The organism is Chitinophaga sp. W2I13 (assembly GCF_050434005.1).
GTDB lineage: Bacteria > Bacteroidota > Bacteroidia > Chitinophagales > Chitinophagaceae > Chitinophaga.
On the sequence record NZ_JBNPWD010000001.1, the window covers coordinates 5,864,704 to 5,922,374 of the forward strand.

Annotated in this window: 44 protein-coding genes (1 of these 44 running past the window's edge); 18 read left to right on the forward strand and 26 right to left on the reverse strand. The window is 47.9% G+C overall.

Annotated elements, in window-relative coordinates:
* Positions 1 to 9: 9 nt before the first annotated feature.
* The 6 genes from QFZ48_RS24190 (at position 10) to QFZ48_RS24215 (ending at position 11,646) form a co-directional block, all read left to right on the forward strand.
* Positions 10 to 624: an RNA polymerase sigma factor gene (locus QFZ48_RS24190; protein ID WP_429048799.1), complete on the forward strand. Its 615-nt coding sequence runs from the start codon at positions 10 to 12 to the stop codon at positions 622 to 624.
* Positions 625 to 689: 65 nt separating this feature from the next.
* Positions 690 to 1,814, forward strand: a complete 1,125-nt coding sequence (locus QFZ48_RS24195; RefSeq protein WP_429048798.1) for a FecR family protein — start codon at positions 690 to 692, stop codon at positions 1,812 to 1,814.
* A 263-nt stretch (positions 1,815 to 2,077) separates the two neighbouring features.
* Positions 2,078 to 5,632 (forward strand): SusC/RagA family TonB-linked outer membrane protein, encoded by a 3,555-nt coding sequence (locus tag QFZ48_RS24200; RefSeq protein WP_429064037.1) that lies wholly within the window; start codon positions 2,078 to 2,080, stop codon positions 5,630 to 5,632.
* Between the two features lie 11 nt (positions 5,633 to 5,643).
* Entirely contained in the window at positions 5,644 to 7,005 is a 1,362-nt protein-coding gene (locus QFZ48_RS24205) for a RagB/SusD family nutrient uptake outer membrane protein (RefSeq protein ID WP_429064038.1), read from the forward strand.
* A 91-nt stretch (positions 7,006 to 7,096) separates the two neighbouring features.
* A complete protein-coding gene (locus QFZ48_RS24210; RefSeq protein ID WP_429064040.1) occupies positions 7,097 to 9,061 on the forward strand; it encodes a TlpA family protein disulfide reductase in 1,965 nt (654 codons plus the stop codon).
* Positions 9,058 to 11,646: an alpha/beta hydrolase family protein gene (locus tag QFZ48_RS24215; RefSeq protein ID WP_429064042.1), complete on the forward strand. Its 2,589-nt coding sequence runs from the start codon at positions 9,058 to 9,060 to the stop codon at positions 11,644 to 11,646. Before QFZ48_RS24210 ends, QFZ48_RS24215 begins: the two co-directional genes overlap by 4 nt.
* 43 nt (positions 11,647 to 11,689) lie before the next feature.
* On the opposite strand, the gene QFZ48_RS24220 is transcribed toward QFZ48_RS24215, so the two are convergent.
* Complete coding sequence (locus QFZ48_RS24220; protein ID WP_429048790.1) at positions 11,690 to 12,376, reverse strand: DUF3592 domain-containing protein; 687 nt, start codon at positions 12,374 to 12,376, stop codon at positions 11,690 to 11,692.
* Positions 12,377 to 12,547: 171 nt separating this feature from the next.
* On the opposite strand from QFZ48_RS24220, the gene QFZ48_RS24225 reads away from it, so the two are divergent.
* Entirely contained in the window at positions 12,548 to 13,357 is an 810-nt protein-coding gene (locus QFZ48_RS24225) for an FkbM family methyltransferase (RefSeq protein WP_429064044.1), read from the forward strand.
* On the opposite strand, the gene QFZ48_RS24230 is transcribed toward QFZ48_RS24225, so the two are convergent.
* The 13 genes from QFZ48_RS24230 to QFZ48_RS24290 form a co-directional block, all read right to left on the reverse strand.
* Complete coding sequence (locus QFZ48_RS24230) at positions 13,354 to 14,763, reverse strand: undecaprenyl-phosphate glucose phosphotransferase (protein ID WP_429048787.1); 1,410 nt, start codon at positions 14,761 to 14,763, stop codon at positions 13,354 to 13,356. The two genes, QFZ48_RS24225 and QFZ48_RS24230, sit on opposite strands and share 4 nt — an antisense overlap.
* Positions 14,764 to 14,817: 54 nt before the next feature.
* Complete coding sequence (locus QFZ48_RS24235; protein ID WP_429064046.1) at positions 14,818 to 16,014, reverse strand: glycosyltransferase family 4 protein; 1,197 nt, start codon at positions 16,012 to 16,014, stop codon at positions 14,818 to 14,820.
* On the reverse strand, positions 16,011 to 16,751 hold the full coding sequence (locus QFZ48_RS24240; protein ID WP_429064048.1) for an FkbM family methyltransferase: 741 nt from the start codon (positions 16,749 to 16,751) through the stop codon (positions 16,011 to 16,013). Before QFZ48_RS24240 ends, QFZ48_RS24235 begins: the two co-directional genes overlap by 4 nt.
* Positions 16,748 to 17,851, reverse strand: coding sequence for a glycosyltransferase family 4 protein (locus QFZ48_RS24245; RefSeq protein ID WP_429048781.1), 1,104 nt, complete (start codon positions 17,849 to 17,851; stop codon positions 16,748 to 16,750). Before QFZ48_RS24245 ends, QFZ48_RS24240 begins: the two co-directional genes overlap by 4 nt.
* A 10-nt stretch (positions 17,852 to 17,861) precedes the next feature.
* The gene (locus tag QFZ48_RS24250) at positions 17,862 to 18,731 is read right to left on the reverse strand and encodes an FkbM family methyltransferase (RefSeq protein ID WP_429064050.1); all 870 of its coding nucleotides are present in this window, start codon (positions 18,729 to 18,731) and stop codon (positions 17,862 to 17,864) included.
* The gene (locus QFZ48_RS24255) at positions 18,715 to 20,142 is read right to left on the reverse strand and encodes a hypothetical protein (RefSeq protein ID WP_429064052.1); all 1,428 of its coding nucleotides are present in this window, start codon (positions 20,140 to 20,142) and stop codon (positions 18,715 to 18,717) included. Before QFZ48_RS24255 ends, QFZ48_RS24250 begins: the two co-directional genes overlap by 17 nt.
* Positions 20,143 to 20,157: 15 nt before the next feature.
* A complete protein-coding gene (locus QFZ48_RS24260; RefSeq protein WP_429064053.1) occupies positions 20,158 to 21,063 on the reverse strand; it encodes a hypothetical protein in 906 nt (301 codons plus the stop codon).
* Complete coding sequence (locus tag QFZ48_RS24265; RefSeq protein WP_429048774.1) at positions 21,063 to 21,710, reverse strand: class I SAM-dependent methyltransferase; 648 nt, start codon at positions 21,708 to 21,710, stop codon at positions 21,063 to 21,065. The genes QFZ48_RS24260 and QFZ48_RS24265 overlap by 1 nt, the downstream gene beginning before the upstream one ends.
* A 1-nt stretch (position 21,711) precedes the next feature.
* Positions 21,712 to 22,404: an FkbM family methyltransferase gene (locus tag QFZ48_RS24270; RefSeq protein ID WP_429048772.1), complete on the reverse strand. Its 693-nt coding sequence runs from the start codon at positions 22,402 to 22,404 to the stop codon at positions 21,712 to 21,714.
* Positions 22,401 to 23,747 carry a flippase gene (locus QFZ48_RS24275; RefSeq protein WP_429064055.1) on the reverse strand — a complete coding sequence of 449 codons (1,347 nt, stop codon included), beginning with the start codon at positions 23,745 to 23,747 and terminating at the stop codon, positions 22,401 to 22,403. The genes QFZ48_RS24270 and QFZ48_RS24275 overlap by 4 nt, the downstream gene beginning before the upstream one ends.
* The gene (locus QFZ48_RS24280; protein ID WP_429064057.1) at positions 23,740 to 26,103 is read right to left on the reverse strand and encodes a GumC family protein; all 2,364 of its coding nucleotides are present in this window, start codon (positions 26,101 to 26,103) and stop codon (positions 23,740 to 23,742) included. The genes QFZ48_RS24275 and QFZ48_RS24280 overlap by 8 nt, the downstream gene beginning before the upstream one ends.
* Before the next feature lie 8 nt (positions 26,104 to 26,111).
* A complete protein-coding gene (locus QFZ48_RS24285) occupies positions 26,112 to 26,873 on the reverse strand; it encodes a polysaccharide biosynthesis/export family protein (RefSeq protein WP_429064058.1) in 762 nt (253 codons plus the stop codon).
* Positions 26,874 to 27,002: 129 nt separating this feature from the next.
* Positions 27,003 to 28,223, reverse strand: a complete 1,221-nt coding sequence (locus tag QFZ48_RS24290) for an acyltransferase family protein (protein WP_429064060.1) — start codon at positions 28,221 to 28,223, stop codon at positions 27,003 to 27,005.
* A gap of 290 nt (positions 28,224 to 28,513) precedes the next feature.
* On the opposite strand from QFZ48_RS24290, the gene QFZ48_RS24295 reads away from it, so the two are divergent.
* On the forward strand, positions 28,514 to 29,206 hold the full coding sequence (locus QFZ48_RS24295) for a hypothetical protein (RefSeq protein ID WP_429048762.1): 693 nt from the start codon (positions 28,514 to 28,516) through the stop codon (positions 29,204 to 29,206).
* Positions 29,207 to 29,223: 17 nt separating this feature from the next.
* Here the strand turns inward: QFZ48_RS24295 and QFZ48_RS24300 are convergent, their stop codons facing one another.
* Positions 29,224 to 30,189, reverse strand: coding sequence for a hypothetical protein (locus tag QFZ48_RS24300; RefSeq protein WP_429064061.1), 966 nt, complete (start codon positions 30,187 to 30,189; stop codon positions 29,224 to 29,226).
* Positions 30,190 to 30,347: 158 nt separating this feature from the next.
* Here QFZ48_RS24300 and QFZ48_RS24305 point away from each other — a divergent pair, with 158 nt between their 5' ends.
* From QFZ48_RS24305 to QFZ48_RS24330, 6 genes are all read left to right on the forward strand, one after another.
* Positions 30,348 to 32,018 carry a hypothetical protein gene (locus tag QFZ48_RS24305; protein ID WP_429048759.1) on the forward strand — a complete coding sequence of 557 codons (1,671 nt, stop codon included), beginning with the start codon at positions 30,348 to 30,350 and terminating at the stop codon, positions 32,016 to 32,018.
* Between the two features lie 153 nt (positions 32,019 to 32,171).
* A complete protein-coding gene (locus QFZ48_RS24310) occupies positions 32,172 to 32,618 on the forward strand; it encodes a hypothetical protein (protein WP_429048758.1) in 447 nt (148 codons plus the stop codon).
* A 3-nt stretch (positions 32,619 to 32,621) separates the two neighbouring features.
* Positions 32,622 to 33,524 (forward strand): DMT family transporter, encoded by a 903-nt coding sequence (locus QFZ48_RS24315; RefSeq protein ID WP_429048756.1) that lies wholly within the window; start codon positions 32,622 to 32,624, stop codon positions 33,522 to 33,524.
* A 38-nt stretch (positions 33,525 to 33,562) separates the two neighbouring features.
* On the forward strand, positions 33,563 to 34,789 hold the full coding sequence (locus tag QFZ48_RS24320) for an MFS transporter (protein ID WP_429048754.1): 1,227 nt from the start codon (positions 33,563 to 33,565) through the stop codon (positions 34,787 to 34,789).
* 6 nt (positions 34,790 to 34,795) lie between these two features.
* Entirely contained in the window at positions 34,796 to 36,487 is a 1,692-nt protein-coding gene (locus QFZ48_RS24325; protein WP_429064062.1) for a GH39 family glycosyl hydrolase, read from the forward strand.
* A 255-nt stretch (positions 36,488 to 36,742) separates the two neighbouring features.
* On the forward strand, positions 36,743 to 38,020 hold the full coding sequence (locus QFZ48_RS24330) for a TCR/Tet family MFS transporter (protein WP_429064064.1): 1,278 nt from the start codon (positions 36,743 to 36,745) through the stop codon (positions 38,018 to 38,020).
* 4 nt (positions 38,021 to 38,024) lie between these two features.
* Here the strand turns inward: QFZ48_RS24330 and QFZ48_RS24335 are convergent, their stop codons facing one another.
* The 3 genes from QFZ48_RS24335 to QFZ48_RS24345 form a co-directional block, all read right to left on the reverse strand.
* Complete coding sequence (locus tag QFZ48_RS24335; protein ID WP_429064066.1) at positions 38,025 to 39,059, reverse strand: hypothetical protein; 1,035 nt, start codon at positions 39,057 to 39,059, stop codon at positions 38,025 to 38,027.
* 131 nt (positions 39,060 to 39,190) lie between these two features.
* Positions 39,191 to 40,381, reverse strand: coding sequence for a formaldehyde dehydrogenase, glutathione-independent (fdhA, locus tag QFZ48_RS24340; RefSeq protein ID WP_429048746.1), 1,191 nt, complete (start codon positions 40,379 to 40,381; stop codon positions 39,191 to 39,193).
* A gap of 18 nt (positions 40,382 to 40,399) precedes the next feature.
* Positions 40,400 to 40,801 carry a GlcG/HbpS family heme-binding protein gene (locus tag QFZ48_RS24345; RefSeq protein ID WP_370910470.1) on the reverse strand — a complete coding sequence of 134 codons (402 nt, stop codon included), beginning with the start codon at positions 40,799 to 40,801 and terminating at the stop codon, positions 40,400 to 40,402.
* Positions 40,802 to 40,975: 174 nt separating this feature from the next.
* Between QFZ48_RS24345 and QFZ48_RS24350 the strand changes: the two genes are divergently transcribed.
* Complete coding sequence (locus QFZ48_RS24350) at positions 40,976 to 41,878, forward strand: AraC family transcriptional regulator (RefSeq protein ID WP_429048744.1); 903 nt, start codon at positions 40,976 to 40,978, stop codon at positions 41,876 to 41,878.
* Positions 41,879 to 41,880: 2 nt separating this feature from the next.
* Here QFZ48_RS24350 and QFZ48_RS24355 read toward each other — a convergent pair whose 3' ends face one another.
* Positions 41,881 to 43,020 carry a M23 family metallopeptidase gene (locus QFZ48_RS24355; protein ID WP_429064068.1) on the reverse strand — a complete coding sequence of 380 codons (1,140 nt, stop codon included), beginning with the start codon at positions 43,018 to 43,020 and terminating at the stop codon, positions 41,881 to 41,883.
* A 180-nt stretch (positions 43,021 to 43,200) separates the two neighbouring features.
* Here QFZ48_RS24355 and QFZ48_RS24360 point away from each other — a divergent pair, with 180 nt between their 5' ends.
* Both QFZ48_RS24360 and QFZ48_RS24365 read left to right on the forward strand, forming a co-directional pair.
* Positions 43,201 to 44,829 (forward strand): glycosyl hydrolase family 18 protein, encoded by a 1,629-nt coding sequence (locus QFZ48_RS24360; RefSeq protein ID WP_429064070.1) that lies wholly within the window; start codon positions 43,201 to 43,203, stop codon positions 44,827 to 44,829.
* Between the two features lie 46 nt (positions 44,830 to 44,875).
* Entirely contained in the window at positions 44,876 to 45,754 is an 879-nt protein-coding gene (locus QFZ48_RS24365; protein ID WP_429064072.1) for a polysaccharide lyase, read from the forward strand.
* Positions 45,755 to 45,841: 87 nt separating this feature from the next.
* Here QFZ48_RS24365 and QFZ48_RS24370 read toward each other — a convergent pair whose 3' ends face one another.
* Positions 45,842 to 46,525 carry a response regulator transcription factor gene (locus QFZ48_RS24370; RefSeq protein WP_429048737.1) on the reverse strand — a complete coding sequence of 228 codons (684 nt, stop codon included), beginning with the start codon at positions 46,523 to 46,525 and terminating at the stop codon, positions 45,842 to 45,844.
* A 1-nt stretch (position 46,526) separates the two neighbouring features.
* Positions 46,527 to 48,029 (reverse strand): sensor histidine kinase, encoded by a 1,503-nt coding sequence (locus tag QFZ48_RS24375; protein WP_429048735.1) that lies wholly within the window; start codon positions 48,027 to 48,029, stop codon positions 46,527 to 46,529.
* A 159-nt stretch (positions 48,030 to 48,188) separates the two neighbouring features.
* Between QFZ48_RS24375 and QFZ48_RS24380 the strand changes: the two genes are divergently transcribed.
* A complete protein-coding gene (locus tag QFZ48_RS24380; protein ID WP_429064074.1) occupies positions 48,189 to 49,004 on the forward strand; it encodes a GLPGLI family protein in 816 nt (271 codons plus the stop codon).
* 63 nt (positions 49,005 to 49,067) lie between these two features.
* Here QFZ48_RS24380 and QFZ48_RS24385 read toward each other — a convergent pair whose 3' ends face one another.
* The 5 genes from QFZ48_RS24385 to QFZ48_RS24405 all read right to left on the reverse strand — a co-directional run.
* Positions 49,068 to 51,884, reverse strand: coding sequence for an outer membrane beta-barrel protein (locus QFZ48_RS24385; RefSeq protein WP_429048732.1), 2,817 nt, complete (start codon positions 51,882 to 51,884; stop codon positions 49,068 to 49,070).
* A 142-nt stretch (positions 51,885 to 52,026) separates the two neighbouring features.
* Positions 52,027 to 52,812: a hypothetical protein gene (locus QFZ48_RS24390; RefSeq protein WP_429048730.1), complete on the reverse strand. Its 786-nt coding sequence runs from the start codon at positions 52,810 to 52,812 to the stop codon at positions 52,027 to 52,029.
* Positions 52,813 to 52,823: 11 nt separating this feature from the next.
* Complete coding sequence (locus QFZ48_RS24395; protein WP_429064076.1) at positions 52,824 to 56,180, reverse strand: TonB-dependent receptor domain-containing protein; 3,357 nt, start codon at positions 56,178 to 56,180, stop codon at positions 52,824 to 52,826.
* Between the two features lie 100 nt (positions 56,181 to 56,280).
* On the reverse strand, positions 56,281 to 57,294 hold the full coding sequence (locus QFZ48_RS24400) for a FecR family protein (protein ID WP_429064077.1): 1,014 nt from the start codon (positions 57,292 to 57,294) through the stop codon (positions 56,281 to 56,283).
* A gap of 61 nt (positions 57,295 to 57,355) precedes the next feature.
* Positions 57,356 to 57,671: the 3' portion of an RNA polymerase sigma-70 factor gene (locus QFZ48_RS24405; RefSeq protein WP_429064078.1), read on the reverse strand. It continues 251 nt past the right edge of the window; 316 of the gene's 567 nt are visible here — the last part of the coding sequence; its start codon lies off the right edge, out of view; the stop codon is at positions 57,356 to 57,358.

The window sequence follows — 57,671 nt, forward strand, 5'->3', positions numbered from 1 at the left end:
GCAAACGGATTGGCTAGTTCACATTTTTCGCAATATCACCGGGTACCGCTCTCCAACGAACATTTACTGGTACAGGCAGCCGCCGATGGCGACCAGGATGCCTATGCGCAATTGTACACCTGGTATTACCCCAATCTGCAGGTAGCCGTTAACTTTATTACACAGGACCGCCATGAAACCGACGAGGTTTTACAGGAAACATTTTTCCGGATCTGGAAGATCCGGGAAAAACTGTTGCTGGTGAAGTCCTTCGAAAATTATGCTTTCCGGATTGCCCGCAACCTGGTATTTGATCTGTTAAGACGGAAAAAAGTACATCTCCGGGCAATGGAAACACTGGAACAGCGCGCCTCGGCAGCCGATATGCCGGATGCGCTGGAGTATAAGGAATTACATGATACGGCCCTGCGGGCCATTAATGGCCTCGACAAACAAAAGCGCGACATTTTCCTGCTGCGCACCGAAGAAGGACTGAGCTTTGAGGAAATTGCCGCCCGGTACGGCATCGCCGTGGTAACGGTGAAAAAACATTACTATGCCGCCTTCCATACCTTAAAGTCCGTGCTGGAACAGCACGGCGGACCTGTTGCTATCCTTTTCCTGCTTTGGCTTAACGGGAAATAAAAAAAAGTTCCTTTTTGGCGTATACGAATACAACACGTGTTCGTCTGTAGTATATAGTGCCATCTATGAACAACGGGAATAAAATAGCGCTTTTAAATAAATACCGGAGCGGTACGCTGACGGAACAGGAAGAAATGGAATTTTTTTCCTGGTACGAAACCGTGTCTGCGGAAGAATTTCATCAGCAATTACAAGCGGCATCAGGACCAGTGTTGTACGAAGAAGCCTCCCCGGCTTTCCTGGAACAGCTCCGGCGCCGGTTGCAGGAGCAGGACCGGGCAAAGGTCCGCAGGATGCGGATATGGTGGCCCGCCGCCGCGGCCGCAGTACTGGCCGCCATACTGGTATTTACATTACGACCCGGAACACCCAAAAAAGAACTGGCCGGAAAAGCAGATGTAGCGCCGGGTCACAGCGGAGCCATGCTCACCCTGGCAGATGGTAAGCAAATTACGCTCGACAGCATGGGCAACGGCATCCTCGCCAACCAAAACGGCACCACCGTGATCATGCAAAACGGAGGGCTCAGTTACGATGCCGGCAAAGCTTCGGGCATAGCGTATAATACCGTAAGCACACCCCGGGCAAGGCAGTTCCGGCTTACATTGCCGGACGGCTCCCAGGTATGGCTCAACGCCGCCAGCGCTATCCGTTACCCCACGGCCTTCACCGGAAATGAACGAAAGGTGGAGGTAAAAGGAGAGGCGTATTTTGAAGTAGCGAAAGATGCTGCCAAACCCTTCCGGGTACAAATCAATAACCAGGCAACGCTGGAAGTGCTGGGCACGCACTTTAATATCAATGCGTATGACGATGAAACCAACATCAGGGCTACACTCCTGGAGGGCAGCGTGAAAATAAGTCTCCGGACCGAGGCGGCTATATTGCAGCCGGGGCAGCAAGCGGAAGTAAACAGCAACATAAAAATAAACAACCAGGTGAATACCGCCCAGGTAGTTGCCTGGAAAGAAGGCACCTTTAATTTCGACCAGCTGGGAATCGCTGAAGTCATGCGGCAATTATCCCGGTGGTACAATATAGAAGTAGTATACGAGGGCGCCATTCCCACCAGGAAGTTCTACGGTGAAATAGGCCGGAACCTTAGCCTGTCGCAGGTCCTGGAAGGATTAAAAGCATCCGGGGTGAATTTCCGGATAGAAGCCGGCAACCGGCTGGTAGTATTACCCTAAGTATTTTTCCCTATACTAAAAAACCGCTCTGAGGTAGGATTCAGAGCGGCCTATAGCCAGGGTGAACGATAGACAATTAATTCGTGTCAACTGTTTTCAATCAACCTAACCAATTGCAAGTTATGCAAAAAAATGCGTCTTGTAACCGGAGTGGCCATGCTATGCACAGATGCAGGCAGGAAGGGCCCCGGTTCTCAACCAAATCTCGGGGAATCAATGAGACAACCAAAGGGTATAGTCTCTGCAAAAAAATTCTGTTAGTGATGAAACTAACCACGCTATTATTAACGGCCGCACTGATGGGAGTAAGCGCCAAAGGAGTCTCCCAATCGGTTACCTTATCCGGCAAAAATATCACGCTGGAAAAGGCTTTTCAAACCATCCGGTCGCAAACGGGCTATCACATATTTTGTGACTTAGACCTGCTGAAAGGCACGCAGAAAGTGAACCTGTCTGCCGTGGATATGCCGTTAGGGCAGTTCCTCGACATTATTTTCAAAGGCCAGGAATTGCAGTATATGCTGCAGGAGCAAACCATTTTCGTCAGCAAAAAAACAATGCCTCTTCCGCTGCCCTATGCCAATACCACCACTCCTTTGGTAACGATTCCCGTGCAGGGCATCGTGAAAGATGCCCGGGGTAACATCCTCTTTGGCGCTACCATCAAGGTAAAAGGAACCGGGCGGTCAGTGATCAACGATGAAAACGGGCGCTTCGATCTGAGCGTGAATGTAGGCGATGTACTGGTGATCAGCTACGTAGGCTTCAAATCCCAGGAAATGAAGATCAGCAACAACACCGACCTGGTAATCGTACTCGAACGCGCCACCATCGATATCAGCGCCATCAATGTATCTGTATCCACCGGTTACCAGACGATTTCAAAAGAAAGAGCTACCGGTTCTTACAGTATTATTACTGCGAAAGACCTGGCTGAAGTGCCTTCCAATAACATTATGGAAAGACTGGAAGGTAAAGTGCCGGGCGTAAAATTTGATATCAGGGGCAACACCATACAGATCCGTACTACCAACACTTATGGCAACACTACCGCGCCGCTCATCGTAGTGGATGGCTTTCCCATGATCCCCACCGGGGATAATCAAAAATTGACGACCCTTGGCAACTCGGTCATGGCCAATGGTTCGGTGCTGTCTTCTTTTAACCCGAACGATATAGAACAGATCACTTTTCTGAAAGATGCGGTGGCAACTTCCATCTGGGGGGCTAGAGGCGCCAATGGCGTTATTGTGATAGAAACAAAGAAAGGAAAGAGGGGAGCCCCCTCTGTAAACCTCTCTGCAACATTCGGGGTATCCAAAGCGCCTTCCATCTCGGATCTCAACTGGATGTCCACCGCGGAATATGTAGATCTTGAAATGGAAATGCTGAATAAAGGATTTTTTACAGATGCACTTTCACTCGGCTATTATAACCCACTACAGGCAGCTAATCCCAGCGAAGTACAGGAATGGTTTTATAAAGTGAAAAGGGGAACAGCCACGCAGGCACAGGCAGATGCCGCCATCGCGGAAATTGCCTCCCGCAATAACTACGGGCAAATAGAAAAGTACCTGCTGCGCACCGCTGTGAACCAGCAATACAATCTGTCTGTATCCGGCGGCGGTGATAACAACAGCTACTATCTCTCCGGTAACTTTAATAAAGACCAACCCATTTTCAGAAGCAACAGCGCACAAAATGTGTTCCTCACCGGTAACTTCACCAACGATCTGTTTGACCGCCGCGTTAAGCTGTCTACCGGCTTCAGCTACCAGGGCGGCACCACTTACTTTAATAATGCCGCTGCCGACGCATTGGGACAAAACGCTACTGCATTGCGTCCCTATGATATGCTGGTAGACGCAAATGGCAACCACCTACAGCGAAATGTAGGCTTCCGCCCAGAAGTAAACGACAGCCTGGTCGCCAAAGGCTTTTTGCCCACTACTTACAATGCGATCGATGAGCTGGGATATTCCAACACCAAAAATAGTATGCAACAGGTACGGCTCAACGCAGGACTCAATTTCAAACTGACAAACTGGGCTAACCTGGACGTGACTGGTATGTACCAGCGTAATGCGAATAGTCTTCAAAGCGTGGATGATGTGCAAAGTTACGCCGGACGCACATTGATGAACACTTACACGGTAACCAATCCTTCCAGCGGCAAACCAACCTACAATCTGCCTTATGGTGGCCGTTATTATTTGTCGGACGCCAATGCCTACGATTACAACCTGCGGGGTGTCCTGAACATCCACCGGAATTTTAATCCGGATCATCAGCTGACGGCGCTTGCAGGAGGGGAAATCAGGGAAACCTATAACAGGTCATATGCGTCTACCCGCTATGGATATAATGCGGATGGCAACACCTTTGCTACTGTAGATCCCAATGCACAGCTCATGACCATGTATGGCTGGACGCAGAATATCGGCCCGGTAACCACCCCGGTAACAGAACAAAAGAACCGCTACCTCAGTTATTTCGGTAATGGCAATTATACCTATAAAGCAAAATACAATTTATCCGCCAGCGCGCGCTTCGACGACTATACGCTGTTGGGTCTTGAACGCAGCAAACGCGCAAAACCTTTCTGGTCCGCCGGCGCGAAATGGAGTATGGGCCAGGAATCATTTATGCAGAATATTCATTGGCTGAATGGGTTAGACCTCCGCGTTACCTACGGTACCGGCGGTTCGGTGCCATTAGCAGGAAGCAATGTACCCCTTATCAATCTGGCTGCCACAGATCCCAGCACACAACTGCCCATCGGTGTTATTGAATCGCCGGGCAACCAGCAACTGGGATGGGAGCTGACCAAAACACTCAATTTTGGCGTGGACCTCAGGGCCTTTAATAACCGCTTAATGCTAACCGCAGATGCCTACACCAAAAGAAGCGAAGGCATCATCACTACGCTGCCATATAACTCCACCTATGGCTGGTCTACCCTGCAGTTCAATACCGGTACACTGAAAAGCCACGGCATGGAGTTAGGCATTACAGGTGAATTGCTGAAAACAAGGGACTGGGGTATTACCTCCGTTTTCAATTTTGCATATGGTACCAACGAAGTAACAGACAACCGCTATAACATTACACAGGCTTCCAACCTTATCGCCGGCGGCTCCCCGGTAAACGGCTATCCCATTGGCGCTACGTTTTTATATCGCTCCGCAGGACTGGACAATAAAGGTCAAACCCAGATCTATGACCGCAACAATAAAATCATCAGCAATACCACCAACCTTATGTCGGCATTTGATATAAACGACCTAAAATATGCGGGCGTGAGAGTGGCGCCTTACCACGGCGGGTTCTTTAATACCTTCCGCTATAAAAGATTTGAAATGAGGGTGCAGATGACCTATTACATGGGGCATATTTTTATGAAACCTGCGATCACCAACTATCCTACATCTGCGGGGTATTATTTTGGTTTGCCCGGAAGGCAAAAGGATCTTGCTAACCGCTGGAAGGAACCGGGTGATGAAGCCTTTACCGACGTGCCGGGTCTTGAAAACGTGAATAACAACAGTATTGTCCGTTACCGGAATTCGGATAAGCTGGTAAGAAAGGCCGACAACATCCGCCTGCAACAAATTTCGCTCAGCTATAGCTTCCCGAAAGAATTATTGCCGCAACGGGTGATTAAAAGTCTTTCTGTTAGCGGCAACGCGCGTAACCTCGGTATTTTATGGAGAGCTAATAAAGATGGGATTGATCCGGAGTACCTGAATGCAAATGCAAACTATTACAGCATGCCGCCGGTAACCAGCTATATGTTTAACATCAATGCATCATTCTAACAGCGAAGAAAATGAAAAGACTAATATATTTCGTAGCGGTAATGGCGCTGGCCACAGGATGCCGTAAATACGTGGAAATAGATCAGATAGGAAAACGTACGCCTACCTACACCAAAGACTACCGCGCTTTGCTGGATAACAACTCCCAGTTGGAAGCAGGTTTCAGCCTCACTATTTATTCCGGTGATGATACCCGTTTCCTGGATTCCTCGAAACAGGCTACCATGACCGATATTAACGGGAATGCCTATACGTGGCAGCCGCAGTACTGGAGTGATACACAGTCGGATGGAGACTGGGACAAACTGTACAAGGCAATTTATACCTGCAACGAAGTGCTGGCCGGTGTAATGGCCAGCGAAAATGGTACTGATGCAGACAAGAAACAGCTGTTCGCAGAAGCGCTCACACACCGGGCATATGCTTACTGGTGCCTGGTGAATATTTACAGCGCGCAGTACGATGCCGCCACCGCCGCCACCGATCCTGGTGTTCCTTTATTATTAACGCCCGACCTGTTTGCATCGCTGCAAAGAGTATCTGTAGCTACGGTTTACAACCAGATTACCGGCGACCTGAAACAGGCAGTGGACGCACTGCCGGCTTTGCCTGATTATAATACACGCCCTTCTAAAGCAGCTGCCTACGCCATGCTGGCACGTACTTACCTGATGACCCGCGATTTCACCACCGCGCGGAGTTATGCAGAACAGGCACTGGCACTGCAGAACGGTGTGCTGGACCTTCGTGACTATACCACCAGTGTAGCCACTTTTCCCTACCGGCTGAAAGATCCGGAAGTGATCTTTTCAAAGATTAACGCTGGTTTCTACCAGGGAGGCATCCAACTGGACACGGCGTTGTTGTCGCTGCTCGGCACAAAAGATATGCGCTATGCCTTGTTTGTAAAACCGGGCGGCAACTTTTTCCCGGCGTTTACAGGTTACGGCTACTGGCGCTATCGCTACAGCCGAGAGGGCAATACCATCACACAAGGTCCTGGCGTACCGGAAATGATGCTGATTAAAGCAGAATGCGCTGCCCGCTCCGGGGATGCGGTAACCGCCACCAACGTATTGAACAGCCTGCGCGAAAAACGATTCCTCACAGCAGACTATACGGCTTATACACCCGGCACTCCAGCGGAAGCGCTCAGTAGGGTAGTGGACGAAAGAAAGCGCGAATTTTTTGGAACAGGATTAAGATGGTTCGATCAGAAACGCCTGAACAAAGATGCCGCTTTTGCCAAAACGGTTACCCGCACTTTCAAAGGCGTAAACTATACACTGGAGCCAAACAGCAACCGGTATATCTTCCCAATCGGTACAAAATACATCCTGCTGAATCCGGAAATAGCGCAAAGCCCAAGATAATATTTAACCAACCATCATAACCCGGGATGTCCGGTAGAGCGGCTGCCACCAGGCAGCCACTCGGGGCATGCCATTAAAAAACGGAAACAACATGAAAAGATGGATAAGTATGCTGGCGTTGCTGCTGGCGTTTTCCACAACCGCGTACACGCAGGACAGCAGCCGCTTAACGGGGCTGGAAAAAACCGTGGCAGGAGATACGCTCCGCCTCCTGTATAATCCCGCCGGCGGGCCATTGGCCGGTAAGGCAGATATAGGCGCCATGATTTATCTCTACCGGAATTACCGCTGGTATGTGGATGATATTGTACTGCAACAACGCGGCGCCACCTGGAACGGCCAGTACGCGGTTCCTGCAAACTGCGCATTTGTGGCCATTAAATTTGTGACCACTGAAAACGGTATGGTGGCCGCCTCCGACAATAATAATGATCATGGATTTATGTCGGTTACCACCGATAAAAACGGCAACCGTTTACCCGGCGGCCAGCTGGCATGGGGTATTTTCCGGAAGCCTTCTATCGCCAAAGCGCCATTTTATTTTAATAACTACGATATCAGCAACGAAGCACTGGAAATGTGGGTGCGTAAGGAAATGGAAGCCTATCCCGATAGCATGCCAAAATTTTTCGACAGCTACCTGGCTATGCTCAAACTAAAACTCGGCGATGAATTTCCACAGAGAGCGCCGCGCAACCTGGAAAAGTTTTTAAGGATACCCGGACTCGATGAACAAGGCTATAACATCGTGTATGAAACCTACAGGTTCCAGCTGAAAGACCAACAGAAAGCCGATTCCGTGAGAAAGCTCCAACTGCAACGGTTTCCCAAAGGCCGTGCCGCCCGGTTCGATGCATACAGCAAAGCTTATATGGGACAAATGGGCGAAGCGCAGTTTGCTGCCATGGAAACTTTCCTCCGTGATTTCCCGGTGGCGGAATACCGCAGGGACACTATCGCCTCGCAGCAATTTATTTACCACAATATATACCGTTTGCTGGGCCAGGTGTACATTGCCACGGGTCGTACCGACAGCCTGAAAAAACATCTCCGCGATATGGATTTTGTTACGCTGAATGAAATATACCGGGCTAATCTCGATAAAGCATTTATTATCGGAAAAACACCATTGGCAAAAATTTATCCGTTCTCAAAAATGCTGATCGACGACATCATCAAAAAAAGCGATGATGGATCATACATGGAAGATACCCGCTACACCCCGCTGCAAGCCCGCGAAAATGCCCGCACACAAATGGATGCCCGCCTGGCTATCCATATCAGCATGCTGAATAAAATGGGTAAGTATAAAGAAGCACTTCCTTACGGGGCGCAGCGCTCCGGGAAAGGCCGCTACAACAATGCCAATCTGAATGAAGCCTGGGTAAACATACTGGAACATACCGGTGGCGAAAAGAAGGTGAAAACTGTATTGGAAGCAGGTGTTAAAGCCGGCGCCGCTACGCCTGTTATGATGGAAAAACTGAAAAGGATATACGGCAAAACAGCAGGATTTGATGCATACGTGGCGGGTCTTAAACCTGCTGTGGACAGCAATGAAATCAAGACTAAACTTATCCGCGAAAAGATCACGCCTTTCCGGTTGAAGGATATGAATGGCAGCACCGTTAGCTCCGATAGCTGGAACAACAAGATCATTGTGCTGGACTACTGGGCTACCTGGTGTTTCCCCTGTAAAATGGCCTTCCCCGGCATGCAGATGGCAGTGAGCAAATATGCCGCTGATCCGTCGGTTGATTTTTATTTTATCGCCACCATGGAACGCGCTAAAACTTACAAGGAAGACATCTCTAAATATATCAGGTCATCAGGTTATAGTTTTAAAGTGTTGTACGATGATGAAAACCCGGATACGAAAGGAAACGACCGCGTATTCAAGAGCATGTTGCCTGTTTTCCATTCTTCTGCTATTCCAAGAAAAGTAGTATTGAAAAATGGAATAATAAGGTATACGGCAGAAGGATACGGCGGCAGTCCAAGCGCACTTGCCGATGAACTAAGCCAGGTTATTGAGATTTTAAAAGCAGAACAATGAGAAAAAGATCTTTGCTCTTATATGCCGCACTGACAGGCGCCGGCATACTGCCCGCTGCGGCGCAGCAAAAAGTGCTGGATACCGCTGCCTATAAAGAATGGAAACGTATAGGTATTCCTGTTATCAGTTATTATGGCGATTGGGTAATGTATGATTTGCCCGATGACGATAATCCGCAAAAACACCTGGTCAATACACAAACCAGCAAGGAGATCCTGTTGGACAACACTTCGGGGGCCGATTTTTTTAATAAAGGCAAATGGCTGAAGTATAATGTGAATGATTCACTAATGCTCATGCGTTTGAAAGATGGGAAAAAGATCCGGTGGACGACTACCTCGTTTATCAGCAACAGTCAAACATCTCCCTATATTTCCTATAACTATAAAACGGCAGCCGGTAGCCGGTTGGTGATCTGGAATACGGATACCAACGACAGTACTATTCTCGAACAGGCAGACAGGTATTCTCTTTCCGGCAAGGGCCAGGTAGTTTATCTCCGTGGCGACCGGCTCATGGCCGGCCCGCTGAAAGGCAGGCACACTGCGCTGTTTAGTGGTCCGGTAACCGACTACAGTTTTAATCCTGATAAAGAAGAAGGCACGCTGTTGTCGGGCACAAAGCTGTATGCTTTTTCGCTGAAGAAAAGTACGCCTCAGCTGCTCATGGATTTCAACGATATTACCGCTCCGCCGGGTTACCGTATTACGAAAAAGGCATACGAAATTACACCTGGTACCACACAATTGCTGCTGGAACTAAGCTTCAATACAGCGCGCAAAACCCCACCCAAGCCCAATCCCAACGCAGCAGACCTGGAACTGTGGACCTGGAATGAACCTGTATCCCAACGGCGGCAACGGAGAGGGGTATACGACAGAACGATGATGGACGATGCAAAATTCATCTATCACCTGGATACGAAGCAGTTGGTGCAGGTGGCGCCTGAATATGCAGGGATGCTTTTTACACCTCAAAGCGGGAGTTACAATTATGCATTGCTCACGGATCAGTCGCGCTATGAATATATGCTCGACTGGAAGTACTCGCTGAATGCTGACATTTACCTGGTAAATGTGCACACGGGCGAGCGCAAACTGGTGGCGGAAGATTGTACCGATAACCCGCAATGGAGCCCCAACGGCCGGTTTGCAGTGATATATAACGGCAATGAAAAACAATGGCAGGTATTGAAACCGGAGGAGGCAAAGTTTGTAACGATTTCTGCTGCCATTGGCTACCCGGTGTATGAAGAAGATTTCGACCTGCCCAAAGCGCCACCATCCTATGGTATGGCTGGATGGACAGACGAAGGCAATACCGTAATTGTATACGACCGGTACGATATGTGGGCAATAGACCTGACCGGCAAACAGTCTGCCCGTTGCATTACCGGCGGCTATGGCCGGCAGCATCACGTAAGTTTCCGGTTGCAGGGGGCGGATTATGGCGGCATGCTGGACCTGAAAAAGGCACTCCTGCTGCGCAGCTTCAATGAGCAAACAAAGTCGGGCGGACTGTATCGCTTAAACCCCGGCGGGAAAGCAATAGCACTGGCCGATGATCCGGCTTACACCGTAAAAGTAATTAGTGTTGCAGGCAATGGTAATGCCTTCGTTTTCGCCCGGCAGAGTTACCGGCAGTATCCCGACATCTGGTGGGGCAATGCCGGTCTTACGGCAGTTAAACGCCTCACCAACAGGAACCCTCAACAGGCGCAGTACGGCTGGGGTTCAGCAAAAGTGGTGGAATGGAAAAATTACGAAGGGAAACAAAACCAGGGACTCTTATATCTCCCTGAAAACTTTGATACCACCCGGACTTACCCGATGATCGTTGATTTTTATGAAACGCATTCCCATGATCTGCATGAGTATTTAGTGCCGGGTTACAGCACGTCTACCATCGATATTCCTACTTATGTAAGTAACGGCTACGTGGTATTCCGCCCGGACATACACTACACTACCGGAAAACCCGGTGAAAGCGCTTACAATGCTGTGGTAAGCGGCGTAATGGACCTGATTAGCCGGGGTATTGCAGACAAGGCGCATATAGGTCTGCAAGGGCATAGCTTTGCCGGTTTTGAAGTAGCGTATATAGCTACCCGTAGTAACCTTTTTAAATGCGTTAACATCGGCGCCGGCGCCGTTAACGTTACCTACAACTACACGGCAGTGCGCTCCAATGGGGCGCCGGGTATGTTTAAATGTGAAGTGGAGCAGTATCGTTTAGGGAAAACGCTGTGGGAAGATAAAGAAGCCTACATCGCCAATTCGCCCATCTTTAATGCCGACAAGATCACCAGCCCGCTGCTGATTTTTCATAACGACAAAGACGGTGCGGTGGCCTTTACCCAGGGGCTGGACCTATTCCTGGCTATGCGCAGGCTGCGCAAGCCCGCCTGGCTGCTTAACTACAAGGGACTGAACCACACATTGGAGGAGGAGATCCCGCAACAGGACTGGACACTGCGAATGGGACAGTTCTTTGATCACTATCTCAAAGATAAACCCATGCCACGATGGATGAAGGAAGGCATCAGTGTGGATGAGCGTAAGGTAGATCCGAAGTATGCTTATTGATAACGACGGCGGGCTGTTACTTTCACAGCCCGCCGTAACTGTATTATTGCTCAAAGGCAGAAATATCCACGTAATACTTACGTGGATTATTTTTGTCCATGTATACGTCTATTTTTTGATGAACCCCAATCAGTGAAGTAGGGTCGGACCACATGAACCCACTCTTGAAACGGTAGTTTACGCCGGTGAGCGGATCTTTCCAGTTGCAGCGTATAAAGAAGGGATTACGACGGTTAACCCGAATATACCTGTTGGTGTCAACCGAGTCAAAGTCGGCCCGGACCAGCAACCCCGATTGTTTCAGCTGGTCCCTGCGCGAGCGGCTCACCTTTCTCTTTAAATAATACCCCAGGCCAAAGAAGCTGAATAGCAACCCCATGCCGCCAACCACGATAGCGCCAAAGTATTCCATCCAGCCGGCTATTTTCGCATCATCCGGGTTTTTGGGGTCGTAATAAATGTCGACGCGTTCCCCGATTTCGTACCCGGGAGGATTGGAAGAAACGCTGGAAATATAACGGTGCTTCACGCCTGCATCATCGAAATACGTTACCACCGGGGCGTACGACCGTTTTCCCCTGGCGATCATGTCCACCACTGTTCCGTTGGTTTTTACTGCGGAGGCATTGAACGTTTTAACATTATAGCATATCATAGCAGCAACGACCACCATCAGCAAGCCAATCCCCAGGAAAATATTAAAAGTAAGCGATACAGATCTGCGTTTCATTTTAAGCGATCAAATTGGATAAGGGCGCAAGATACCAAATTGTACAGATAAGGAAAAAGGCGCCTTCCGGGCCATAAATCCAGGAATGAATAAAGTGAATAAGCCCGGCTGTATAAATAGCCGTAATTTAGTAAAGCGCAGTATTCACTGCCGGCAACCAATAACCAAACTATGAATGCGCTCGGAAAGTCTGTTAAAAGAGTGTATGTACTCTTATTCGCCCGGAAGGTTTTTTATCCCGTGAATCTCTTCTTGTATAAGCTCAGTATGTTCGGGTTGGGAATCAGGAATCATGAAAATGATACCGTATCCGGAGAGAAGGCGTTTATTAAATTCCTGAAGGCCCGCCGCAAGCTGGATACCGGCGTGATCATGGACGTTGGCGCCAACATGGGCAACTATTCAGTGATGCTGAGAAAGAACGGCATCACGCTCCCGATCTTTGCTTTTGAGCCACACCCTGTGGCGTTCCGCAAGCTAAGCGCGGCGGCAGCAACCCACCATTTCACCGCTGTTCCTCAGGGCGCCGGCGAGGAGAGTAGCATGGCTACTATTTACGACTACCAGGGCGATGGCGGCTCAGAGCATGCCAGCATGTATAAAGGGGTGATAGAACATCTTCATAAGGGCACCGCGGAAGAAGTGTCCATTGATCTCACTACCATCGACGAATTTGTAGCACAGCAGGAAATATCCAGGATAGCCTTACTGAAGATAGATACAGAAGGACACGAACTGAGTGTGCTGAAAGGCGCCCGCCAAACTATTGCCCGCGGACTGGCAGATGTGATACAGGTGGAGTTCAACGAAATGAATATTATCTCCAGGACCTTTTTTAAGGATATTGTAGACATATTGCCGGGCTATGAATTTTACCGCTTATTACCCGACGGACTCAAAGCCCTGGGAGCATACAACAGCACCAGCTATGAAATATTTTCCTTCCAGAATATTGTGGCCCTGAGGAAGCTCCAGCGTTAATACGCATTTTTATCTCCCTTGATCATATTCATCAATGTCTGGAAAATGATCTGGCAGTCGAGCCAGAAGCTATAGTTTTCAATATACCACAGGTCAAAGTCAACCCGTTTCTGCATCTGCCCTGATATCCTCGTTTCCCCCCTGCAGCCATTCACCTGCGCCCAGCCTGTAATGCCCGGCTTTACCACATGCCGCAGCATATAATTTTGTATCGTGTTTTTAGATTCCTGGTGTAAAGGAATGGGATGGGGGCGGGGTCCCACCAGCGACATATCTCCCATCAACACATTAAAAAACTGCGGCAGCTCATCGAGATTGGTTTTGCGGAGAAACCTGCCGACAGCAGTAATCCGGGAGTCGTTCCGGGTAGCCTGGAGGTATCGCCCGTTTGCATCCACTACATCACTGTTCATGGTCATGGACCGGAACTTATAACAGGTGATTTTTTTGTTCTTCAGTCCCCACCGTTCCTGTTTGAACAGCACCGGCCCCGGCGACGATAGCTTGACCAGTATACTGATGAGCGGAAACAACCAGCTGAATACCGTAATAAAGAGGATAGTAGTAAAGCAAAGCTCAAAAAGGCGCTTGAACCGCTGCTTCGCCAGGTCATCCAGCGGAGAAGTGCGGATCGTCAGCAGCGGGAATTTACCAAAGAAATTCATGCTGGCGGTAGAGGTGCAGAAGCGGTGGCAGTCTGCAATGATCCTTACCCGTTTGGCTTCCTTCTCACTGGTGATAATAATTTTCTCCATCTCCGTATTAGGGTCCGGCAGGGCTACAATCACATCGTCTATCTCATGACTTTCCAGGATCCTCGTGAGGTCCGATATTTTGCCCAGGTACTGCCCGTTCAGGTAAGGATTGGTTTGTTCATCCACAAAGCCAACGCACCGGTAACCGAAATGATCGTTGGATAAAATGGTTTTATAGAATTTCATGCCGGTATCGCCGGTACCTACTATGAGTATGTTTTTTATGTTGTAACCGTTTGACCGCAACCGGAGCAAAGATTGTTTGACCATGAACTTAACCACGGTAATACTTACAAAATTGAGGAAAGCATACAGCAAGGTGAACGTTCTCGGATAGGGATAATATTTAAAGCAGTAGAAGAACAGGAAGGTGAAGAAACAGGCATGCAACAATGCTGTTTTAAGAATGGCAATAAACTCATAGGAAAACGACCTCGTTCTGAATTCGTCGTATAAATGAAGCGACATGCCAATGATGGTCCAGGCCGTAATGCTGATGCAGAGCAATAGCAGGTTAAAGCCGGAGAAGAATACATCTCCCAAACCCGCAATATATTCACGGGTGCCCAGAAAAGCCAGTATCAGCACTACATAATCGATCAGGAGTCTCAGCAGGAAATTAATATGGTTACCGGGTATCATAAGGTTCATAATTAAAAGATGATGGATAGTATGGGTGGCGCCGGTTATGAATGAGCATCTTTATCAGTTCAGGATGGTATTAAATACCTGAAGGAATTTGTTTTCAATATGTTTTATGTCGAAATGCTTTTCTGCATATGCCCGTCCGTTGTGTCCCATTTCCTGTCTTAATGTCGTATCCGTGAGCAGCTTTTCTATGTGCTGGCAGAAGCCCTGCTGATTATCCGGGGAAATGCAATAGCCGGCTTTGTTATCCAGTACAATGGCCGCGCTCAGGTTATCCGGTGGCATCGCCAGCACAATAGGCTTTTTAGCGCACAGGTAAGTGAGTACTTTCGACGGCACGGAATAGGCGCCCGCATCATTTTCCAGTATGGCCAGCAGGATATCCGCTGCGCCCAGCACCTGGCTCATATCCCTGAAATCCTGGAAGGGAAGGAGCAGCAGGTTGTCCAGCTGCCGTTCCTCTTTTTCTTTTTGCAGGAAGGCTGCTCCCAATCCTTCGGAGATAACAATAAACACCACATCTTTATGCGTAAGGAAATAGGCCGCTGCTGCCGACAGCATCGCCGGGTTGTGTTTTAATCCCAATGTGCCCGAATAAACAATACAGGTTTTATCTGCTACGTTGTGCCGCCGGGCCCAATCGTTATTTTTACCGGTGAGCGTTATTTCCCGGAGCGGCGCCCAGTTGGGAATACAGGTTACCTGCTCGGGATGCAATTTCCACTTGTCAAAAAGATCATTGAAGTCCTGTGTAATACTGATCACATGCGCACTTCTCTTCAGCAGTTTTGTTTCCAGGCTTTTAAAATAGTACCAGATGGGAAAGCTGATCATGCCTAACTTCTGGCGGGCAATCTGCCGGATGGCGATGGTGTAAATGTCCTGGCACCAGTACACAAATTTGATCCCTTTCCGGAGGCAGTATTGCTGTACATGTTGCTGTACAAATAACGGCGTTGTGCCGCTCAGTACTACGTTGGGCCGGAATGTATCCAGTTTGTTAGTCAGCTGACGCGCGTATTCAATTTCCTGTTTCCTTCTTTTTAAAAGAGAGTATTTGTCGAATTTTCCTTTGATCATAATAGGCAGCACGGTAAGCCCGGACCCTGACAGGGGAAGGTCTTCAAAGTTTCCTTTGGGCGACTGGAAAGAAACAGAGTAGGCATGCAATACTTCATGCCCGCTTTCCGCAAATTGCCGGCTAAGCTGTAAGGTAAAGGCATGGCCGGAATGGTCGTTCACAACAATTTTCATCCTTTCTTTCTTTTATATAAAAGGTCCATTTGCAGGATCTGCAATTTTTCCGATTGCAGGAAGCCAACAGGCGCTATAAAATCGAATCCCAGTTCTTTAACAAAATGGTGCATTTCATCAAACAGTGGCTCGCCATCATACATTTGAACAAAAGAGGTTTCAAACAGGAGGTAGTCAATTTGCCGGAGACTATGCAGCGCTCCTTTCAGTACTTCTTTCTCAAATCCCTGCACATCCATTTTCAATAATACCGGCGGGATAAAAGGCACTTTATGCCGCAGGTCGTCCAGGCGTTGTACCGATACCTGTATGCGGTTGGAGTTAGCTGTTTTGGGAAGCATGTTTTTTTGCAGGTCAGATACATGCAGGGCTGAACTGGCATGGGAATACGCATTGCTGTAAAATTCCAGTGTCCCGGTGGAGTTGCCCAGCGCCATGTTATACGTGTTGATGTTGGTGAGCCTGCGGGTATTGCGTTGCAACAGGGAAAACACGCCGGGCAGGGGTTCAAAGGAGTGGATACGCGCCTGCGGGTAAAAGTGACTGGCAGCCATGGCAAACTGTCCCTGGTTGGCGCCTGCGTCTATAATTACGCCTAACGAGGGGATATAGTGCCGGCAGTTGTGTAGTATCTGCGTAGAGGCTACAGACGCACCTTTTTCCAGCAACGAAGTGAAACCCCTGCCGGATGTCAGGAATATTTTTACCGTGTCTGCAATTTTAAAAATAATACTCATGTCGAGAATTTGTAGTTCCAGCAATCTTTGTAAAAACCAATTGTTTCCTGTACGCTTTTATCCCATGTGAACTGTTGTACCTGTTGAAGTCCTTGTGTTATCAGCTGTTGCTTGAATGCGTCATTTTCCAGGGATCTTATTTTTTCTGCAAACAGCAGTGGATCTGCCTTGTCGGCCATCAGCCCGGCGGTTCCTACTACTTCGGGCATGGAGGTCATACTGGTGGTGACCACGGGGCAGCCCGCTTTCATGGCTTCTCCCGGCGGAAATCCGAAGCCTTCATAAGCGGAGGTATAGAGCAAGCAAAATGCATGGTTGTATAAAATATTAAGGTCTGCCTGGCTAACGGTCGGGAAGATATGATAACGGCCGGCCAGTTTTTCTTTCATCATATTGATCTCTTCTTTTTTCCAGGGCTCACCACCTATTACTACCAGGTGAAAGGAAGAAGGCAGCAGCTCCATGGTTTTTACCGCTATGAAAAAGTTTTTATAATTCCTGCGTGCACCAACATAGAGAATGAATTTTTTTTGAAGATCCATCTCCAGCGAACAGCTTACCGGCAGGCGTTTGTTGATGGGGTAGAAGTCGCAGGCAATGCCGTGATAGATTACTTTCACCTTTGCAGGATCGATGCCGGGATAAAAGTGGAACAGCTCTTTCCGGGTACTGTCTGAAATACAGATAATCCCATCGGCCCGCCTGATACCGTATGCTTTTTGCAGGGTATTGGCAAGGCCCCGCGGAAACTTCGACGCCAGCTTCCGTTCGTGTGCAAAGTCGTGTACCGTAAGGATGTTGAGGATATTTTTCTGTGGGGAAACCCGCAGGTATCCTCCATGAAAAACCGCCGCCGCAGGAAGCGGGTAGCGTACCGGGAGGTAGCGGAGGTACTTGCTGGGAATCCAGCTTTCCCGGATACAATTAAACCGGTGATAATCTATTTTCCGTTCAAAGATGTTGTCTGATCCCGGGCGTGCATTTAAAAAGCCAACCGATAACCCGCTGTTGCACATACCGGACAACAGCTCGTACCAGTAGGCAGATACGCCACCTGCTTTCTGAATAGAGAATACAATATTGTCCAAAAATACCTGCATCATTGTATGATTAAATCCACATGTGTAACATCACCGGGTTACCGGAGATGTAATGAATCCCTTTTACGAGGTGGTTGTACTCCGGTACTACCCCTTTTATCAGGGCTATCAGCGTTTCATAATTTTGTCCTTCATGATAAGTGGTGATGGCTATTTTGGGTTTGCTGGCCCTGATAGTTTCCAACGCGCCGCGGATCATGTTTTCCTCGAATCCTTCAATGTCTGCCTTCAGGTAATCTATGCGGATACCCTTTTCTGCAAAGAGGCTGTCGAGCGTTACTACTTCCACTTCCACCGCGTTCCCGTTGTTGTTGTGCTGGCCGATAGTACCATTCAGTACCGTATCGTTGGAGGCCATGTTGATGTACGCCTTCTGGCAGGTATCTCCCGCTGCTACCGGCAGAATCATCACTTTGCTTTTTTGCCGGAACAGTTGTTGAAGGGAATCCACGAACAGGGGTAAGGGTTCCAGTACAAAAATGCGGCTGGCGGTGTGCTGGTGTTTGAATGCAAAGAAGCCTTCCGCGCTGCCACAGTCAACCACCACATCCCCCGGGGCGATGGCTGTTTGCGGGATCTCATAGTAATGCCAGTGCTCCGGCCTTGCTTCTGCCAGGATCATCGCAAAGCTGTAATGCGGGGCGGACGCGGGGTAAATAAACAGGTCTTCGTAACCCTTTATCCGGTAGTAATTGTATTTGTCATCTTTATTTACCAGGGTAGCCTTTTCATTGGCAATGGCATACATGCGCGGCGAAAAGAGATGGTACTTCATTTCGCGCCAAGTTGTCCGCCGTCTTACCTTGCTGTTGAAAAGGTAATGATACAGCAACGACAGCCGGAACCGGATACCCCATAGTATACTACGTGCTTTGTTCATATCCTGTATCATTTATGGATTCGTTATCATATGCACACAGTAATGCCACTATTATCAGGAACAGGTCTATCTGGCTGAAAAAGAAACAAACAGCTACATACGCCAGGTAGCTGCGCTGAAAGGGCATAATATGCTGCCCTGTTTTAGTGAGTATCAGGAAGAAGAAGAACAGGGAAACAGCCCCAAATTCTGCCAGGATAAAAAACCACCGCATATTGAGATTATGCCCGCCAATGCCTGCTACCCGGTTCTGGTAACTCAGCTGTCCAAAGAAATAGCTCGCCGGAATAAAGGTGCTGTTTCCCGCGCCATATCCCGATATAACCAAATAGGGTTCATCCCGCAGGAAGTCGACCACCGGCAGTTCCATATCCCTTTGCAGCGGAATCCCGAGTATAATATTATTCTTACCCCAGATCTCATTATCATACCGGTAGGCAGATCTTTCGAAGAGGAGCTGGTATATCGGCTGGTTGCGGTTAGCCATGTAATGTTTCAGGAAGTATTCTTTTGAGGCAGCGATCGAAAGGAAAATACCAACGATCATACCCAGGGTACTGATGATCTTCCATCTTACTGGCATCAGTTTAGGGAGACATAAAAACAGGAGGCCGCCGGCCAGGATATTTATCCAGAAAGTTTGGGAAGAAGTGAGGATGCCTACAATGACCATTACAATGGCCGCTTTGTAATTCCTGTCCCTCACAAATAAAGGAATCGCTAAAGATAAAAAGGCGCTGAATATTTTGGGCTCTGCAAATAATGCCTGTACGCGTAACCCCAGCGGCCCGTTGATTTCCTGCAGCAGATACCGGCTCTGTAACCCGAGGAGCTCACTCAGTTCCACGCTCCTGAAAATAAGCTGTACGGCGATTTGTATGGCTGCAATCACACAGGATATCACCGCAATTTTTTTCATGGTAACTGTAAACTTCTCAAACGAAAGCTGCTCCCTTTCCTGCACTATTTTGGCGCCGATCGCAAACAATGGTAAGTAGGTTTTTATATAAAAATAAATGGGCTTGGTATAAAAAGCCAGCATTTTACCACCGGGGTAATTAAAGGGATCTTTGTACAGCTGTGTGATCAGGAACACGGCAATATTGGACAGGAGCGGAAGCAACAGCAGGAAAAGATATTCTTTCCGGATGTACTGTTTGCCGGTAAACAACTGATGCGCCTGTTCAATGAAAATGAAGATGCCAACAAAAAAGGTAGCAGTAAAAGTAGGCCCTATAACAAGCATGGTATATGCCTCCGACGCAAAGGCATACAGCAGCGTGTCTATAATAGAGATCCGCTTTTTATAATACAGGTACAGCAGTATCGCGGCAATGACCAGGGGCATGCTTTCCCTGAAACATTCCACGAAAAAATTACTGCTTTGAAGACTGGTGTATCCTGTTTCCATATTATTTTTTACTGATCAAGGGATGCGTTTGTATAAACTGTACAGCAACCTGTTGTTCTTTACTATTTTTTTAAGCCTGATAGATAGCCTGCCGCTGTTATATAGTGTGTTGATGGTATACCGGTCTGCTGCCTCATCAATATTGTTTTCACCGGGATGAATGATATCCGTTATGGCGCCGTAGTGTATTTTCCTGAACCACCGTGGGGTGGAGCGGGTATGGGTGGCTTCTTTGCCGTAGCCAATGTTTCTGACAAGACTAATATTCGGCGTAATTACCCATCCCTTGCAAAACCATACTGTCATGAACCATTGGATATCCCAAGTATCTGTTTGGGCGTCGTATATGGATTGCAGTTCGGCCCGTAAAAAAGTATTGAGCCCGCTCCGGGAATTATGCTGGTAGCGGTGAAGAGAGAAATCGTAATGCTGCCACGCGCGGCGCCAGGTAGCCCACCCCCACACATGTGCGTAGCGGGAAAAGTAATAGGAAGCCATTCCCCGTGTAACGCCCGACTGGTAATTACTCCCGTTGATATGCATGACGGTGTTGTTTAACCGGTATCTCTCCAGCATCGCTGTACAGAAAGAAAAGAAGGTGGGATCCGGTACACAATCATCTTCCAGTATAATCCCTTCTTCTACTTGGCTAAAGAACCAGTCGATCGCCGAACTTACCGCCTTGCCGCAGCCCAGGTTATGTTCCCGGAACAGCGTTGTTATTTTACATGGCCAGTCGATGCCCTGTAAAACGGCTGTCCGCGTGGCTTCGCACAGCGCAGCTTCCCCGGGTCTGTCCGGCCGTGGACCATCGGCGGCAATAAACAGCTGTTCCGGCTGCAGCAGCCGGATCTGGCTGAATACAAACAGCGTTTGTTCAGGGCGGTTAAATACCAGTAATAAGACCGGCGTCTGTAACATTATTTAGTTGCCTCCAATGCAACGGCGTTATTAAATCTTATTTCTTCTTCTACCAGTTTAAACATGGCATCGCTGCTGTCATTAAACCCGCAGTGCCGTATGTTTTTAAATCCTGCTGCAGCCAGCTGGTGCGATAACGACAGATGATCCCACATGTACAGGTGTTCACGGTTACCCAGGGCCAGCTGTACCAGTTGCTTCATGCCACGTATCCTGTCGTCTTTTCCCAGCAGGGTTTCTTCCATGAAGCTGGTGTTGGCTTTTGGATCGTTATGCTTTAGCTGGTCAATATATCTCCTGGCGGCGCCTTCCAGGTCGGGCAGCACGCAGCGGAAGTACCCTCCTGGCTTCAGGATGTGAAAGGTATTCCTGAGCGCCAGGAGGCAGTCGTTATAAGAAAGGTGTTCCAGTACATGCGAGCAATAAATACCGTCACAGGAACTTTCTTTTATACCGGGCAAGCCTCTGAGGATATCGCCCAACAACACATCCTTATGAAAGGAAACATGCATCAGGGGTTTCAGCAGTTTACCGATCACGGGCATCTGCTGGATCCTGAGGGTGGGCGAGGAATCGTAATTTTTCCAGCCGGCGGGCGCCGAAAAGGGCCCGCAACCATATTGTACATATAACCTGCTTCCGGACATCTTAGGCGTTCATGTTTTTAAAGAAGTAAGTGTAATAGGTTTTGGCAAACATGCTATATCCTACCTGGTGCATAAACTGGCATAACTCACTGCGGTCTGTTTGAAGTACCTCAAATGGTGATGATTCTGCCAGCACATATGCAGGTCTGTATTTATTCCAGTTATTAGATCTCAATACCTCCATATCAAGGCCTTCGGCGTCGATGGTGATAAAATCTATGGCAACATTCTCCGGCAGGTATTTATCAAGAATATCCGCCAGTGGCCAGGTATCTACCTTTCTTTCACCGATCACCCGGTATTTGGTTAACTGTGTATATTCTTTTACTTTTTCAGGAGAAAAAGTACTTAAAGCCGGTTCATTAAAAATGAAATACGTGAGTTGTTGTTTTACTACCGAGACGCCTATTTCCAGGTTAATATCTTTGGGCCGGTGCCTGTTAAATAATGCCTTTGAACCCGGCAACGGATCTATGTTGATGCCCGTCCAGTTTCTCTTGTAAAGCAGGTAGGTATTGGATACCCGGAAGGGATGATGCGCCCCCACATCTATATAAACGCCTTTCTTTTTCTGGTCGAAAATCCTTTTCAGGATCAGGTCTTCTCCCTCCGAACTGTAGGCCCGCACACCGTAACTGAGACGGGGGAATAAGGTGGTGACTAATTTTACAGCGATATCTTTGATGCTGCTCATTTCGTATAGTTTTTTTGTTGTACGGTAACCAGGTTGATGGTAAAAATCCGCAGGCTGTTGTATACTTGTCTTATATCAGAAAATGCCAGTAAGGGATGAAACATTCTTATGGTAAGCAGGTATCCCTGGCCGCTTTTATCGAGCAGGAGCAACATGCCATAAACGGTGCTGTAGGCCGCTACTGTGGCAATGGCGGCGCCTATGCCGCCATATAGCGGGATCAGGAAAAAATTAATCCCTGCATTTACGATCAGGCCGGAAAGATTACCGTACAGGTATATTTTATATTCCCCTTCCACGAACAGGTACTGCACCATCACAATGCTCAGGAATACAGGGATCCCTGCCCAGATATGGATCATCAGCATCCATGATGCCGCCGCGTAACCAGGGCCATAGAGAAACGGAATGATGATATGCGCGGTTAATGTAACCATTACGGCAATGACAACGCTCAGCCAGAACGACAGCCGCAGCCATTTTTCCAGTGTTGCCAGGTAAGCGTTGTGACTGATCTTTTTCGTTTGCAGGAGGCTGGGCAGCATCGCCACGGATATCACCGTAGGAATAGCGTACCAGAGTTCAGAAATCCTGGCGGCGCCTACATATTTCCCTAGTTCAGCAGGGTTAGCCAATGCATCCAGCAGCACCAGGTCGATCTTCATAAACAACACCACCACGAGGTTGGAGAGCATCAGCGGCCAGCTTTGTACCAGCAGCGTTTGTGCCAATGCCGTATCAATACGCCAGGTAAAAGCCGCAACATGACGGGATAGATATACCGCAATGATGATCAGGTACGTAACCACTAATTCTATTACGGAAGTCCACAGGAATGCAATCAGCGCGCCATCCAGGTATACGATGAGCACTTTTATCCCGCAGAAAATGATAAATACCACTACTTTGGGGATGATCACCTTTTTGACATTATTTTTTGCCTGGTAGAAATAATCCAGTACATCAAAAGACTGCAAGAGGATGATGAGGGCAGAGAAAATGGTACAGTAAAGATAAAGCTGCTGATGCTTTCCGGTCAGCAGCACAATGCCAACGCTTACCGCCATGCACACCACGCCGGCAATGATCCGCATCAGGATCACAGTGGCTACAATAGTTCCCTGCTTATGTTCATTGTTGATCAACTCTTTCACGGCGAGTTTATCCATGCCCAATATGGCCACACTGCCGATAATAGTGGTGAGTGCCAGCGCATAGTTCCAGATCCCGAATTCTTCGGGACCCAGGTGCCTGGCAATAAGCGCCATGATGATAATGCCTGGGAAAAGTTTGCTGAGCTTATCAACCAAAAGCCAACCGCTATTTTCAAATAGTTTATGCAATGCGTTGTTTTATTTTTTTAACCAGTGACGACCACGTATGATTATGTTGTTTATTTTCTGTGTATGAATAATGATCGTAGTAATAATAAGGGTAGAAAGTATCCTGCTCTATACCGTTAAAGATGATCCCGGTTTTTTTGAAGAATCCTTTCCGGATATTTTCCGATACCGGTATCAGTTTGGATTTGAGCGTGAAATTGTACCGTACTACAAACAGGGCGCAGTCAACCTGGTGTGAAATGCTTTTCGCATCAGACACGATACCGATGGGCGACATATCAATCACCACGTAGTCAAACAGGTCTTTCAGCTGCGCCAGCAGATCAGCCATGCGGTCTCCTTCAATCAGTTCAATGGGATTAGGCGGAATGGGGCCGGAGGAAACCAGGTAGAGGCCATCGGTACCGGGTACTTTTTTGATGATCTCCTCAATGGTTTTATTACCGATGATATAATTCGTAACGCCCACGTTATGATCCAGCCCCAGGAACTGCGAGAGCTTTGGTTTCCGGAGATCCAGTTCCAGCAGCACTACTTTTTTATTGCTTACTGTTAAGGAGTTGCCTAAGTGAGCCGACAGGAACGTTTTTCCTTCGCCCGATATGCTGGACGTAAGCAGGATGGTGGGCGTACCGGATACCCCGGTGAGCAGGAACTTCAGATTGGTACGCATATTAAACACCTGCTCCACCAGTACAGATCTGTTCTGGAGCGACATATCGCGTGCGCCTTCTTCCTGCTGGTAAATTTCTGCGATCACCGGCAGGTCGAACACCTGTTCTATTTCTTTTTTACTGAGTACACTTGGGTTTAAGAAATATTTAAGATAGATATAGGCGCTGGTAAGTACCAGTCCTGCTGCAATAAAGCCAATGAATACCAGTGATTTTTTAGGAGTAATGGGTTTGTCGGGAACAAATGCCGGCGCTATCACTTTATTGTCTACCACGTTACTCGCATAGGCGACCGATGCTTCTTCCTTCTTTTTCAGGAGATAGAGATACAGGTTCTCCTTCACGCCTTGTTGTCTTTTGATGTTAATGTATTCTTTTGCGTAGGTAGGTATATTCGCTATTTTGCCTTGTATCTGGTTTACCTTGTCCTGTGTTTTTCTTTGCACCACGCCGGCATTTCGCCTGTAACCGGAGATATAGTCCTTAATGGTTTTCCGGGTATCGGTAATTTGCGACTCCACATTTTTCAGGATGTCGCTGGTAGGTTTCAGCGAAAGGGAGAGCCGTTTCTTTTCCCGGAGCGCTTCTTCGTACCGGTTGATCATAGAAGTAAGTGTTTGGTCGATGTTGCCAAGCACGGGGGCGAAGGGGTAATCGCTGGCGGGGTTGCTGATGTAGCTGTCCACCTGGTCAAATACCGACAATTGCAGGTTGGCTTCACTGAGCCGGATATCCGCCTCTTTTACCTGTTCCAGTGCCAGTTTGGAACTGGCGTCAATATCGGTGATGCCTCGCTGGATCTTGAAATTTTCCTCCTGTTTTTCCAGCAGTCCCAGTTCTTCTTTTAAGGAATCCACTCTCACCGACAGGAAATGAATGGTTTTGAATGCCACTTTATTTTTATCATCGAGGGTATAATCGTTGTAGGCTTCCAGCAGGGAGTTGAGGAAGTCGGCAGTTCTTTCCGGAACGGGGTCTTTGTAACTCACCAGTATCACAGTGGCGTCCCTGTTAACGAGCGCAGTACCTATTTCCTCTATCTTTTCGTAGGCGTATTCCGGTACGGAATCCACCCGGATGCGGAAGGTATTAGCAGGAGTGCTGCCGGCGAGCGGGGAGAAGGTGATCACGAATTTATCTTTCGCCACGGTAAATGGTTCGCCGGGCTTTGCTGTTAACTGCAGGCTGGTGTCGGTGTTATAGTTCACCAGTTTTATTTTCAGCAGGTCCTTTTCCCGGGTTACATCAAAAACGTAGTTCCCTACTTTTGAGCTGTCGCCCAGTACTCGGAGGCGGAGCGGTGGTTGGTTATAGATCTCTTCATTCTTTACGGTTCCTTTTATATAATACCGGATATTAAAGCTGTTGCCGGCGATTACTTTTTCCACCAGGATAGGGGATTTCAGTACCTCCATCTCATTTTCAATATTTTTACCGTTGTTAAAAAGCGACAGTGATTTGAGGGCGTCCATTTCTTCTCCGCCGCCTTTTTTCTCATCTTTCAGGTACAGTTTGGCGCTCGACATGTATATCGGTTTTTTGTACTTGAGGTACAGCATGGCGCTGGTCACCATGGCCATAAGCACCAGGAGATATAGTGGCCAGTGAAAAACTATTTTCTGGAAAAGATCATTGAGATCTATAACGGAGTTCCTGTTGTTTGTCGTTTTTGGTTGATTCATATTACGGATCATTTACTTAAAATGACAATCGTGGTAATGAGTGATATCACGCCGATGATAGCCGGCAGCAGCTGTATTGTTTTGGATGTGGCGAACTTGCGGTCTGGTCCGGGCTTTACATATATAACATCGTTATTGCTGAGATAATAGTACGGCGACGAGAGGGTTTTGCTGTCGTTCAGGTTAATGGAAGCATATGTTTTTATGCCATTCACTTCCCGGATGATCATGATATCATCGCGTTTAGCCGTTACGTTGAGGTCGCCTGCCATACTTAATGCATCCAGGAGGGAGGCCCTTTCTGCGCCGATCCTGAAAGAGCCGGGACGGGCTACATCGCCCAGTACGGAGATCCTGAAATTTACCAGGCGGGTAGCTACATAAGCATTACGGACTGTTTTCTCCAGCTCCTGCGATACCAGGTCGTTGATGGCAGCAGTTGTTTTGTCTTTTACATTTATCTTCCCGATGACCGGCAGGGAAATATTACCGGTGCTGTCTACCAGGTATCCCTGTTCTATGCCGGTTCCTGCCGCAGGGCCGGAAACCGCCACGTTGGGATTAAAGATCTGTGATACTTCTTTGTCGAGCGTGGTGATAGTGATTTGCAGGATATCACCCGGTTGTATTTTGAGCTGCTGCAGGCGGTTGAGGGAATCGGCTCCCGCCGCTGTGGCAATGTCATTAAAGTAAGTTAGTTTTTGGGTGCCCGCGCATCCGGTAATGATAACTAACGCCAGGATCAGTGGTAAGCTAAATTTCAATCCCATATATAGTGATTAATTTATCAATGCGGTATTGTATAAAATGACATGTGAATACAGGATTTTCTCCGGTAATTATTCGCTAAAGGTTTTTCATCAAACAGGAAGTGATGGGCCTCCTTCATTACGGAACTTTTAAGTCGTTACGTTTACATCAGCAATCGTTACACGGGTTTTATTCTTTTTGGAAAATCTGGCTCTGAGCTTGTCCTGGGCGGGCAGCTCGAAATAGTAGTAAGTGACCATGCTTAACGGGATCAGTAAAAGGAAAAACAGCATTAATGTAACTGGCGATCTTAATACAAGGCGGCTCATATGAAACCAGTCAACTACGAGAACGAATATTATCTGTAACGGGTAATGGATCAGGTACATGGCGTAGCTACAGTTGCCCAGCAGCGCCCATTTCTTGTTCAGCATACCTTTGATTGTTTCCCACATTGCCAGGGTAAGGATAGTGCAGGGAGATACAGCAAGGCGGAAAAAGAAGTTCCGGAGCTGGCCAAACAGGCTCATCGCGGTTTCGGTACTTGTACCGGGCATCACCTGGTGAAGCAGTTTTATCCATATGCCCTGTAAAATAGAGAATTGGTATTCTGCGAACATGGCTATCCATAGCAGGAGCGTGATGGTGATGAGGGACGGCAGGTATTTTTTTGCCCTGTTTTCTTTCATCATCCAAACGTACAGGTAGTATACAAACGCCCCCAGGAAAAAGGTAAACATGCCTTTCCCAATGAGAGAATAATGATATTGTATAAATGCGCCAAGAGGAATCAGCAGGAAGAGCAGCAGTTTGTTCTTTTCCAGTTTGAGGTAACAGATAATAAAAAACAGGAAATACAGGAATACCTCTACGGAAACAGACCAGGAAGGACCGTTAAAGGAAGGACCTTTCTCAAATCCCCAGTTTTGCATGAAAACGAGGTTCAGCAGGAAATGATAACCATCATTATATTGAATGATAAAATAGTGCCCGATATTTTTCAGCATCAGCCATTGAAGCACTCCCACCAGCACCAGGGTAACAAAGTGAATAGGATAGAGCCTGCTGACCCTGTAAATGATGAACTTGCCGAAGTTTATCTGCCGGTTGGCAATCCTCTCTGCATACAGCCAGAAGAAGATGAACCCCGACAGGAGGAAGAACAGGTCGACCGCCACCATCCCATCAGTATAGAAAATAGACAGGTATTTATACCACGGAAGTGCCGTTTTCTCAAACCCTCCCTGTACATAAACGTCGTTTGCGTAGTAAAAGAATTGCCAGTGATATAGGACCACTATCATAGCGGCGATACCTCTGATAGCGTCGAGGGCGTAAAAATGCTGAGGAGGACTTTGATTTGAAGTCATTAGGGAGTTTTCGATAGCAATATGATCAATAGACGATATCCAGATTCATTTCGACAGTAGTAATTTAATTATAATACTGATAGCTAGAAGCTTAACACAGATAAAGGATGAAATGGATATGACAATGTTAAAATGAATGAAATGAACAGAGGGGTTGGAAGGGGGGATGTTATATTATTGGACCATCTTTTAAAAACCCCCCGTTTCCAGGTATATACAACCATCATGAGAGGGCTATCTTTGTAGCTGATAGCAATCAGAAAAACAATAATCCTGATTAAGATAAACGGATGGACTTTCACTTCGGACCTTTTGGCGAGTATTTAATATACACGTTTTACTTTTGGTATGTTACCCTGCCAGCAGGGTTTTTGTTGCTATGGGCCTGTCTTCGTCGGAAAAACAGCAGCTGGGTAAGATGGTTTTCCGGCATTGGCGCCGCCGTGTTACTGTTTCCGCTGCTGGTAGCAATGTGGGTAATAGTGAGCGGATGGATCAGTGATGGGGAAAGCAGGAGGGAATTCAGGCAGCAGAAGGCGCTTCACACTTTCATATTAAAACAGCCTGAAACCGTAGCTGGTATTGCTCTTTCAACAAACGATACAGTTTATTATCAAACTGATTTTGATATGAACTACAGGAAACAGGCCCAACTGACGGATGTTGATTCGGTTCATTTGTCAAAGCCTACCCGCTTTTTCAATTTGCAGGTGAAAGATTACATAGGGGTTGTTATCAATTGCCCCGATACGTGGAACGTTACACTTGCGTATGATCAGCTGGTGTTTGGCTGGCCCTGCACCGGCAAAGCGGTCATCGCAACCGATAGTACGTTTGTTTCCGGAACACTGTCTGAAGATCATTTGGCGGGGGGCCGCCAGTTACCCAAAGGTGCGAAGGTGACATACAAAAGGGATTATGAGCAGCTAAACATCATTTTGCCGGATTCGGAGTTCATCACTATTGACCTGAAAAAAGAATAGCTGATTTTTTGTCTTAACTATAGCAATGCCATGCTGAACAGCCCATGCTGCACTCCTTTTTTATCGGCCAGGTAAACGCAGCAAACTTTATCACCGGGCAGGAAGCGGTCATCATCATGATATCCTGATACAATTTGCTCTCCAATACGGTACCAATATACCCTGGTATCTTCACTGCCATCGTTATCATAACGGGAAACAAAAACTTCTGTAATGATACCGGTAAGGACTATTCTTTGTTCAGCGTTTTGTACACGGCGATTGAAAACCAGGGTGAACCCTGCCAGGAAAATAGCAATCGCTGCAACGAAAAGCAGCATGCCTAACATTATTGCGGGTTCACGTGCCCTTTCAGAAACCATCAGGCAGATGCCAGATGGAATTGCGAGTGTGAAGAATAGTATTTTGATGGTGCGGCTGTTCCAGCGCATCATCAGGGTCGCTTTTTCTGCTGTGCCTGCAGGTCCGGCGATGCTGGTCGCTTCCGGCACATCTTTATAATGTACGTTCAGTAGTATATTATCTTGTACAGTTACGGGAAGCCATTCCAATATGATTAATGCCGCCGGCAAAAAAAAGCTGCCGGAAACATGCTCTAAAGGTCCTGGTGCAGCTACCTTTATGGTGTTATTGTCTATGGTATAAGTGAGCAGATGTTTATCTGCTGTCACCTCCCGCAGTGTACCCGTGGTCACCTGTTTCAGTCCCCTGCACAGAGCGGTCCGCGTTTGCCTCATCTTTCCAAAAACATTCACCAGCTTATAAACAAAAAAAGCAGCAAATGGCATAAAGGGAAGCATAAATATATAAGCCAACAGCCTTTCTTCCCGGCTGAATAAAATAACAAGCAAGGCTGACAGCAGAAGAGGGAGTACGAGCAAGCCGGCCCACTGCCAGGCTTTCCTGCCATACTTTTTCTGCCACCAGCTTACCAGTTTTTCATCGTCCGGACTAAGCGCCTGACCGCTGGAATTTATCATCATATTCTTTTCTTGTTTGATTCCTGCCTGCATATGGCCCCTGAAATTAAAGAGAATATACACAGGTTATTATACCTGTTTCCAGGGATATTATCAGGAAGCAATTGTGTTTATTATTGTGTATCATTACAGCCTCAGGGTTTAAAACAGCAATTATGCGTATGAAATTTATTTTAGTGGCATTGTTACTGGCTACAGGCATAACGCTTGTTGCACAGGATAATGCAGTTATCAAATCATTGTCTGTGTTTAAAAACGGGCAATCCTTTGTGGTAAAAGAAATAACCGCCCAGGTACCCGACAGTGGCTTCCGGCTAAACAGTCTACCGGTGGCGTTATTTGGCACTTATTGGTTTGCCGGCACTACTAATCCTGTAAGCCGCGTGAGCAGCCGGGTAGAGCAGATAAATGAAATACAGGAAAGAAAAGCCAACAGCTTTTTAGAACTGCTGCATGCCAACAAAGGCAAGAATATTACAATTGTTGCCACAGATAATAATACTTATAAAGGCAGTGTGGAAGACTTTGACCTGCCCGAAGAAATTAACAGCAGGCTGCAGTTGCAGCAAATGCAATTAACGAATGAATACCGCGGGCAATACCAGTTTGACCGGCTGTATGCCCCGGCCAACCCCGTTCTTTTGCTGAAAATGAATGGTAAATGGATCGGTATAGAGCCTGCCACCATCAAGACAATTACATTTGAAGATAAGCCCAGTCGCACTACAACCGCGCGTATAGCCGTTCAAAAACCTGTAGTTACCATACATTTTGCGCAAAGCGGGCAGCAGTCCTTTACCATGATGTACCTGCAAAACGGATTGAGCTGGACCCCTGTTTACCAATTGCAATTAGCGTCTGAAACAGAAGCAACGCTCAACCTGCAGGCAGAAGTAAATAATAATGTAGAAGATATTAAGAATACGGATGTTGATTTTGTGATGGGGGTACCCAATTTTTCGCAGGCTACCACACTGGCTACCCTGCTTAACTTTAGCGCTACCGGTGGTACAGAAAACGCCAATATATACAGCAACGCCACACAAATGAGGTCGGATTACGCCAGGGACAGGATGGTGGAATCCGTTGTAATGCCTGAAGAGGCGCCATCGGAAAATAATGTGGCAGTGGAAAACGAAGACCTCTATTTTTATACACTGAAAAACATTAGCCTCCGCAAAGGAGAAAGGGCGCAATATCCGGTGTTTAAAAAAACGGTGAAGATCCGCCATTTTTATAAAACGGTATTGCCCGCATCTGTGATGAGTACCTACCGGACAAACGGCGATGACGATGCGGCATCAGAAGAAATGGAAGCCGCGAGTCATGCAGCGCGTAGTGCATCGCCCAACAAAGTGAACCACTTTGTTGAAATCTACAATAATACCGACAATCCATTTACATCAGGCGCTGTTTTAATCTTACAAAAAAATACACAAAAGCCCATTGCACAGGATGTGCTTAAGTTTACCGCCAAAGGCGCCTCTACGCCCATATTTATTACCACTTCGCCGGATATCCTGGTACAGGAAAAAGAAGCGCTTGTTTCGGTGAAAAAAGAGGCCAAAACGTATAACGGGTATAAATACACGTTAGCTACCGTAAAAGGCACCATTACTGTTGTTAACAGCAAGGGCCGGTTGGCCGATATACAGGTACAGAAAACAATAAGCGGCGCGGTTACTTCGGCCAGTACCAAATATAGCCAGTCACTGAACCTTGAATACAAAAACGATATCAACCAGGGACGGCAACTGGATTTTGAACTGGCCGTAAATGCCGGCGCAAAAAAATCATTCACGTATACATATGAAATGTATATCCGCGAATAAGGGGCTATAACCACGCCTGGATGTGAATAAGCAAACATCACCCTGTCCCATCCTGAAAAAACGCTATCTTATTTTAAGGGGCAAACCCAGGAAATGCCGCATAAGCAGCTTTTTCGTTAATTTGGTACAATATAATTTTACATTTCAGATAGGATGACGTTAGACACAGCAAGACAAATTGGTAGAAAGCAGGCAATCGCCGCTCAACTGGTGGCAATGATTATACTGGAGTTGATATGGTTTTTGGGAGAAGCAGGGTCCGACCTTTCGAACGGACTGATCTTTTTTATAGATGCGCAAATCAACATCGATATGCTGTTGTTTTTTGTGTTCCTTTTTTGTGCCACCTGGTTTTGGGGTGGCAGAGCCGGCATGGCGATTTTTGCTGATCCCCGCCGGTATCAGGTAACCGGAATTAAGTACAGCCTGCGAGTTTCCGGCGTAATGGTCCTCTATATATCGGTTATTTACGTGATGCATAATGGGTTTGATCCGTTATTTTATCAGGCACTTGCAGGCGCGGCTTTAGTGATAACCCTGTGTGTAGTAATTGCCTGGCTCTGGGCGTCCAGGCAGATGATGTTAAAAATGAAAAACTGATTCGTGAAAAAAAATGCTGTAGCTGACCGGACGAAAGGAATAATCAGCATCGTGTTTGTTATGCTCATTTGGGGCAGTTCATTTGCGGTTACCAAAACAGTGGTGCAGGAAGTATCCCCGTACCTGTTTGCCACGCTGCGCCATATCGTTGCCTGCGCATTGCTGTTACCATTTTATTTTCATCAGCGTAAAAAAGTAAAACAGCAGCTGCCTTATAAAAGGCTGGCGGTAATGGGCATCCTGGGAATTACGGTATACTATGGTCTGTTCAATTTTGCCATGCTTTATATCCCGGCATCTACCGGTGCACTGGTGGAGGGCCTGATACCGGTGGCTATTGCCATACCGGCAGCATTACTGCTAAAAGAGCATATCAGTGGCAGGAGTATTGCCGGTATTATATTATGTGTAACCGGAGTGGTGCTGGTAGGTTTTGTGGGAAGCCCGCAGGGAACGCATACATTGCGGGGAAGTATACTGATGCTGCTGGCAGTTTGCTGCTGGAGCGCATATACGTTGTTGTCGAGGAGCCTGAAAGATACAGATACGATCTTAGCTACTGCGGTCAGTACTTTTATTGGTTCGGCTTTCTTAATACCCATATCGGCGGTTGAATTGTACCAGCACGGGATGCCTGAAATATCGGGGAGGGCCTGGGCCGGAATTATTTACCTGGGAGTGTTTGCTTCTGCGCTGGCCTATTTTCTTTATAATAAAGCATTGGAAAGTTTACCCGCTGCCCAGGTGGGTAATTTCCTGAACTTAAACCCCGTGATCGGCGCCGTGATTGCCATGATCTTCCTGAAAGATACCTTTACTCCCTGGCAGATGGCCGGCGGCGTATTGGTGTTGGCGGGTATCTGGCTAAGTTCAAAACGGGTGAAACAGGCAAATAAAGTTGATTAGATACCGTATTTTGGGTACGCGAATCAACAGCTATTGTAATGATTACCAGCCCTGTTACGGACAAAAGAATAAAGGACAGCAATATAAGAATAGCCACCCTGCTGGCTTTTGCCATGATCCCGATGTCGGGTTTTGCCACGGATATTTACATCCCGTCACTGCCGGGTATGGCCAACGCCCTCGGCATTTCCAGCAGCCAGGCCCAGCTGACGGTGAGCCTTTTCCTGATCAGCTACGGTGTATCGCAGCTTTTTATAGGAGGCTTGCTGGACAGCTTTGGCCGGTACCGGATTGCATTGGTAGCGATGCTCATCTTTTGTGCATCGTGTGTGATCATTGCCAATACGCATAACATTTACGTCATTTATGCCATGCGGGTGCTGCATGGTATTACCATAGCGATGATGGTGGTGAGTAAGCGCGCCTTTATTGTAGACCTCTACAAGGGGGAGCAGCTGAAACATTACCTGAGCCTGTTTACGATCATTTGGTCTACCGGGCCTATTGTGGCCCCTTTTATCGGTGGATATCTTGAAATCACCTTTGGGTGGGAATCTAATTTTTATTTCCTGGGTGGTTTTGCCGCAATATTATTCCTGCTGGAAATAATTTTCAGCGGGGAAACCATCCAGCATACCACGCCGTTTCACCCGGCGAAGATCCTGTCTATTTATTATGGGATGATCCGTACCGGCAGTTTTACACTGGGTATTGTGATGCTCGGACTGGCCTATTCGATGGTGATGGTATATAACATGTCCGGTCCTTTTATCATTGAACATTATTTTAACCTGTCGTCTGTGATCACGGGTTACTGTTCGCTGTTACTGGGCATCGCGTGGATGTTGGGCGGCTTTTTGAGCAAAGGAATGATCCGCAAACCTTTTGTGGAGAAGATCAGCATCAACCTTGCGTTGCAGCTGGTGATGGCTTTGCTGTTGCTGGTGTTGTTTTCGCTGTATGGCGGGTTGTGGACGATACTCGTGTTTGCTTTCCTGGTGCATATGGGCGCCGGGTTTACCCACAATAACTATTTTACTTTTTGTTTGCAGATATTTCCCAGGAATGCGGGGATTGCCGGCGGGCTGACGGGCGGCTTATGCAATGTAATTGTTTCCATGCTGAGTTACGGGTTGATATATGTGTTGCCTGCGGAAGATGGGAAACACCTGTCGTTTAGCTATATCTTGCTGATTATGACGAGTGGGTTGGTGATGTACCGGGTGTTCCGGTTGTACCGTGATTTTTATATAACCAGAAAATAATTGACCATGCAGAAATACCTGTTACAATTTTTTACACTCCTGCTGCTCTTAACGGCATTGCCGGCGCATGCGCAACAAGACACGCTATTGATAGGCGTAGATGCCCGGAAAAGCAAAGGGCCGCTGAAACCCATATGGGCCTGGTTTGGCTACGATGAGCCCAACTACACCTATATGAAAGATGGTAAGAAATTGCTGACGGAAATTGCTGCATTGAGTAAAGTGCCGGTATACGTACGGGTACATAGCCTGCTGGTAACCGGCGATGGCACGGCTGCGCTGAAATGGGGTTCCACCAATGCATACACCGAAGATGCCGCCGGGAATCCTGTGTACAGCTGGACGATCATCGACAAGATCTTTGATACTTTTATAGAACGGGGCATGAAGCCGATTGCGCAGATCGGGTTTATGCCGGAGGCGCTGTCGGTAAAGCCCTCGCCTTACCGCCATCACTGGCAGCCGGATAATAAGTATGGCGATATATTTACCGGCTGGGCGTATCCTCCGAAAGACTACCAGAAATTTGCGGCGCTGGTATATGAATGGGTAAAGCATTCTGTAGCGCGTTATGGAAAAGCGGAAGTGGAAAGCTGGTACTGGGAATTATGGAACGAGCCTAATATCGGCTATTGGAAAGGTACTACAGAAGAATACATCAAGCTGTATGATTACACTGCCGACGCCGTGAAACGCGCATTGCCCACTGCCAGGATCGGCGGCCCTGAAGTAACAGGCCCCAACTGGGATGTATCTGCCAAGTTTTTTAAAACCTTCCTGGATCACGTGGTGAGTGGTAAAAACTACGCCACCGGCAAAACCGGCGCGCCGCTGGATGTGATCACCTTTCACGCCAAAGGTGCGCCCAAAGTGGTGAACGGCGTGGTACAGATGAACATGGCCGCACAGCTGCGTGATATTGATAAAGGCTTTGAAATAGTAGCTTCCTATCCGTCACTGAAGAAGCTACCCATTATTATCGGTGAATCAGATCCTGAAGGATGTGCTGCGTGTTCAGAAGCATTTCATCCTGCCAATGCTTACCGTAACGGCACCATGTATTCGAGTTATACCGCCGCATCGTTTGCGCGGAAGTACGACCTGGCGGCTGCCCGTGGCGTAAACCTGGCAGGCGCAGTGACCTGGGCCTTTGAGTTTGAAGACCAGCCCTGGTTTGCAGGCTTCCGCGACCTTGCCACCAACGGGGTGGACAAACCCGTTTTAAATGTATTCCGGATGTTTGGCCTGATGCAGGGCAACAGGCTGGAGGTAAGTGGGTCCACGAACTATAACTACCAGCAGATCCTCGACAGCAGTGTGCGGGGAGCCAGGCGTGATATTAATGCATTAGCATCCGGTGATGAGCGCAGTGTGAGCGTAATGGTGTGGAACTATCATGACGACAACATTATTCCGGCACAATCATCTCCCGTAAAAATAAAAATAAAAGGACTGCCGGCTACCCGTGTATTACTGAAGCATTACCGGATTGATACTGCGCATAGCAACGCCTACGAAGCGTGGAAAAAGATGGGATCGCCTCAGCATCCTGACGCTTCGCAAATAGCGCAGCTGGAAAGTGACGGGCAATTACAGTTGCTGTCGTCGCCCGCATGGATGCAGCCGGAGAACGGTGAAATAGTGCTGCCAAATGATTTACCCGGACAAGGTGTATCGTTGCTCCAACTAACGTGGTAACATTTATATCTGTCGCAAACTGCCCTTTTATTGTCTTATTTTGCCCGCTCATTTGACAATGAAGTAAATATCTTTGTGCCCTGAGGTTTTCACCGGTAAAACCAGGTGTTTTACCGGTGGAACAATGATCCTGACCGGAAAGGTTTTCCATAAAAAAACAGTGCATCCTATATTTGAAACCGAATCAGGATACCCGTTGTGAGAAGGAGAAAACATCCGCCAAAGATCTGAAAGATACTTTACAAAAACACCAATATGCACACATCCAGAAAGGCAGCTATCAGCTTTATTTTTGTTACACTATTAATTGACGTAATGGGGTGGGGATTGATTATTCCCGTGATGGCAGATCTCATTGCGCAGTTAAAACACATCCCCGTTAACGAGGCCAGTACTTATGGCGCGTTGCTGTTATCCGTTTTTGCGATCACGCAGTTTTTATTTTCCCCGGTGATCGGGAACCTGAGTGATAAATACGGCCGCCGGCCGGTATTAATACTTTCCCTGTTAGGTTTTGGGATCGATTATATTATCCTGGCATTGGCGCCTGCATATGGATGGTTATTTGCAGGACGCGTTATTGCAGGTATTACCGGCGCCAGCTTTACTACCGCTGCTGCTTACATTGCAGATGTAAGCACGGATGAAACTTCGAGGGCTAAAAACTTCGGGCTGATTGGTGCGGCCTTCGGACTGGGGTTTGTGCTTGGTCCGGCGCTGGGCGCATTGCTGGCCAACTGGGGCATCCGTGCGCCTTTTTATGCCGCTGCTGTATTGTGTTTGGTTAACTGTATATGGGGATACTTTTTCCTGCCGGAATCTTTAAGTAAGGAAAACCGCCGGTCTTTTGAATGGAAAAGGGCTAATCCGTTCGGGTCGCTGAAATTTTTAACCAGGCATCCGGAAATCGGCGGACTGGCATTCGGCTTCTTTCTTATTTACCTGGGCGCCCAGGCAGTGCAGAGCAACTGGAATTTCTTTACCATTTATAATTTTAACTGGAGTGAGAAAATGGTGGGTATTTCCCTCGCAGTAGTGGGAGTATTGGTAGGAGCGGTACAGGGCGGATTAACCAGGGTGGTGAACCCAAAAATCGGTAATGAAAAAAGTATTTATCTCGGGCTGGCGCTTTATGCAGTGGGATTGGTATTGTTTGGCTTTGCCACACAGGGATGGATGATGTTTGTATTCCTGATCCCTTATTGTTTGGGCGGGATCTGCGGACCGTCGCTGCAGTCGGTGATATCGGGTCATGTGCCTGCTAACCAGCAGGGAGAACTGCAAGGAGCGCTTACCAGTTTAATGAGCCTTACCACTATCATTGGTCCGTTGATCATGAACAGCACCTTTGCTTATTTCACCTCCTCGAAAGCGCCGTTCCATTTGCCGGGCGTACATTTCCTGATCGGCGCTGTTTGTATATTAATCAGTATCGTTATTATCCATAAGGTGCTGAGCAGGGAAAAGAAAGAACATCCGGAGCTGCTGGACGTGATCAACAGCAAAGACCTGAGCAGCACACCGATGCACTAAGTCATTACATTTTCAGCCATTTCATCATATCTGCCGTCATTTCCTGCTTGTGGGAAATGACGGTGTCTTTTCCGTTAACCCGTTTCATTTCCTGGAAAGAGTGATCGGTGGGATACACCCGGAATGTAAGGTTCTTTTTGCCCAGCCGCAGAAACTCCAGCTTTACATATTCCAATCCGTAAATGGGCGAGCTGGCATCATTGGTACCTGCCGTCATAAAAATGGGAATGTTCAGTTTTGTGAGGTTGTCCATTGGAATGTCTGAGCAGAAGCTGGCCCAGCGTTGATAGGAATGCCCCTCCCATTCGCGTTGGGTATCATGAGGGGTGGCGTAGATGGAAGCGAATTGCACAAATAGTGAATCTACCTGTTGCTGTGCTTCCTGCGGGGAAATGGCGCCCTGGGCGGCTTTCATGCGCACGGCGGTTATAAAATCGTAGAACTGGTTAAGACCTGATCCATTGATGCAGGCGCAATGCGTAATTTTTTTATTCGCCACCGACAGTCCCGGTACTACCTGTGCACCTTCGGAGTAGCCATACGCTACCACTTTCGATTTATTCACGGGGAAGTGACTGTATACATAGTCGAGCACCCTGGAAGCCGCGGCTATGCGCCATTGCAAGCCGGCCCGCTGCCGGTATTCCGTTGAAGGGGGCAATAGTGCAACCGCATCTGCCACACTGGCGCTGTCCTTATCTATATTGATTGTATCACAGAAATTGATGCCGGGTTTGCTGATCATTACCACGTGAAATTTATCTGCCAGTTCCAGCAACCCTTGATCAAATGAATTAGCGACAAAGGAGCCTTTCCGGAGCTGCACGAATAACGCCATCGGGTACTGACCGGAGCCATCCAGCGCCAGTAAAACTGGTTTCTTTTTGCCGATATCTTTACTGCTCACATAAAAACGAATGGTTCCAAGGGTGTTATCGTGAATGGTGAAAGCCTGCAATCCGTAATCGGCGGGTTGAGTAGGTTGGCTTTGCGATATAGCGCAATACATCAGCAGGAAAAATAAAAGGCGGAAACGCATACCGGGCTGGGTTTTGGTAAAGGAGATGAATATAAACAGGTTTCCGTGAATATACAAATCGTTGGCGGTTGGGAACTAAAACAACAATGGCCGCCGTTACTGGCAGCCATTGTTGTTTTAGTTCCCGTTTATTATGCCCTTATCATGCCATGCGGATCAATCACAAACTTTTTCGCTGCGCCTTTATCAAAATCGTGGTAGCCTCTTACCGAGTCGTTAAGGGTGATCACTTCTACATTTACGGCATCGGCTATTTTTATTTTATCGTACAGGATGGCGTTCATCAGCTGACGGTGGTATTTCATGACGGGGCACTGACCGGTATGAATGGAGTGCGATTTTGCCCAGCCGAGGCCGATGCGGATGCTCAGGCTTCCTTTCTTGGCGGCCTCGTCTACCGCGCCGGGATCGCCGGTAACATACAGGCCGGGTATGCCCAGTTGTCCGCCTGCACGGGTAATCTCCATAATTGAATTCAGCACGGTGGCCGGTTGTTCCACATTGCTGTTGTGCCCATGTCCCTTGGCTTCAAAGCCTACGCAGTCGACAGCAGAATCCACTTCCGGCGTGCCGGTGATGGCGGCAATCTGGTCGGCGAGGGAGGCCTCCTGTTTCAGGTCGATGGTTTCGCAGCCAAAGCTCCTGGCTTGTGCCAGCCGTTCATCGATCATATCTCCCACAATTACTACCGCTGCTCCAAGCAGGTGGCAGGAGGCGGCGCATGCCAGTCCTACGGGACCTGCACCAGCGATATAAACAATACTGCCTGGTCCTACGCCTGCGGTCACAGCGCCATGAAAGCCCGTCGGGAAAATATCCGTGAGCAGCGTGAGGTCCCGGATCTTTTCCATGGCCTGGTCGCTGTCGGGAAATTTAAGCAGGTTAAAATCGGCGTACGGCACCATTACGTATTCTGCCTGTCCGCCTACCCAGCCGCCCATATCCACGTAGCCGTAGGCTGCACCGGGGCGGGCAGGATTTACATTCAGGCAGATGCCTGTTTGCCCTGCTTTGCAGTTGCGGCAACGTCCGCAGGCAATATTGAAAGGCACCGAAACGAGGTCGCCTACTTTGATAAATTCCACATCCCTGCCTGCTTCAATGACCAGGCCGGTAATCTCATGTCCCAGTACCAGTCCGGCAGGAGCGGTAGTACGTCCCCGCACCATGTGCTGATCGCTTCCGCAGATATTAGTGGACACTATTTTCAGGATCACCCCATGTTCACATTTACGGTCGCCCAAAGCCAGTTTGGGGTAATCAATTTCCCTTACCTCCACCACACCGGGTTCTATATAAGCAACACCATGATTTTTACACATACCGTATCTTTTTAGAAGTTATTTAATCGCATCTGCGCCTGCCTGCGCCACTATATGATCATTTTCCACGGAGTCGCCGGATACGCCTACGGCGCCGATGATCTCATTTTTTTCATTGCGGATGACCACGCCGCCGGGGAAGGTGATGAGGCCACCATTGGAATGTTCAATATTATACAAGGAGCCGCCTGGTTGCGACAGCTTGCCGATTTCGCCGGTGGGCATATTGAAGTATCGTGCCGTGCGGGCTTTTTTCTGCGAAATATCTATAGACCCCAGCCAGGCGTCGTCCATGTGAACAAAGGCGATAAGGTTGGTACCTGCATCCACGACTGCAATGTTCATCAGTGTTTTAATTTCGGTGGCTTTGGCTTTAGCAGCAGCAATAACAGCTTCCGCCTGTTTTAACGTGATATTCATAACAGGATTTTAATGTGAAGGAATGACCAATATTAAGCATATTGGAGATGGGGGAATTGAACGATTATCCTGATTGATAGAACGATGCTATTTTTTTATTTCTTTGATGATCCAACGGGAATTTATCGATAAATTTATAAGGCGGAAAACCTGCGTTACGATAAAAATTCCACCATGAACCAGATATGCCATCTTTCTCCTATTAACCTGAGTGATGCCACTTCGCTGGATACGATGGTAGAGCACCGCCGGGTGTTTAACCTGCGGCACTGTGAGCTGAACATCTTTGAAACTTTTCACCGCTGCAGTAATGTGGCACTCTCTTATAACGGGCTGGTAGTATCCAGTATGATGCGGGGTAAAAAGATCATGTCGTTGTCCGGATCGGAAGAGTTCTTTTTTTTGCCGGGAGAAAGTGTGATCCTGCCGGAAGGCGTGTCTATGAAAGTAGATTTTCCGGAGGCGGATGAAAGGCATCCGGTGCAGTGCGCCACCCTGGCGCTCGACTGGGATATGGTGAATAAGAACCTGGCTTTTCTGAATGAGCAGTATCCCAATAAGGCGGCGCCGTTTGAATGGCAGCTGAATTTCAGCCGGTATCACTTTTTAAATAACAAAGAGCTGGCCGCCAGTATGAATAAACTGATCGGGATCAGCATGGAGAGTGATCCTGCAAAGGATGCACTGGCAGATCTCTCGCTGAAATTTTTATTACTGCGTATTATACAAACACAAAACCTGGTGGCCATTAATGATGCAGGAGTAGGTAATCACCGGTTTACACCTGTGTTGCAATATATCAGGGAGCATCTTACCCAAAAGATTACTATTGATGCGTTGGCAAAAGTATCCTGCATGAGCCGTTCCGTTTTTTTCCAGGCATTTAAAGAGCAATATGGTATTTCACCGCTGGAGTATATTTTGCAGGAGCGCATCCGGCGCGCAAAGCAGATCATGGCGGATCCTGCATTGAGTATCACGGATGTGTGTTACCAATCGGGGTTTAATAACCTGAATTACTTTATTAAATTGTTTAAACGGGCAGAGGGAATTACGCCCAGGGAATACCGTAAATAGTATCACGGAAATGTGATGACGCTATTGGAAACGGGCAGCTCACGGCGTACGGGTTGTGATTGCGGAATATACGGCGCGCTGCCAAATTTGTTGAAGTCGGGGATAGTACCCGTCAGCGTAAATTTTTCAAATACAAAGGGAAGTCCTTCTGCGCCCAGTGGCGCATCGGCGTTCGCCACATGCAGGTGAAGGTGCGGCCCGGTGGACTGACCTGTGAATCCCAGCCGGGCGATCACGTCTCCTTTCTTTACCCGCTGGCCTGCTTTTACCACGATACTTTCCGGCTGCAGGTGTTCATAAAACACGTAGGTGTTGTCCGCTATTTTTAAAGAGATATAATTGCCCGTGGCCAGGTGGGCGGCATAATCCGGGTGATTGGATAATGCGGTGCTTTCCGGGAAATCGGTTCTGGTGGAACTAACCACGCCATCTGCCACTGCCAGTATGCCGGCGCCATAGCCGTACCAGTTAGTGATCCTGTCCTCATCGCCGTCGGCGAATTTCCCGGTGCTGTCGAGCTTTACAAAGTCAACGGCAAATCTTCCGGGGATACGTGCTACTCCATCCTTTACAAATATCACGCGGCGGTGCCCCTGTGCCCATACCGGGCTGTAAACGGCGGTCCAGGGGCCTCCTTTCAGCGGGGCGCCCAATACAATTGCCGGACTGGTTACCAGTTGTATGGCCGCGCCCGTGATGGTATATTCCGTGGCCGTATCACGAAGGGTATTTTTGAAAGATACCTGGTGAATAATTTCAGCAGGGAATTGAGCGGCGGCAGCGGAATATTCCACAAACAGCACCGCCATATTACCGGGCGGTATGGTGGCGGTGGGGGATTTCTGTCCGGGTGCAGCAAGTCGTTGCAACAGGCCGGTGTCTTTTATCAGCGTCAAAGCAGTGGTATTCTTCGCATCCTGTGCTTCCACTTTTGTGAGCAGCAGGGGCCAGGGAGAGAAGTTGGTAAGATGAATTTCGTAGAAGAGTACAGGATGTCCGCCGGTTACTACCGGTTTGGGAACGTGGTGTACTTGTATTTCAAGCGCCGGAGGCAGGGCAGGGATGCGGTTGTCCTGTGCCTGGCAGAGGAAGGCGGGCAGGATGAACAGGGGAAGCAGCGCTTTCTTTATATGGCTTATCACGGGTATTATTTAGAATGAAAAGATAAGCAACTTCTTCTTCCGTTACTGATTACCCGCGAAATATAAAAAAATATCCCTGTGACGTAGTAATGCCGTAGTGCCGGATGATGGTTCTTTTATGCGAACCTCTACTTTTGAAAGGATTAATCCACATTTCTTTTCAACCAAAAAACTACCCGTATGAAACCATTTCTAAAGCTGTTAGCTATCCTCCTTGTTTGTGCGTTTAATACCATTGCTCAAACCCCTTTCCGCGTTATTGGATATATGCCTTCCTGGGCAGGTAATGTAAACCAGGTGCAGTATAGTAAGCTTACTCATATCAATTACGCATTCCTGTTGCCTACCAGTACCGGCGGTTTGCAGGCAATCGATAACCCCGCGAAGTTACAGAGCCTGGTGAGCACTGCGCATGCCAATAATGTAAAGGTGCTGATATCTGTGGGCGGCTGGAATGATGGGAACGACAGCGGCTTTGAATCGCTCGCCGCCAACAGTACCTACCGCAATAATTTCGTGACCAACATGATCAATTTCGTGCACCAGTATGGTCTTGATGGCGTGGATATCGACTGGGAGTATCCGGATGCCGGCGCATCGGCCAATAACTATATTACGCTGATGACGCAGCTCAGCACAGAGATGCATAACAGGGGTAAACTCCTTACCGGCGCTATTGTGGGTACCGGCGGGGCCAGTATCTTAAACAGCGCTTTTGCGTTGGTAGATTTTTATAACCTCATGGCTTACGACTACAATAACTTCGACCACTCTACTTACAGTTATGCTACCCAGTCGGTGAGCTACTGGCGCGGCCGCGGACTCCCAGCGTCCAAAACCGTGCTTGGCGTGCCTTTTTACGGAAGGCCCACCTGGGAGTCGTACGCTCAGCTGGTGGCGCGTGGCGCCAATCCTTATGCCGATGTATTTGATAATGTTGGCTACAACGGCATTACTACCATCAAACAAAAAACGAACCTGGCTTTTGACCAGGGCAGCGGTGTGATGATCTGGGAGTTGTCGCAGGACGCCACAGGAGCCAATTCGTTGCTGTCGGCCATTCATGAGGTAGTACTTAGCCGTACCGGCAACCCGGGCGGCAATGCGCCTGTTGGGCAAACGATATGGCTGCGCGGCAACAACAACCTGTATGTGAGCGGCGAGAATGGCACCCAGGCAATGAACTGCAACCGTACCAGCGCACAGGGCTGGGAACAGTTTACCGTAGTGGATGCCGGCGGCGGCAAAATTGCTTTACGCAGCCAGGGCAAGTATATATCATCCGAAAACGGTACGCAGGCCATTACGTGTAACCGTACCAGTATCCAGGACTGGGAAAAATTCACCTGGATCAATAACAGCAACGGCACCATTTCACTGTTGTGTAACAATGGCGGCTATATCTGCTCGGAAAATGGCACGCAGGCAATGAGCTCCTGGAGAACTACCGTTGGCACATGGGAATCGTTCAATTATGGAGCGGTGAGCGGACTGGCAGCCATCAGCAGCATCACCGCTGCCGTTGCTGCCACGCATGGGGCCATCCCGGAAGAAGCTGCCGCCGCTGCTATCAGTGTATATCCCAATCCCATCCGTTCGGGCAGTGCATTTACCGTTACCCTGCAACACTATAACCCGAAGGCGCCTGTAAAGGCTACCCTGATCAGCGCGGGCATGCAGCCCGTGGCCGTGCAGCAGCCTAATGCAAAAACCTTCAACATAAATACCGGCACCGTCGCCGGCGGCACGTATATCCTGGAAGTGATGCACGACAACAAACGGCTCGTGAAGAAAATCATTATACAGTAAACCCTCCTGATGATAAACCTATTTTCTCACCCACAATTACACATTCATGAATTTCACTGTTTTCTCACGTAATGTTGCAGCAGCCGGACTGCTGTTATTCAGTACCAGTTTTATTTCCTGTAAGAAGGAACTGGCGAAATCAAACCTGCCCGGCAACACAACCCTGGCTGCCGCCGATGCTGCTATAGGAATTAACGCCATTAACAGCACCTGGTCTGTTAACTGGGATAATTACGCCAATGGCACTACCTACACATCTACCAATGCTGCCAGTGATTTTGGCAATGTAACCGGCTGGAACAACAACCGCGGCTACATTTCCAATGGCAACCTCCGCATCCAGCTGGATCCCAACGCGCTCTCCGCAGCCGGCGGGGTAGTGGCCAACATCGATGTATCTGACGGCGCCGCTTATGAAATGGATTATGATATCCGTTTTCACAGCCAGTTCGACTGGAGCCGTGGCGGTAAAGTAGGCTTCGGCTTTTCCATTGGTGATGGCAACACCGGCGGCGATCCCGCCTGGGATGGTAATGGCGGCACCCTCCGGCTCATGTGGTACCGTAACGACGCCAACAGGGTGTACTTCCAGCCTTACCTGTATTACAGGGACCAGCCGGGCCAGTACGGCGACGACTTCGGGCTCACTTACCCTGCCAGCGGCAGCATCCAGAAAGGCACTACTTATCACGTACACCTGTACATAAAAAGCAACACCGGCAGTAATACCGATGGTCACGTTCAGATCGTGATCAACGGCACCGTGCTGCTCGACCGGGATATCCGGTGGACCACCAACGACAGCAAACGGCTGATCAGGGGCGTAACTTTTCATACGTTCCGCGGTGGCAGCCAGTCTTACTGGGAATCATCTACCGTAGGTTATATTTACTATGATAACCTGAGCATTCATAAGATTAATTAATGAAGAAGCCCGCCGGTGCAATTCCGGCGGGCTTTTTTATGCGCATATTTTTAAAGAAGCACACGACGATCATCTGCAATAAAAAAATCAACCCAGCACAAACCGGTATCCTACACCTTTAATGGTGAGGATCTGCAGGTTGTCATCCTCTTTCAGGTGTACGCGCAGCCGGGTAATATATACATCCAGGTTGCGGCTGTTGAAAAAGGAATCATGTCCCCAGAGCAGGTCGAGGATGTTTTTCCGGTCGATGATGCCATCGCGGTTTTCGTATAGTAGTTTGAGTAATTCGCTTTCTTTGTACGACAGCTTTTTTTCTTCTACATCGTTGGCCAGTACCTGGCGATTGGTATAAAACCGGAACTTACCGATTTTGATGTGATTGGTAGCAGGAGCGGGTGTTTTATCTGATTTACGCAATACGTTTTCAATACGTACAATCAGTTCTTCCATACTGAAAGGCTTGCGGATATAATCGTTGCCTCCCAGCGTAAACCCTTTTACGAGGTCGTTGGTTTGTGTTTTGGCGGTGAGGAACAGGATGGGTACTTCCTGGTTGATAGCGCGTATTTCGGCGGCAATTTCAAATCCGTCTTTATTGGGCAACATGATATCCAGCACGCATACGGCAGGGTTTACCTGTTTGAACAATTGCATTACATGGGCGCCATCGCTTTCCAGTATTACTTCGTATCCCCGTCGCTGTAAACTTTCTTTCACTATTTTGCCCAGCGACAGTTCATCTTCGATATATAAAATTTTAATACTCATTTCATCCTGTTTTAAGCTTTATCACCCGGCGGTTTTTGTCGTAATGAATAACCGGCGCTTCTGCGAAGGGAAGCTTGATGGAAAACGTACTGCCTTTATGCAGCTCACTTTCCACTTCAATAAAGCCCATGTGCGATTGTATAATGTGAGATACATAACTGAGCCCCAGGCCATATCCTTTTATATTATGCCGGTTGCCACTGGGCACGCGGAAAAATTTCTCAAAGATCTTGTTTTTATATTCACGCGCAATGCCTATACCGTTGTCGGTTACACGCAGTTCCAGGTATTGTTTGTGATCAATGATGTGGATCAGGATATTGGGGTCCTGGCTACTGTACTTTAATGCATTATCCAGCAGGTTGTACAATACGCTGGTCATATGCAGTTTATCGGCGGTGATGATAAAGTTATGACCTGTTCTTTTCAGCGTGGTAACCGCGCGTTGTTTTTCAAACTGCAGCTTCATGGAAATCATTACGCTGCGGGTAAGGTCTGTAAGATCGAAAGGTTCTTTGTTCAAAGGAATTTCCCTGTTTTCAAACATTGATAATTTCAGCACTTTATCTACCAGCAGTGCGAGGCGGTTCATTTCATTGGCCGATATATCGAGGTATTCGAGTGTTGTTTGCAGATCTTCCAGTGCATCAAAATTTCTCAGCGCTTCAATGGCCACACTAACAGTGGCGATAGGCGTTTTCAGCTCATGCGTCATGTTGCTGATAAAATCATTTTTGAGTTGTGCCAGCCGTTGTTGTTGTTTCAGGTTGCGGTAAAGCAGCAGGAAAGAGAAGATGGTAACAGCCAGGAGGAAAAAGGATATCAGTATCGGCTGACTGATGCGTTTCAGCAGGTACCAGGTATTGTTTTCAAATAAAACCTGGTAACTCATGGGTTTGGTAAAACCGATGGTCACCGTATTACCTTCCAGGTCATCCGGGAAGGTATTGAACATATGATTGGTAGTAGTATCTAAGGGAATGGTATTAACAGTAAAGGAAACGTTAATCTTTTCCCGTTCCAGTGCCCGTTGGTACCGGTCCACCACTTCTTTTACGGTAATAGAATCCCTGAGGGAATCTACACCGGCCAGGAACTGGAATACCGTTGTAGCGGGAACTCCTTTGGTAACGCCGTATTGTACATTCACAGAATCATCTTCCGGCATCGATGCAGGATCTACTGCCACAAACATCGTCCGCTTTCTGATGGGCATGGCAGGAGCGCTCATGGTAGAATCTCTCATTCTTTCCTGCAACACATTGGTGACACCCGTCATACCCGCACGGTCATGTACCCGCAGGCTGATATTGGAATCCAGGTTGAGCTTTACGGCCTGCAGGCGAAAAATGGTTTCCCGGAAAAGAATATTGGTGCGGGCGGTAAACAATCTTTTTTCCTCCCGGTAGTTATTGCTCAGCCAGTATGCCTGGAAAGCGGTGATCAGCAGGATGGTCAGCGCAATCAGGGAAATGGTAGCCGGTATGGAAAGTTTATATCGCACTATGTTGATTGAATGGTAAGAAATAACAATACTACCGCAAATGTATCATTTCCTGCTTCCCAACGCGGAAACATTAACCTAAATTAACATTAAATCAAGTGATGTTAACCTCTGTTCCGGCAGGAAGGAAATAGCTTTATTTTCTTAAATGTATGTAACATGAAGAAGATAATTTTTACGTTAGCCATCAGTGGATGCCTGTTAACCGCCAGTGGCCAGCAACAGCAGGGACGCGTGCTCTACGAGCGCACTGTACAGATGCAGATGCGGATGATGGGAATGGCCGCTGGTGCAGACGCAGGACCGGAGCCCGATAACATACTGCCGCATTCCAGGAAAGATAAGCTCGAAGTATTGTTTGGCAACGGGCAGTCGCTGCGCCGCGCCGTGGAGGAAGATGCTCCCGAAGAATTCGCCGGGGAAGGTGGTATGCATATCCGCATGATGGTGGCCGGCGACAACGACGTGACCTATACCAGTTTCTCCAACGACCGCGTAGTAGAACAACGTGAGTTTGCTGCAAAGAACTACCTTATTACGGACAGTATCCACCGGCTCAACTGGAAGATCACGGGCGAAACCCGTACTATACTTAATTATCCCTGCCAGCAGGCCGTAACGCAGCGTATCGGCAAGCGTTCCATGACCTCCATGGAAAACGGGCAGATGAAAACCAAAGAGGTGGCCGATACGGCCAATATCACCGCCTGGTTTACATTGGCTATCCCGGTGCCTGCCGGGCCGGACTTCCAGGGACAGCTTCCCGGGCTTATCCTGGCTGTTGATATCAACAACGGCAGCACCGTTTACCAGGCGCTGGAAGTATCGCCGCAGGCAGATCTTGCTGCCATCCGGGAGCCTTCCAAAGGGAAAAAGGTAACGGAAGAGGAGTTTAATAAAGCACGGGAGAAGCTGATGAACGAAATGCAGCGCAATGGCGGCGGCGCCACACGCAGTATCAGGATAGCACAGTAAATAACTGCCATAAGAAAGGGGCCGGATGATATCATCCGGCCCCTTTCTTATGCCCCTTACTTTTTAACGCCGGATCATCCTGATCCCCGGCGCTGCAGCATTGAAAATGCCATTCTTACTAAGACTGTAAGTGAAGCTCAACAGGAAAAAGCGTTGCAGGTTTTTCGTGCGGCTGTCTTCAATATAATTTTGGTTGGTGCTGCGGTTAATACCCACATTTTCATTCAGGATATCAAATACACTCAGCTTCAGCTCCCCGCGGTTAAAGCGAAGGAACTGGCGGCTGACAGACGCATTCCATAACGGCACCTTTGCATTAAATCCATCTGTGCGGCGGCTGTTAATAGTATAGTTAAAACTGGTACTCACATAAAAATTTGCAGGCAGCTGCCAGTTTACTTCTCCGTCATATTGTTGCAGAAAATAGCCGGTGTTGAGGGCAGGCTGCAGGGAGTAAGCTGTTTTGTAGTAATTAATCCCCCCGCCAAACGTGAGGTTCAGCTTATCCGAAGGGTTCAGGTCAAAACGTACAGAAGGCCCCAGCGTAACCGTACTGATACCGTTGGATACCTTGTTGATAAACTGCTTGGTTTTGCTGTAACCTACGTTGCTGCTGAAGTTAACCGTGCCTTTCAAGGCCCGCAGAGGCAGGCCCAGACTAATGCTGCCGGTCATGTTGAAAACACCGTTTACATTCACTGGCCGGCTGTATTTAATACCAAGACTATCCACCACATCATCATTCACAATCTTGTTCTGCGTTTCCTGGATGTTGAAGAAAGCGAACAGGTTTTTATTTCTGAAGGGGTTTACCGAAATGAAGTTGAGCTGTACGGCGTGCGTTAACTCCGGTTTCAGATCGGGGTTGCCTTCGCGGATATTGAGGGGATCGCTGATGTCCGGCACCGGTTGCAGCTGCGACATATCGGGCTGGTTGGTAATGGCTGCGTAGTTGATGCTGAGGTTCCGGTAACGGGTAAAGTCGTATTGGAAACGCAGCGATGGTAACAGGTTATAAAACGTTTGACGGATCACGGAGTCTTTGGTGCCGGCGATGATGGTGCCTTTCAGCGAAGCATACTGCCAGTTGAGGCCCGCAGCGAGACTGTATTTTTTTTGTTTTGTACGCAGACGGATACCTGCATTGGTATAGCTATAGGCATTTTCGAAGTTGTTTGTCAGCGCAGGATTTGGCTGGTCGAACTTCCCGTTATCGCCGTTGTAATCATAAGTGATTTTATCGGAAGTAGTTTTCGTATAGCTGTTGCCGATACTGAACTCCATCAGTGAGTGCTTGAATAACGGTTCCGTATATACGGCGCGGGCGTTATAGCTGTTCATATCTCCGGATATGGTATTGCGCTGGTGGATGGAATCGTAACCGGGCTGGGAGGCAGGGTGGTTATAAAAATGATTTACGGAAAGCAGGCTGCCATTGCTTTCACTGTTATTGCTACTGTTTTGCAGATTGAGTGAAAACGTGCGGCCTTTGCGCAGGAATTTTTTACGGAACAATACATCATTGCTGAAATTGGAGCCATGACCTGCGGAGTAGTTATTGCTGAAGCCTTCATTGGCCAGCTGCTGGCTTTCCGAAAGGGTTTCATATTTGCTGTAGCTTTTGCTGCGGTTTTCCTGGTAACCAAAAGACGATGATATTTTAACCGAGTGCAGGGAGTCGATCTGGATATCGGCGCCCAGGTTGAGGCGGTGGGTATTATTGATGTTGTTGCTGGTAGCGTGCTGGTTGTAGAAATAAGAGGAGTCCGGCAGGAAATACTGGCGTTGTATTTCGCTTTCCTGGTAAGGATTATAGCGGTTATAAAAGTAGCTGCTGGTAAATTCTGTTTTTTTTCCGATGATGTTATTATAATTGATCCCGCCGCCCCATACGGTTTTAATGCCGTTGCCGCTGCTGCCGCCCATGAATGCGGCGGCGGGGTCGTCGGCGCTCATGGTGAAACTGGCGTTGCCGCTGCCGCTTTGCCGCATGCGGTTCAGTTCTCCGCTGAAGCTCATCATATCCATAAAGGAGAAGCCTTCTGCATTGGTGTTGTTGGCCATGCCGATAACGGAAAGTTGCCGCGCTCCTTTGAAGGAATTGATGTTAAAGCGGCCTTCGTACCGGTCGCTGGTACCCGCGCCGGCCATGGCTTTTCCAAACATGCCTTTCTTTTTATCCTGTTTGAGTTTCAGGTTAATGGTTTTTTCGCTGTTGCCATCATCAAAGCCGGTGAGTTGTGCCGCATCGCTGAGGCGGTCGTATACCTGTACTTTGTCGACTGCATCGGCAGGGAGATTTTTAGTTGCCATTTTGGGATCTTTGCCAAAAAACTCTTTTCCATCAACCATCACGCGGTTTACTTTCTGGCCCTGTGCTTTTACGGTGCCGTCTTTTGCCACCTCTACGCCGGGTAGTTTTTTCAACAGTTGTTCTACGCTGGAATTGGGCGGTGTTTTAAAAGAGCCCGCATTATACTGGATAGTGTCGCCTACGAGTGTTACCGGTGGTGCTTCTCCGGTTACGGCTACTTCATTGAGCTGGATACTGAGGTCGTGAAGCACAAGAGCAGGGAAGTTCATCACGGGCGTTGCGTTGCTGATCGTTACCATGCGCTGGAGAGAGTGGTATTTTACATGCGTGATGAGCAGCCGGTATTCGCCGGCGTGTATGCCGTTGATTTCAAAATATCCTTTGTCGTTGGTCATGGTAAAGGAAACCAGTGAGGAGTCTTTTCCCTGCAGCAGGGTGATAGTGGCTGATGCCACTGGCCGGCCGGCACTGGTATCAGACACGGTGCCTTTGATAACACCATTCCTTTGTGCGTTGGCGGCAAGGGATAAACAGGAGATAAGAAGCCACAGGTAATATTTTTGCATAGCGGACGTTTACTTTGTTACCGAAAGTAGGTCCGGGTGTGGCAAAAGCAGGTTAACAAGCCTTGCATTAATGTTAAGGAAGGTTAATAAAATGATATTGAAGCCCTGCTCCGGTACGGGCAGGGCTTCGCAGCAACGGTGATTAGTCGAGGTACAGGGCCTTTACAGCGACGTCATATTTATTGCCGTCTGTGCCGGTGAAAGATCCCGCGTTGTTCAGTTTTTCATAGATAAAAAGGGTAACTACCTCATAAAGTTTGCCGGTAGTGTAATTCATGAGATCAATACCGAAAATGAAATCAGGATGTAACCGTTCATGCGTAACGGGGTCCAGGATATAGAAGATCGTATATCCATCAGTATTGACGGCATCCAGTGTTTGATATAACCCATAGGAGTCAAATGCAGCTTTTAACTGTGGGATGGTGTCTACATTTGTTATGTCGCCCAGGCTGAAGTCCATCATTAACAGTTGTAGGTCTACTTCACGGGGAAAGCAATGGGTAGCAAAATTGGCGGCTTTTATTTTCATAAAACCTGCAGGAGGTTTGGATTCAGCTGCCTGGGTATTGACTAACGCAATGGGAGTGGTAACTTCATCCGGCTGAAACAGGGTGAACTCGTAGGTTTGTGTGGCTTCTACCCGCAGGAGGCTGTCGAAAAGAAAAACAGGTTTATCCGCCGGGTCTTCTGTAATTCCCCATATCTGCAGCTTATTGACACCTGGTTCCAGCTTCATGAAGTCAGTCGATTGTATTTGTTTGGGATAGCCTTCCAGTCCGAAGCGGAGTGCGCTATAGGAGGTAGCGTTATTTATCTTCAGCTGTCCAAATACGATAAAATCATCTGCCGCTGTTTCCTTTTTGCAGGAAGTGTTGCTGGTCAATAAAATGATCATCACTAAAGTAAAATGAAGGAATTGTTTCATGGCAGATGATATTAAAAATTATAAGAGAAAGACAGGTTCATGTTGATCCCTCTTTTGATGCTGTAAGTTTTCTGATCGCCTTGTTTTGCGCTGTAGTTGTCTTTTAACTTTACAAAATCACTATAGCGGTAGTCGGGATTTCCGTTGGCTGGCGGGAAGTAGCTGTCGGCCGGAACATAGTACTTCAATTTAATGATCTGGTATTTACCATTGATAAAACCTGTTTCATAACCTTTGATATTACGATAGTAAAATTCTTCCTGGTTGAGCAGGTTGGTAATGTTTAGTTTGAACTCCGCTTTGTTGTGGAATAATTTTTTGGAGAATTGCAAATCCAGCTGGCTATAGGCGGCACGGAATTCTGAAGCGCCTGGCTGCCCATCTACCGCAAAGTTGGGACGGTAGCCAGTGCGGTTAAAAACGATGTTACCGCTAAAGCCGTCTTCTTCATATAGTAATCCAAGATTTACCAGATAGGGGGATTGGCCCATCAGTGGCCGGTCGAGTTCCTTCAGTAGCTCTATTTTTTTTCCGGGAGTGGCCGGATCATCTACCCGGTTGATCGTATTTACTTTCGAGGCAAACCAGGCGCCGTTACCATAGATGGTCATGTTTTTCAGCAGCCCGGAAATAAAGGCCAGGTTCTTTCTGAATTCCATTTCCAGCCCTTTGCTGGTGGCTGAATGCTGGTTTTGATAAGCCATGCCGATGGGGGTGCTGTTGAGTGAATTCACCACCAGTTCCACGGGTTTATCCAGTTTTTTATGGAAGGCAGAAACAGACAACATATCACCGGGTTTCGGATACCATTCGAAGCGCAGGTCTTTATTATCTATTTTGGTGCTGCTGATATTACCCCCGCTGATAAGCGCGTTCATAGCCGGGTCGGGGAAAGACGTAACGGATGTTTCGCGGAAGGTGGGGCGAATCATTGTTTTGCTGTAAGCTGCTCTCAGGTTTATTTTACTGGTAATGCTGTAAGTGAGATTGGCAGCGGGAAGGAAGTTCCAGTTTTTTTCGCCGGTGAGCACGGGCAGTGTGCCGTTATAGGCAAGATCGGGATGCTCTTTTTTAAATTGTGCTATCCTTCTGAGTTCAGCAAGTTGCTGATTTGCCAGTCCGAAATTTTCTGCTCTCAGACCATACACCAATCGTAGTTTTTGAAACATGCGCTGATCCAGCATAGCGTATATCGCGTGGTATTGGGAGCCTGACGCTGCCTGGTCGCCATTTTCCAGATCCCCCCAATAATAGGTCTGCCCTTTTCCCACGCCTACATGATCTGCGTCCATCTGGATATGATAAGGCAGGAATTCAACGTCCAGGCCGCGATAGGCGGTATATATTTTAAAGATATCCATCGACTGGCGGCGTTTTTTGTCCCAGCCATTGTACCCGGCTTTCACGATGCTGGTACCACGGAGGAATTGGAAAGGCTGACTGATATCCATACCCCAGGTATAATCTTTTTGTTCCACATTGGACCACAGCCGGTAAGGCCACGACCAGCTTGCCTGTGTAGCCGCATTGCTGGAGGGATTGCTGGCCTGGTAGATATCACCAAAGGTTTTATTGGCAGGGCCATACTGGAAGCTGCGCACATCATTATACACCTGGTTCATGGCGGCGTAGCCAGCCATCCAGTTGAGGGTGAGCCCACCGCGGGTGATACGGTGTTCGCCTTCCAGTTTATGTTGTTGTATGGAGGTGGACACCGGCATCACCAGGGAAGTCCGTTGCCGGCCGTGACTAAAATCATCCGTGAACTCCAGCGAGCGGTAATAGTCTTCCGCAAAACTCCGGCTATAGAGGTTCCGCAATGTGATTTTGTTTTTCCGGGTGCTATAGCCAACATTCAATAAGGCAGTGGCAATTGTACTGAAACTATATATTTTCCCTTTTCCTGCGGTGTCTGTAACGAAGTAGTCGCGTGAAAGATCGAGTCCGCGGGTAGTGCTGAATTCATCTGTTTGATTCCGGTTACGGTAAGTGATACCGCCGGTGAACCCGATCTTCCTGTTGGCTGCGGTATCCAGTTGATATACCCTGCCCATAATGTATTTGAAATTGAGATTCGGATAGGCGGTGGTTTGATAGAGCCGGAAGCCATCGGGGTTAAACCGTTTACTTTGGTCTATGGCGCCTTCAAATCCATATTTATACCCGTTGGCGTCGGTAACTATTTTTGTTGGATCTTCCTGTTGGTTGTAGAGCGACCAGGAAACGGTATTGCCGGGGATGGTACGCTGGCCGTTTTCCACTGCGAAATAGTCGCCTGTTTGCCTTTTGCCCAGGCTATAAAAATCTTTACCGGTTGTTTGGGTATTGATGCTTTCGCCAATGCTGATGACGGTGAAATTCCGGGAAGGTATGTCCAGTGTTTTCACCATCACCTGGCCACCTACAAATTCAGCGCTGGCATCAGGCGTAGCGGTTTTGTTAACCAGTATTTCGCCTACCATTTCATTGGGAATAAGGTCGAAAGCAAAGTTCCTTTTATTGGCATCAGTGCTGGGGAGTATCATACCGTCGAGCATGGCCTGGTTGTACCGTTCTGTCATGCCGCGCACCACTACATACTTATTGTCAACCACCGATACGCCGCTGATCCTTTTCAGGGCTGCGCCCACATTGTTATCCGGGAGTTTGTTGAGTTGTTCAAAAGAGATTCCGTCTGTTACGGTCGCGGCATTTTTTTGCCTGGTATAAAAGGAGGCAGTACTTTCCTTACCGGCGCTTGATTTTACCACAATACCCGCCAGCTGACCTTTTGCTCTTTTTAAGGTGAGATTTAAAGGAAAGGGTTGATTATCTTTCAGTTCAATTTTATTGATTTCTTTTGTTCCGTATCCGATGAAACTTACTGTGGCAACATAATTCCCGGGGGGCAACGTAAGGCTGAAAGCACCCTCGGCATTACTGGTGGTGCCCGTGTTGCCTACCCGGATAGTAGCGTCAACAACAGGCTGACCATTTTCCTCATCGATGATTTTGCCGGTTAATTTGCCGGGTATTTTTTTTTGCGGACTGCTTTCTGCCGGTTGTTTAAACAGGAGGATCATATTACCCTGTTGCCGGAAGTTTGCTCCGGAGCCCTGTAATAATTGTTGTAAAACTACGTCCAGTGGTTTCTGGCGGGCTTCAATCGATACTTTTTGCAGGGCATTGATCACATTGTCCTGGAAGTTAATGGTGTATCCTGTTTTTTGTTCTAATTCTTTAAAGATCTCCTTTAATGTTTTGTTGCTGGCAATAATGGTAACAGGTGTTTTAATAGGTTGCTGGCTGTAACCGGAAAAACAGATAAAGCATAGCAACCATACTGCGCCTGCTTTTTGCAGTAGTATCCTGTTTTTTAGAAGTGACAAAAACTCTCTGATAAAATACATACTTTTGAAATTGATTTTGATGTTCATGATAATTTTATGATGGACTCGCCGCCCTGCCGCAAACAGGGCGGTTTTTTTATTAGTTGCAGGACTGACCAGAGACTTCGGTCAGGCTGTCTTTTATCTGGAATTTCACCTGGCTCATGAGTGCCAGTGTCTGGAGGATTTCCGTTGCCGTCATGTTATTAAAAGTGGCGCTGAAGGTACAGGACAATACAGCCGGGTTTACTACCCGGAAATGCAGTCCGTATGCACTTTCCATGTCGTGAAGGATGCTGTGCAGCGGTGTTTGATCGTAATGGAAGCGCCGGTCTTTCCAGGCTCCGATCATATTAAATGCTATGCTGCCTTTATGTATCCCTGCCGGATCATTGGGGTGGTAATAAACAACTTCGCCCGGTGTGAGGTAAGCGACCGAATCTGCCGTTCCTGCAACGGTGGCGGCTACACGAACTTTACCGGTGGCCACGGCTACTTCGGATAATTGCTGCCCGGCAGCCGATTTGATATTAAAAGAGGTACCCAGTACGGTAGTTGTAAAAGCAGGTGCGTGGATAATAAACGGGTGACTGGAATCTTTGCTTACTTCAAAGAAGGCTTCGCCATCGAGGTATATTTCCCGGGTTTTACCGGTAAAGGAAGATGGGTAACGCAGTGTGGTTCCGCCATTGAGCCGGATCTGTGTACCATCTGCCAGTGTAATATTACCCTGGCTGCCATTGGGCGTAACCAGCGTTTGAAGCGTTGTCTCCGGTGTGCGATCAGTATGGAGGAGACGATAGGCGCCCAGGCATACTATGAGCACAACAGCAGCGGCTGCGCTGATGCGCAGCAGTTGGCGAAGTACAGGCCGGCGTGCGGGAATTGCGGGAGCGTTTCCACCGGTTAACGGGGTCAGGATCCTTTCTTCCATACCAGCAGGTAATGCGCTATCCGGTGCAGACATGAGTTCCTGTAATGGAAACAGCTGCTCTTCCAAACCGGGGAGGAGGGCGTTGTCTTGAATATATTGCTGTAAAGCAGCCTTCTCTTCCGGGTTGGCCTCGTTGGCCAGGACTTTATGCGCGAGGTGTTTTGCTTGTTGTAAATTCACGTTGACAATACTTTATACCAACAGGTACAAAATTTTGTTCCGCTACCCGTATGCCGCAGTGTTACCAAATTATGAACAAAAGGCAGAGGACATACGGATCGTTCATTTTATCTCTTAATAAGTGGAGCGTGGCCGAAACATGTTTTTCAACGGTGCGGGGAGAAATACCCATTTCTGTGGCAATTTCCTGGTATGACAATCCCTTTTCACGGCTGAGGATAAAGGCTTTGCGGCGTTGCGGGGGAAGGGTGGAAAGGGCTTCGTAATAGGTAGCTTTTGTTTCTTTGTAACGGATAGCTTCTTCCACATGTTCATATGACAGTGGCAGCGTATCTTCCGGAAGGGTAGTGGTAGCAGTGGTCACAGCCTGTTTGAGG

Bases quoted from the DNA above. Each gene is read 5' to 3' on its own strand.
- QFZ48_RS24320 (WP_429048754.1), top strand. From the start codon at position 33,563: ATGATTACCAGCCCTGTTACGGACAAAAGAATAAAGGACAGCAATATA.
- QFZ48_RS24270 (WP_429048772.1), bottom strand. From the start codon at position 22,404: ATGAGCAGCATCAAAGATATCGCTGTAAAATTAGTCACCACCTTATTC.
- QFZ48_RS24205 (WP_429064038.1), top strand. From the start codon at position 5,644: ATGAAAAGACTAATATATTTCGTAGCGGTAATGGCGCTGGCCACAGGA.
- QFZ48_RS24350 (WP_429048744.1), top strand. From the start codon at position 40,976: ATGAACCAGATATGCCATCTTTCTCCTATTAACCTGAGTGATGCCACT.
- QFZ48_RS24390 (WP_429048730.1), bottom strand. From the start codon at position 52,812: ATGAAACAATTCCTTCATTTTACTTTAGTGATGATCATTTTATTGACC.
- QFZ48_RS24255 (WP_429064052.1), bottom strand. From the start codon at position 20,142: ATGGAAACAGGATACACCAGTCTTCAAAGCAGTAATTTTTTCGTGGAA.
- QFZ48_RS24230 (WP_429048787.1), bottom strand. From the start codon at position 14,763: ATGAACCTTATGATACCCGGTAACCATATTAATTTCCTGCTGAGACTC.
- QFZ48_RS24250 (WP_429064050.1), bottom strand. From the start codon at position 18,731: ATGAACAAAGCACGTAGTATACTATGGGGTATCCGGTTCCGGCTGTCG.
- QFZ48_RS24215 (WP_429064042.1), top strand. From the start codon at position 9,058: ATGAGAAAAAGATCTTTGCTCTTATATGCCGCACTGACAGGCGCCGGC.
- QFZ48_RS24295 (WP_429048762.1), top strand. From the start codon at position 28,514: ATGGACTTTCACTTCGGACCTTTTGGCGAGTATTTAATATACACGTTT.
- QFZ48_RS24280 (WP_429064057.1), bottom strand. From the start codon at position 26,103: ATGAATCAACCAAAAACGACAAACAACAGGAACTCCGTTATAGATCTC.
- QFZ48_RS24370 (WP_429048737.1), bottom strand. From the start codon at position 46,525: ATGAGTATTAAAATTTTATATATCGAAGATGAACTGTCGCTGGGCAAA.
- fdhA (WP_429048746.1), bottom strand. From the start codon at position 40,381: ATGTGTAAAAATCATGGTGTTGCTTATATAGAACCCGGTGTGGTGGAG.
- QFZ48_RS24195 (WP_429048798.1), top strand. From the start codon at position 690: ATGAACAACGGGAATAAAATAGCGCTTTTAAATAAATACCGGAGCGGT.
- QFZ48_RS24265 (WP_429048774.1), bottom strand. From the start codon at position 21,710: ATGTCCGGAAGCAGGTTATATGTACAATATGGTTGCGGGCCCTTTTCG.
- QFZ48_RS24380 (WP_429064074.1), top strand. From the start codon at position 48,189: ATGAAGAAGATAATTTTTACGTTAGCCATCAGTGGATGCCTGTTAACC.
- QFZ48_RS24345 (WP_370910470.1), bottom strand. From the start codon at position 40,801: ATGAATATCACGTTAAAACAGGCGGAAGCTGTTATTGCTGCTGCTAAA.
- QFZ48_RS24325 (WP_429064062.1), top strand. From the start codon at position 34,796: ATGCAGAAATACCTGTTACAATTTTTTACACTCCTGCTGCTCTTAACG.
- QFZ48_RS24290 (WP_429064060.1), bottom strand. From the start codon at position 28,223: ATGACTTCAAATCAAAGTCCTCCTCAGCATTTTTACGCCCTCGACGCT.
- QFZ48_RS24305 (WP_429048759.1), top strand. From the start codon at position 30,348: ATGAAATTTATTTTAGTGGCATTGTTACTGGCTACAGGCATAACGCTT.
- QFZ48_RS24335 (WP_429064066.1), bottom strand. From the start codon at position 39,059: ATGCGTTTCCGCCTTTTATTTTTCCTGCTGATGTATTGCGCTATATCG.
- QFZ48_RS24310 (WP_429048758.1), top strand. From the start codon at position 32,172: ATGACGTTAGACACAGCAAGACAAATTGGTAGAAAGCAGGCAATCGCC.
- QFZ48_RS24260 (WP_429064053.1), bottom strand. From the start codon at position 21,063: ATGTTACAGACGCCGGTCTTATTACTGGTATTTAACCGCCCTGAACAA.
- QFZ48_RS24200 (WP_429064037.1), top strand. From the start codon at position 2,078: ATGAAACTAACCACGCTATTATTAACGGCCGCACTGATGGGAGTAAGC.
- QFZ48_RS24245 (WP_429048781.1), bottom strand. From the start codon at position 17,851: ATGCAGGTATTTTTGGACAATATTGTATTCTCTATTCAGAAAGCAGGT.
- QFZ48_RS24210 (WP_429064040.1), top strand. From the start codon at position 7,097: ATGAAAAGATGGATAAGTATGCTGGCGTTGCTGCTGGCGTTTTCCACA.
- QFZ48_RS24360 (WP_429064070.1), top strand. From the start codon at position 43,201: ATGAAACCATTTCTAAAGCTGTTAGCTATCCTCCTTGTTTGTGCGTTT.
- QFZ48_RS24285 (WP_429064058.1), bottom strand. From the start codon at position 26,873: ATGGGATTGAAATTTAGCTTACCACTGATCCTGGCGTTAGTTATCATT.
- QFZ48_RS24365 (WP_429064072.1), top strand. From the start codon at position 44,876: ATGAATTTCACTGTTTTCTCACGTAATGTTGCAGCAGCCGGACTGCTG.
- QFZ48_RS24385 (WP_429048732.1), bottom strand. From the start codon at position 51,884: ATGCAAAAATATTACCTGTGGCTTCTTATCTCCTGTTTATCCCTTGCC.
- QFZ48_RS24300 (WP_429064061.1), bottom strand. From the start codon at position 30,189: ATGATGATAAATTCCAGCGGTCAGGCGCTTAGTCCGGACGATGAAAAA.
- QFZ48_RS24220 (WP_429048790.1), bottom strand. From the start codon at position 12,376: ATGAAACGCAGATCTGTATCGCTTACTTTTAATATTTTCCTGGGGATT.
- QFZ48_RS24240 (WP_429064048.1), bottom strand. From the start codon at position 16,751: ATGAGTATTATTTTTAAAATTGCAGACACGGTAAAAATATTCCTGACA.
- QFZ48_RS24225 (WP_429064044.1), top strand. From the start codon at position 12,548: ATGAATGCGCTCGGAAAGTCTGTTAAAAGAGTGTATGTACTCTTATTC.
- QFZ48_RS24330 (WP_429064064.1), top strand. From the start codon at position 36,743: ATGCACACATCCAGAAAGGCAGCTATCAGCTTTATTTTTGTTACACTA.
- QFZ48_RS24235 (WP_429064046.1), bottom strand. From the start codon at position 16,014: ATGAAAATTGTTGTGAACGACCATTCCGGCCATGCCTTTACCTTACAG.